Annotated in this window: 53 protein-coding genes (1 of these 53 running past the window's edge); 11 read left to right on the forward strand and 42 right to left on the reverse strand. The window is 73.2% G+C overall.

Features of this window, described 5'->3' with window-relative positions; genetic code table 11:
• Window positions 1-278: 278 nt before the first annotated feature.
• Complete coding sequence (locus IF37_RS0120685; RefSeq protein ID WP_030744600.1) at window positions 279-1,139, forward strand: 3-hydroxybutyryl-CoA dehydrogenase; 861 nt, start codon at window positions 279-281, stop codon at window positions 1,137-1,139.
• 197 nt (window positions 1,140-1,336) lie between these two features.
• Window positions 1,337-1,597, forward strand: coding sequence for a hypothetical protein (locus IF37_RS0120690; protein WP_030744602.1), 261 nt, complete (start codon window positions 1,337-1,339; stop codon window positions 1,595-1,597).
• Here IF37_RS0120690 and IF37_RS0120695 read toward each other — a convergent pair.
• The 10 genes from IF37_RS0120695 to infC form a co-directional block, all read right to left on the reverse strand.
• The gene (locus IF37_RS0120695) at window positions 1,594-2,130 is read right to left on the reverse strand and encodes an NUDIX hydrolase (RefSeq protein ID WP_173456935.1); all 537 of its coding nucleotides are present in this window, start codon (window positions 2,128-2,130) and stop codon (window positions 1,594-1,596) included. The genes IF37_RS0120690 and IF37_RS0120695 overlap by 4 nt on opposite strands.
• 66 nt (window positions 2,131-2,196) lie before the next feature.
• Window positions 2,197-3,537, reverse strand: a complete 1,341-nt coding sequence (locus IF37_RS0120700; protein ID WP_030744607.1) for a hypothetical protein — start codon at window positions 3,535-3,537, stop codon at window positions 2,197-2,199.
• 207 nt (window positions 3,538-3,744) lie between these two features.
• A complete protein-coding gene (locus IF37_RS0120705; RefSeq protein ID WP_030744609.1) occupies window positions 3,745-4,818 on the reverse strand; it encodes a PP2C family protein-serine/threonine phosphatase in 1,074 nt (357 codons plus the stop codon).
• A 248-nt stretch (window positions 4,819-5,066) separates the two neighbouring features.
• Window positions 5,067-7,580: a phenylalanine--tRNA ligase subunit beta gene (gene pheT / locus IF37_RS0120710; RefSeq protein ID WP_030744612.1), complete on the reverse strand. Its 2,514-nt coding sequence runs from the start codon at window positions 7,578-7,580 to the stop codon at window positions 5,067-5,069.
• Window positions 7,580-8,701, reverse strand: coding sequence for a phenylalanine--tRNA ligase subunit alpha (gene pheS / locus IF37_RS0120715; RefSeq protein ID WP_052845289.1), 1,122 nt, complete (start codon window positions 8,699-8,701; stop codon window positions 7,580-7,582). The genes pheT and pheS overlap by 1 nt, the downstream gene beginning before the upstream one ends.
• A 155-nt stretch (window positions 8,702-8,856) precedes the next feature.
• Window positions 8,857-9,990, reverse strand: coding sequence for an ATP-binding protein (locus IF37_RS0120720; protein WP_030744616.1), 1,134 nt, complete (start codon window positions 9,988-9,990; stop codon window positions 8,857-8,859).
• Window positions 9,991-10,040: 50 nt separating this feature from the next.
• Entirely contained in the window at window positions 10,041-10,901 is an 861-nt protein-coding gene (locus IF37_RS0120725) for an RNA methyltransferase (protein WP_030744618.1), read from the reverse strand.
• A 136-nt stretch (window positions 10,902-11,037) separates the two neighbouring features.
• Entirely contained in the window at window positions 11,038-11,421 is a 384-nt protein-coding gene (gene rplT / locus IF37_RS0120730; RefSeq protein ID WP_030744620.1) for a 50S ribosomal protein L20, read from the reverse strand.
• A gap of 107 nt (window positions 11,422-11,528) precedes the next feature.
• A complete protein-coding gene (gene rpmI, locus IF37_RS0120735; RefSeq protein ID WP_004933563.1) occupies window positions 11,529-11,723 on the reverse strand; it encodes a 50S ribosomal protein L35 in 195 nt (64 codons plus the stop codon).
• Between the two features lie 111 nt (window positions 11,724-11,834).
• Window positions 11,835-12,497, reverse strand: a complete 663-nt coding sequence (gene infC, locus IF37_RS0120740; RefSeq protein ID WP_041667362.1) for a translation initiation factor IF-3 — start codon at window positions 12,495-12,497, stop codon at window positions 11,835-11,837.
• 363 nt (window positions 12,498-12,860) lie between these two features.
• Between infC and IF37_RS0120745 the strand changes: the two genes are divergently transcribed.
• A complete protein-coding gene (locus IF37_RS0120745) occupies window positions 12,861-13,217 on the forward strand; it encodes a DUF1844 domain-containing protein (protein ID WP_030744624.1) in 357 nt (118 codons plus the stop codon).
• Between the two features lies 1 nt (window position 13,218).
• Here IF37_RS0120745 and IF37_RS0120750 read toward each other — a convergent pair whose 3' ends face one another.
• From IF37_RS0120750 to IF37_RS0120760, 3 genes are all read right to left on the reverse strand, one after another.
• Window positions 13,219-13,950: an SseB family protein gene (locus tag IF37_RS0120750; protein WP_030744627.1), complete on the reverse strand. Its 732-nt coding sequence runs from the start codon at window positions 13,948-13,950 to the stop codon at window positions 13,219-13,221.
• Between the two features lie 426 nt (window positions 13,951-14,376).
• A complete protein-coding gene (gene mycP, locus IF37_RS0120755) occupies window positions 14,377-15,564 on the reverse strand; it encodes a type VII secretion-associated serine protease mycosin (protein WP_030744629.1) in 1,188 nt (395 codons plus the stop codon).
• Window positions 15,561-16,439, reverse strand: a complete 879-nt coding sequence (locus tag IF37_RS0120760) for a hypothetical protein (RefSeq protein WP_253915814.1) — start codon at window positions 16,437-16,439, stop codon at window positions 15,561-15,563. Before IF37_RS0120760 ends, mycP begins: the two co-directional genes overlap by 4 nt.
• A gap of 2,361 nt (window positions 16,440-18,800) precedes the next feature.
• Here IF37_RS0120760 and IF37_RS0120770 point away from each other — a divergent pair.
• On the forward strand, window positions 18,801-20,003 hold the full coding sequence (locus tag IF37_RS0120770) for an amino acid deaminase/aldolase (protein WP_030744636.1): 1,203 nt from the start codon (window positions 18,801-18,803) through the stop codon (window positions 20,001-20,003).
• Between the two features lie 70 nt (window positions 20,004-20,073).
• Here IF37_RS0120770 and IF37_RS0120775 read toward each other — a convergent pair whose 3' ends face one another.
• Genes IF37_RS0120775 through IF37_RS0120785 form a run of 3 tightly spaced genes read right to left on the reverse strand, consistent with a single transcriptional unit; the run spans window position 20,074 to window position 23,602 of the window.
• On the reverse strand, window positions 20,074-20,856 hold the full coding sequence (locus IF37_RS0120775; protein WP_030744638.1) for a 3-oxoacyl-ACP reductase: 783 nt from the start codon (window positions 20,854-20,856) through the stop codon (window positions 20,074-20,076).
• Complete coding sequence (locus tag IF37_RS0120780) at window positions 20,853-22,226, reverse strand: aldehyde dehydrogenase (protein WP_030744640.1); 1,374 nt, start codon at window positions 22,224-22,226, stop codon at window positions 20,853-20,855. The genes IF37_RS0120775 and IF37_RS0120780 overlap by 4 nt, the downstream gene beginning before the upstream one ends.
• An 11-nt stretch (window positions 22,227-22,237) precedes the next feature.
• The gene (locus tag IF37_RS0120785; protein ID WP_030744642.1) at window positions 22,238-23,602 is read right to left on the reverse strand and encodes a glutamine synthetase family protein; all 1,365 of its coding nucleotides are present in this window, start codon (window positions 23,600-23,602) and stop codon (window positions 22,238-22,240) included.
• 94 nt (window positions 23,603-23,696) lie between these two features.
• On the opposite strand from IF37_RS0120785, the gene IF37_RS0120790 reads away from it, so the two are divergent.
• Together IF37_RS0120790 and IF37_RS0120795 are read left to right on the forward strand one after the other, a co-directional pair.
• On the forward strand, window positions 23,697-24,449 hold the full coding sequence (locus IF37_RS0120790; protein ID WP_030744644.1) for a FadR/GntR family transcriptional regulator: 753 nt from the start codon (window positions 23,697-23,699) through the stop codon (window positions 24,447-24,449).
• Window positions 24,450-24,501: 52 nt separating this feature from the next.
• Window positions 24,502-25,188 carry a gamma-glutamyl-gamma-aminobutyrate hydrolase family protein gene (locus IF37_RS0120795; protein WP_030744647.1) on the forward strand — a complete coding sequence of 229 codons (687 nt, stop codon included), beginning with the start codon at window positions 24,502-24,504 and terminating at the stop codon, window positions 25,186-25,188.
• Window positions 25,189-25,250: 62 nt separating this feature from the next.
• Here IF37_RS0120795 and IF37_RS0120800 read toward each other — a convergent pair whose 3' ends face one another.
• Window positions 25,251-26,177, reverse strand: a complete 927-nt coding sequence (locus IF37_RS0120800) for a LysR family transcriptional regulator (protein WP_030744649.1) — start codon at window positions 26,175-26,177, stop codon at window positions 25,251-25,253.
• A 70-nt stretch (window positions 26,178-26,247) separates the two neighbouring features.
• On the opposite strand from IF37_RS0120800, the gene IF37_RS0120805 reads away from it, so the two are divergent.
• Window positions 26,248-27,405 (forward strand): TDT family transporter, encoded by a 1,158-nt coding sequence (locus IF37_RS0120805; RefSeq protein ID WP_030744651.1) that lies wholly within the window; start codon window positions 26,248-26,250, stop codon window positions 27,403-27,405.
• Here the strand turns inward: IF37_RS0120805 and IF37_RS0120810 are convergent.
• The 4 genes from IF37_RS0120810 to IF37_RS0120825 form a co-directional block, all read right to left on the reverse strand.
• Window positions 27,317-28,051 (reverse strand): helical backbone metal receptor, encoded by a 735-nt coding sequence (locus IF37_RS0120810; RefSeq protein ID WP_106981815.1) that lies wholly within the window; start codon window positions 28,049-28,051, stop codon window positions 27,317-27,319. The two genes, IF37_RS0120805 and IF37_RS0120810, sit on opposite strands and share 89 nt — an antisense overlap.
• Window positions 28,052-28,077: 26 nt before the next feature.
• Window positions 28,078-28,650, reverse strand: a complete 573-nt coding sequence (locus IF37_RS0120815; RefSeq protein ID WP_030744658.1) for a helix-turn-helix domain-containing protein — start codon at window positions 28,648-28,650, stop codon at window positions 28,078-28,080.
• 383 nt (window positions 28,651-29,033) lie between these two features.
• Window positions 29,034-30,848 (reverse strand): ABC transporter permease/substrate binding protein, encoded by a 1,815-nt coding sequence (locus IF37_RS0120820; RefSeq protein ID WP_030744660.1) that lies wholly within the window; start codon window positions 30,846-30,848, stop codon window positions 29,034-29,036.
• Window positions 30,841-31,917: a glycine betaine/L-proline ABC transporter ATP-binding protein gene (locus IF37_RS0120825; protein WP_030744662.1), complete on the reverse strand. Its 1,077-nt coding sequence runs from the start codon at window positions 31,915-31,917 to the stop codon at window positions 30,841-30,843. The genes IF37_RS0120820 and IF37_RS0120825 overlap by 8 nt, the downstream gene beginning before the upstream one ends.
• A gap of 217 nt (window positions 31,918-32,134) precedes the next feature.
• Here IF37_RS0120825 and IF37_RS0120830 point away from each other — a divergent pair, with 217 nt between their 5' ends.
• On the forward strand, window positions 32,135-33,055 hold the full coding sequence (locus tag IF37_RS0120830; RefSeq protein WP_037856833.1) for a 5'-3' exonuclease: 921 nt from the start codon (window positions 32,135-32,137) through the stop codon (window positions 33,053-33,055).
• A gap of 120 nt (window positions 33,056-33,175) precedes the next feature.
• The gene (locus tag IF37_RS0120835; RefSeq protein ID WP_030744667.1) at window positions 33,176-34,024 is read left to right on the forward strand and encodes a siderophore-interacting protein; all 849 of its coding nucleotides are present in this window, start codon (window positions 33,176-33,178) and stop codon (window positions 34,022-34,024) included.
• A 58-nt stretch (window positions 34,025-34,082) separates the two neighbouring features.
• Here the strand turns inward: IF37_RS0120835 and IF37_RS0120840 are convergent, their stop codons facing one another.
• Entirely contained in the window at window positions 34,083-34,685 is a 603-nt protein-coding gene (locus IF37_RS0120840; protein ID WP_030744669.1) for a GNAT family N-acetyltransferase, read from the reverse strand.
• A gap of 87 nt (window positions 34,686-34,772) precedes the next feature.
• Here IF37_RS0120840 and IF37_RS0120850 point away from each other — a divergent pair, with 87 nt between their 5' ends.
• A complete protein-coding gene (locus IF37_RS0120850; RefSeq protein WP_030744670.1) occupies window positions 34,773-35,741 on the forward strand; it encodes an RluA family pseudouridine synthase in 969 nt (322 codons plus the stop codon).
• Window positions 35,742-35,797: 56 nt separating this feature from the next.
• On the opposite strand, the gene IF37_RS0120855 is transcribed toward IF37_RS0120850, so the two are convergent.
• From IF37_RS0120855 to IF37_RS0120930, 16 genes are all read right to left on the reverse strand, one after another.
• On the reverse strand, window positions 35,798-37,279 hold the full coding sequence (locus IF37_RS0120855; protein WP_030744671.1) for a cytochrome P450: 1,482 nt from the start codon (window positions 37,277-37,279) through the stop codon (window positions 35,798-35,800).
• A gap of 43 nt (window positions 37,280-37,322) precedes the next feature.
• Entirely contained in the window at window positions 37,323-37,943 is a 621-nt protein-coding gene (locus IF37_RS0120860) for an ATP/GTP-binding protein (protein WP_030744672.1), read from the reverse strand.
• Window positions 37,924-38,334, reverse strand: coding sequence for a DUF742 domain-containing protein (locus IF37_RS0120865; protein ID WP_030744673.1), 411 nt, complete (start codon window positions 38,332-38,334; stop codon window positions 37,924-37,926). Before IF37_RS0120865 ends, IF37_RS0120860 begins: the two co-directional genes overlap by 20 nt.
• Window positions 38,331-38,735, reverse strand: a complete 405-nt coding sequence (locus IF37_RS0120870; RefSeq protein WP_030744675.1) for a roadblock/LC7 domain-containing protein — start codon at window positions 38,733-38,735, stop codon at window positions 38,331-38,333. The genes IF37_RS0120865 and IF37_RS0120870 overlap by 4 nt, the downstream gene beginning before the upstream one ends.
• Window positions 38,732-40,414 (reverse strand): sensor histidine kinase KdpD, encoded by a 1,683-nt coding sequence (locus tag IF37_RS0120875; RefSeq protein WP_173456937.1) that lies wholly within the window; start codon window positions 40,412-40,414, stop codon window positions 38,732-38,734. The genes IF37_RS0120870 and IF37_RS0120875 overlap by 4 nt, the downstream gene beginning before the upstream one ends.
• A gap of 368 nt (window positions 40,415-40,782) precedes the next feature.
• Window positions 40,783-43,635: an RNA helicase gene (locus IF37_RS0120880; RefSeq protein WP_030744677.1), complete on the reverse strand. Its 2,853-nt coding sequence runs from the start codon at window positions 43,633-43,635 to the stop codon at window positions 40,783-40,785.
• A gap of 97 nt (window positions 43,636-43,732) precedes the next feature.
• On the reverse strand, window positions 43,733-44,683 hold the full coding sequence (tatC, locus tag IF37_RS0120885; RefSeq protein ID WP_030744678.1) for a twin-arginine translocase subunit TatC: 951 nt from the start codon (window positions 44,681-44,683) through the stop codon (window positions 43,733-43,735).
• 47 nt (window positions 44,684-44,730) lie between these two features.
• The gene (tatA, locus tag IF37_RS0120890; protein WP_030744679.1) at window positions 44,731-45,009 is read right to left on the reverse strand and encodes a Sec-independent protein translocase subunit TatA; all 279 of its coding nucleotides are present in this window, start codon (window positions 45,007-45,009) and stop codon (window positions 44,731-44,733) included.
• Between the two features lie 259 nt (window positions 45,010-45,268).
• Window positions 45,269-45,463, reverse strand: a complete 195-nt coding sequence (locus tag IF37_RS0120895; protein ID WP_030744683.1) for a hypothetical protein — start codon at window positions 45,461-45,463, stop codon at window positions 45,269-45,271.
• 79 nt (window positions 45,464-45,542) lie between these two features.
• Window positions 45,543-45,836 carry a hypothetical protein gene (locus IF37_RS0120900; RefSeq protein ID WP_030744686.1) on the reverse strand — a complete coding sequence of 98 codons (294 nt, stop codon included), beginning with the start codon at window positions 45,834-45,836 and terminating at the stop codon, window positions 45,543-45,545.
• A gap of 64 nt (window positions 45,837-45,900) precedes the next feature.
• Window positions 45,901-46,932 (reverse strand): YafY family protein, encoded by a 1,032-nt coding sequence (locus IF37_RS0120905; RefSeq protein WP_030744689.1) that lies wholly within the window; start codon window positions 46,930-46,932, stop codon window positions 45,901-45,903.
• A gap of 14 nt (window positions 46,933-46,946) precedes the next feature.
• Window positions 46,947-47,975 (reverse strand): YafY family protein, encoded by a 1,029-nt coding sequence (locus IF37_RS0120910; protein WP_030744691.1) that lies wholly within the window; start codon window positions 47,973-47,975, stop codon window positions 46,947-46,949.
• A 160-nt stretch (window positions 47,976-48,135) separates the two neighbouring features.
• Window positions 48,136-48,507 (reverse strand): FKBP-type peptidyl-prolyl cis-trans isomerase, encoded by a 372-nt coding sequence (locus IF37_RS0120915; RefSeq protein ID WP_030744693.1) that lies wholly within the window; start codon window positions 48,505-48,507, stop codon window positions 48,136-48,138.
• A gap of 84 nt (window positions 48,508-48,591) precedes the next feature.
• On the reverse strand, window positions 48,592-49,599 hold the full coding sequence (locus tag IF37_RS0120920; RefSeq protein ID WP_030744695.1) for an FKBP-type peptidyl-prolyl cis-trans isomerase: 1,008 nt from the start codon (window positions 49,597-49,599) through the stop codon (window positions 48,592-48,594).
• Between the two features lie 143 nt (window positions 49,600-49,742).
• The gene (pafA, locus tag IF37_RS0120925; protein ID WP_030744697.1) at window positions 49,743-51,104 is read right to left on the reverse strand and encodes a Pup--protein ligase; all 1,362 of its coding nucleotides are present in this window, start codon (window positions 51,102-51,104) and stop codon (window positions 49,743-49,745) included.
• A 9-nt stretch (window positions 51,105-51,113) separates the two neighbouring features.
• A complete protein-coding gene (locus tag IF37_RS0120930) occupies window positions 51,114-52,373 on the reverse strand; it encodes an MFS transporter (protein WP_030744699.1) in 1,260 nt (419 codons plus the stop codon).
• An 88-nt stretch (window positions 52,374-52,461) separates the two neighbouring features.
• On the opposite strand from IF37_RS0120930, the gene IF37_RS0120935 reads away from it, so the two are divergent.
• On the forward strand, window positions 52,462-53,478 hold the full coding sequence (locus IF37_RS0120935) for a LacI family DNA-binding transcriptional regulator (protein WP_030744701.1): 1,017 nt from the start codon (window positions 52,462-52,464) through the stop codon (window positions 53,476-53,478).
• A gap of 57 nt (window positions 53,479-53,535) precedes the next feature.
• On the opposite strand, the gene prcA is transcribed toward IF37_RS0120935, so the two are convergent.
• The 4 genes from prcA to dop form a co-directional block, all read right to left on the reverse strand.
• Window positions 53,536-54,273 carry a proteasome subunit alpha gene (gene prcA / locus IF37_RS0120940; protein ID WP_030744704.1) on the reverse strand — a complete coding sequence of 246 codons (738 nt, stop codon included), beginning with the start codon at window positions 54,271-54,273 and terminating at the stop codon, window positions 53,536-53,538.
• Window positions 54,274-54,333: 60 nt separating this feature from the next.
• Window positions 54,334-55,179 (reverse strand): proteasome subunit beta, encoded by an 846-nt coding sequence (gene prcB, locus IF37_RS0120945; protein ID WP_030744706.1) that lies wholly within the window; start codon window positions 55,177-55,179, stop codon window positions 54,334-54,336.
• Between the two features lie 270 nt (window positions 55,180-55,449).
• On the reverse strand, window positions 55,450-55,668 hold the full coding sequence (locus tag IF37_RS0120950; RefSeq protein ID WP_030744708.1) for a ubiquitin-like protein Pup: 219 nt from the start codon (window positions 55,666-55,668) through the stop codon (window positions 55,450-55,452).
• A 172-nt stretch (window positions 55,669-55,840) separates the two neighbouring features.
• Window positions 55,841-56,984: the 3' portion of a depupylase/deamidase Dop gene (gene dop, locus IF37_RS0120955; RefSeq protein ID WP_360821711.1), read on the reverse strand. It continues 368 nt past the right edge of the window; the window shows 1,144 of its 1,512 coding nt (coding positions 369-1,512); its start codon lies beyond the right edge, outside the window; it ends in the stop codon at window positions 55,841-55,843.

Raw genomic sequence — 56,984 nt, forward strand, 5'->3', positions numbered from 1 at the left:
GCCCCCGGCAGGGGCCGGGGCCGGCCCGGCGCCCCGGGCCGCCGCCGCGCCCGGGGCCAGCGCGGACAGTGCGGTCAGCGCGAGGGCCCGCCGCGTGAGGCGCCCCATCCGCATACCCCCAACCCTTCGGATCCGCCCGGTCACGGATCGTGCCGTGGTCCAGGATGCTCCCACCCGACCGATCGATCATCGATACTTGGCGGTAACGTGCACGATCGGAGCAGGCGCCGAACCCGGAGGTCCTGCCAGCGAGCCGGAAGACCAGCGAAGGGGACGATGTGACCGACATCGAACGCGTCGGAGTCGTGGGCTGCGGCCAGATGGGCGCGGGCATCGCCGAGGTGTGCGCCCGCGCGGGACTGGACGTCAAGGTCGCCGAGACCACCGGCGAGGCCCTGGAGATCGGCCGTACCCGGCTGTTCAACTCCCTGGCCAAGGCCGCCGAGCGCGGCAAGATCACCGAGGCGGAGCGGGACGCCACCGAGGCGCGGCTGAGCTTCACCACCGACCTCGGCGAGTTCGCCGACCGGGACCTGGTGATCGAGGCCGTCGTCGAGAACGAGCAGGTGAAGACCGAGATCTTCCAGGTCCTGGACCAGGTGGTGACCCGGCCCGACGCGATCCTGGCCTCCAACACCTCCTCGATCCCGCTGGTGAAGCTGGCGGTCGCCACCTCCCGCCCGGACCACGTCGTCGGCATCCACTTCTTCAACCCGGCCCCGGTGCAGCAGCTGGTCGAGCTGATCCCGGCGCTCACCACCTCCGAGGGCACGCTGAGCCGCGCCCAGGTCTTCGTCGAGAAGGCGCTCGGCAAGCACGCCATCCGGGCCCAGGACCGCTCCGGGTTCGTGGTGAACGCGCTGCTGGTGCCGTATCTGCTGTCCGCGATCCGGATGTTCGAGTCGGGCATCGCGAGCCGCGAGGACATCGACAACGGCATGGAGCTGGGCTGTGCCCACCCGATGGGCCCGCTGAAGCTGTCCGACCTGATCGGCCTGGACACCATCGTCTCCATCGCCAACTCGATGTACGCCGAGTACAAGGAGCCGCTGTACGCCGCTCCCCCGCTGCTCCAGCGCATGGTGGAGGCGGGCCGCCTGGGCCGGAAGACCGGTTCGGGCTTCTACCCCTACGGCTGATTACCAAGAGCGACGCCCGGACGGGCCCGGCACCGGACTCCGGTGCCGGGCCCGTCCGTTTCACACACCGTGTGCGCGCCGGGCACGCATATGCCCGTCGCACACGCTCCCCACGCGCCCACCAGGCGAGTTGACTCGTCATGCGCATGCAAGGGATGCGGAACCACCCGATCCCACTCCCCGGAAGGAGCGGACACGTGACCGTAGAACCGAAGCATCCCGTGGTCCATGGAGAACTCGCAGAGTTACGGCGCCGCCTCGACGTCGCCTACGCACGGGTCGAGGGAGGGCTGGCGCTGATCCGCCACCGCACCGAGGAGACCGCCAAGGAACTGGACGAGCTGAACGCCCGGATGACCTCGCTGGAACACACGCGCTGGCCGCTGCCCTCGCTCGCCGCGCTGACCGCGCTCGGCGCGCTCGTGGTGACGGTCTGGCGGGCGCTGGCCGGCCGTTAGCCCTCGGCGAGCCTGAGGTGGTGCAGCAGGAGTAACGCGGCCGCCATGTTGGCGGCCGGGACCTCCCCACGGGCGATCAGGTCGGGGACGAGTTTGAGGGGGACCCACTCGCGCCGGTCCGACTCGAAGTCGTCCACGGGGTGCCCGACGTACTCGCCCCGGTCGGACCAGTAGATGTGGTGCCGGGCGTCGGTGAGGCCGTTGGACGGCTCCACGCTGATCAGGTGGTGCAGGGGCCCCGGCCGCCAGCCGGTCTCCTCCTCCAGTTCCCGGGCCGCCGCGTGCGCGATGTCCTCGCCGTCCTCGACGACGCCCGCGGCCAGCTCCCAGCCCCAGCTGTCGGTGATGAAGCGGTGCCGCCACAGCAGCAGTACCTCGTTCGCCTCGTTGACGACCGTGGCGACGGCCACCGGGCGCAGCCGGATCAGGAAGTGGTCCAGGTGCCGGCCGTCGGGAAGCTCGACATCTGCCAGATTGACGCTGAACCAGCGGTTTTCATACACAGTTTGTTCGCTTTGTTTCGTCCACTGCACGGTTCTGCCACCTTCCGCCGAGTAAGTGGCAATATCGCAGCAGGGACGGCGCACCCCACAGAGGGCCTACAGCGGTACGCGCAGTGCCCCGTCGATCAGTTCGGCGGCCTCGGTGGTACCGGCCGAGCCGCAGCGCACCAGATGCTCGCGCACCGCGCGGAGTCTGTCCCGCAGCCGCTGGGACTCCATCCCGCGGGCCTGTTCCGCCATCCGCACGGCGGCCGCCGCCGCCTTCTCGGCGTCGCCCCGGCGCAGTTCGATGGTGCTGAGCATGGCCAGCCGGTGCACTCTCCCCCGGTCGTGGGCCGGGCTGTCGACGGCCTCCGCCGCATGCTCCCGGGCGGCGGCGAGTTCCCCCAGACTGAGGAGCGCCTCGGCCACCTGCACGTTGACGAGCCCCGGCTGCACGTACCCCGTCTCGTCCGGCTCATGGCCCCGGCGGATCCGCTCGGCCGCCGTCTCCGCGCGCCGGATGCGGGACAGCGCGCTGCCGCCGTCGCCGAGGTGGGCGTACGCCTTGGCCTGCATCGCGTACAGGTCGGAGGCGAGCGCCGGGGTGATGTGCCGGCCGGCGGCGCGCAGCGCGGCCTCGGCGAAGGCGACGGCCTGCCGGTACTCCCGCATGAACAGCGCCTGGTTGACCAGCAGCGCGATCACGTACGCCCCCAGTCCCCGGTCCCCGCTGGCCTTCGCGAGCCGCAGCGCCTGGTGGAAGTAGCGCTGGGCGAGTCCGTGGGCGTCGGAGTCGTAGGCGCAGATACCCGCGACAGCCACCAGTCCGCCGGTCGCCCGGTGCAACTGGCGCCCGGTGGCGTCGGCGTAGCTGCCGCGCAGCAGCGGCGCGGCGTCGGCGTTGAGGAAGCCGACGATCCGCGAACGCGTCGCTATCCCGCCGGCCTTGCGGTACATCTGTTCGTAGTGCGTCCGGGCGGCGCGCAGCATCTCGATGTCGGCGACGGTGACCCGGTGCCGGCCGCCCCGGGAGACGTCGACGTCCTCGGGCGGGTTCTCCCACTCCCACACCGGCATCACGGCCGGGGTGCCGGTGACCGCGGGGGCGCCCAGCACATGGGGCCGCTGCTGTTCGTCCGACCGCCACAGCGCGGTGGCCCGCTCCACGAAACCGGACAGCGAACCGGGGTTCGGCGTGCTCGGCTCCCCGGGCACACCGAGGCCGATGTCGTCCAGCGTGACCGGGCGGCGCAGCCGGGCGGCCAGCACCTCGCAGATCAGGTCGGGCACCTGCCCGCGGGGCCGCTGCCCCTTCAACCAGCGCGCCACGGCGGTGTGTTCGTACCGCAGGGCGAGTCCGCGGGCGCGACCCGCCTGGTTGACGTGGGCGGCGAGACCGGCGTGCGAGACACCCGCCTCGTCGAGGATGGCGTCGAGCAGGGTGTTGGGCTGCATGGGATTGCCCCCCGGGTGGCCTGGTGCGGCCAGCGTAGTGGGTGTGCCTTCACACGGGGTGTGAACGGAGTGCGCGCATCCGGACGGTGCGCGCGCTGTCGCGGAGCGTGTCCGACCGGTTGACTGGGGTGTCTCGCGAGAGACCGGCCGAGCCGCCGGCTCCCCCTCGAACGACGGCGGCTCGGCCGGGGCGGGCACGGACGCCGTTCACCGGCGTGTCGTGGCCCGGCGCACCCGCGCGGCGGCGCCGCCGATCTCACCGCCCCGCGCCGCGGCCGGCGGTCGCGCCTGCTTCCGGCCGTTGCGCAGGACCAACACCGCCACGTCGTCCGTCGTCCGGCCGGCGGTGTGGTGCAGCAGGGCGGTGAAGACCGTGCGCAGCACCGTCTGGGGGGACACCTGGTGATCGCTTACGGCCGCCCGGAGCACGTCGGGCAGGGGGAAGAAGCGGCCCCGCCCGTCCCGCGCGTCCTCCGCCCCGTCCGTGAACAGGACCAGGGACTCCCCCGGCGGCAGCCGGCCGGCCAGGACGTCCAGCTCCGCCGGCAGCGGGAACGGTCCCAGCGGCGGGAGCGGCTCGGCGCGCGTCAGCGGGGCGACCCCCGTCCCGCTGAGCAGATACGGCCAGGGGTGGCCGCAGTTGAGGGCACGGACCCCGCCGTCCCGGTCGATCTCCAGCAGCAGGACGGTGACGAAGTCCTCGGCGACCGGGTTGTCGGGGGCCGGTGTGCCCTGCGCCGGGTGCTCGGCGCGGGCACGCTCGCCCAGGTGCCGGGCGAGGGCGCGGTCCAGTCTGCGCAGCACCCGGCCCAGTTCGGCCTCGTCGTGGGCGGCCTCGCGGAAGCTGCCGAGGAGGGCCGCGACGGTGCCGAGGGCGGCCAGACCGTGCCCCCGCACATCACCCATCACCACGCGGACCCCGTGCTCGGTGGCGACGGCCTCGTACAGATCGCCGCCCACGCACGCGCCGCGGTCGGCGGAGAGCTGGGCGGCGGCGACGTCGATCCCGTCGAGACGCGGCGGCAGCGGACGCAGCACGACGTTCTGCGCGGCGCGCGCCGCCCGCCGGGCGAGGCGCAACTCCCGCAGCAGGCCGCGGCGGACATGGAATATGAGGCCGGTGCCGACGGCGAAGAACACGGCGCTGGTGACGATGCGCGCCCCGAGCCCGTTCTGCTGGGCGAGCGGGCAGCCGAACTTGTAGCCGACCGCCACGGCTCCCCAGACCGTGGGCAGTACGGCTGCGCGCCCGGTGGGCGCGCGTGCCTTGATGCGGATCATGCCTGTGGTCCCCCATGTGGGCCTGACAGAGCAGACGGACCGACCCCGAAAGGCCGGTCCGATTCTGTCGACGGCATGACCCGGGCGGGCCGGATCACCCTCGCTTCCCACCCGAATGAGTGATCTCCCCTCAGCCGGCGCGCATTTATGCGGCCGGAGGGCGCGCGGCCGGGCTTCCGGGGCGCGGGAAACGGCGCGGCCGGCCACGGTGCACCCGTGGCCGGCCGCGTGCGGCGCTCGGCGGCGCCTCAGCCCCGGAGCACCGCCCCGGTCCGCTCACCGGCGAGCGCGACCGCCGCGTCCCGCGCCGCGGACGCCTCGTCCACGGTCAGCGTGCGGTCGGCCGCCCGGAACCGCAGCGCGTAGGCGAGGGACTTGCGGCCCTCACCCAGCTGCTCGGCGTTCTCGTACACGTCGAACAGCCGGATGGACTCCAGCAGTTCGCCCGCGCCCTCGCGCAGCGCGGCCTCCACCTCGCTCTGCGGCACGAACTGGTCGACCACCAGGGCGACGTCCTGCGTGGCGACGGGGAACGTGGAGATCCGCGGCGCCCGCCGGACACCGTCGCCCACCGCTTCCAGGGCGTCCAGGTCCAGCTCCGCAGCGCAGGTGCGCTCGGGCAGGCCCAGCGCCTTGCAGACGCGCGGGTGCAGCTCTCCCGCATGGCCCACGACCCGCTCGGTGCCGTCGGCGACGACCACCAGCTCGGCGCAGCGGCCGGGGTGCCACGGGCCGTACTGGCCCTTGCGTACGACGAGTTCCGCACCGGCCTCGCGGGCGACGGCACGCGCCGCCTCGACGGCGTCGGCCCAGTCCGCGGGACGGCCCTTGCCCCACCAGCCGGCCTGCTCGCGCGCGCCGGCGAGGACGACGGCCACGTGCCGCGGCTGCTCGGGCAGCGCGGCGTTCAGCGCGGCGATCTCCTCGTCGGTGGGACGCCGGTCGGCGGGCAGGTGCGCGGCGACCCGCTGCTCCTCGCGCGGGTGGAAGACCAGCCCGGTCTCGAACAGCGCCAGGTCGTGCGAGCCCCGGCCGGCGTTGCGCCGCAGCGCGCCGAGCAGCCCCGGCAGCAGCGTGGTGCGCAGCGCGGGCTCCTCGTCGCTGAGCGGGTTGACCAGCTTGACGACCCGGCGGGCCGGATCGTCCGCCTCCAGGCCGAGCTGGTCGAAGACCTGCTCGCCGAGGAAGGGGTAGTTGGGCGCCTCGACGTAGCCCGCTCCGGCCAGCACGCGGCCGACCCGGCGGTGCAGCCGCTGGCGGTGGGTCAGACCGCGGCCCGCGGAGGGCCTGGGCAGCGTGGAGGGCAGGTTCTCGTAGCCCTCCAGCCGGATGACCTCCTCGGCGAGGTCGTTGGGGTCGGCCAGGTCGGGCCGCCAGGACGGGACGGTGACGATCAGCTCGTCCTGCCCGTAGACGTCGCAGCCGACCTCCTGGAGGCGGCGCACGACCGTCTCCCGGCCGTAGTCGACGCCCGCGACCTTGTCCGGGTGGTCGGCCGGGATGGTGACGGTGTGCGGCGCCGAGGGCGCGATGACCTCGGTGACACCGGCCTCCGCGGTCCCGCCCGCGAGCAGCACCAGCAGGTCCACGGTGCGCTGGGCGGCGGCCGCGGCGGCCTGCGGGTCGACGCCGCGCTCGAAGCGGCGGGACGCCTCCGTCAGCAGCTTGTGCCGGCGGCCCGTGCGGGCGATGGAGACGGGGGCGAAGTGGGCCGCCTCGATCACCACGTCGGTGGTGGCGCCGGCGGTGTCCTCGTGGTCGGCGATCTCCGTGTTGGCGCCGCCCATCACACCGGCGAGGCCGATCGGGCCGCGGTCGTCGGTGATGACCAGGTCGTCGGCGTGCAGCTTGCGCTCGACGCCGTCGAGGGTGACGAGCTTCTCGCCCTCCCGCGCGCGGCGCACGCCGATGGGGCCCTGGACCAGCGACCGGTCGTAGGCGTGCAGCGGCTGGCCCAGCTCCATCATCACGTAGTTGGTGACGTCGACGGCGAGCGAGATCGGGCGCATGCCGACCTTCTGGAGCCGGCGCCGGAGCCAGATCGGGGAGCGGGCCTCGGGGCTCAGGCCGGTGACCGTGCGGGCGGTGAAGCGGTCGCAGCCGAACGGGTCGGAGACCTGGACCGGGTAGCCGAAGGCGTTCGGGGCCGGCACGTCGATCAGGGCGGGGTCGCGCAGCGGCAGGCCGTAGGCGATGGCGGTCTCGCGCGCGACACCGCGCAGGGACAGGCAGTCGCCGCGGTTGGCGGTGACGGCGATGTCCAGGACCTCGTCGACCAGCTCCAGCAGCTCGATGGCGTCCTTGCCGACCTCGGTCTCCGGCGGCAGCACGATGATGCCGTGGGTGCCGTCGTCGCCCATGCCCAGCTCGTCGCCGGAGCAGATCATGCCGTGCGAGACCTTGCCGTAGGTCTTGCGGGCGGCGATGGAGAAGCCGCCGGGCAGGGTGGCGCCCGGGAGGACCACGACGACCTTGTCGCCGACCGCGAAGTTGCGGGCGCCGCAGACGATCTCCTGGGGCTCACCGGTGCCGTTGGCCTGGCCGACGTCGACCGTGCAGAAGCGGATCGGCTTCTTGAAGCCCTCCAGCTCCTCGATGGTCAGCACCTGGCCGACGACCAGCGGGCCCTTGAGGTCGGCGCCGAGCTGCTCGACCGTCTCGACCTCCAGGCCGGCCGAAATGAGCTTGGCCTGGACGTCGCGGCCGGTCTCCGTCGCCGGCAGGTCGACGTACTCCCGCAGCCAAGAAAGCGGGACCCGCATCAGATCTCCATCCCGAACGGCCGGGTGAACCGGACGTCACCCTCGACCATGTCTCGCATGTCTTCGACGTTGTGGCGGAACATCAGCATCCGCTCGATGCCGAACCCGAAGGCGAAGCCGCTGTACTTCTCCGGGTCGATGCCGCACGCGGTGAGCACCCGCGGGTTGACCATGCCGCAGCCGCCGAGCTCGATCCAGCCCTCGGACGAGCAGGTGCGGCAGGGCCGGTCGGGGTTGCCGACGGACTCGCCCTTGCAGACGTAGCAGAGCATGTCCATCTCGGCGCTCGGCTCGGTGAAGGGGAAGAAGTTCGGCCGCAGCCGGGTCTTCATGCCCGCTCCGAACAGGGACTGGACCATGTGGTCCAGGGTGCCCTTGAGGTCGGCCATGGTCAGGCCCTCGTCGATGGCGAGCAGCTCGACCTGGCGGAAGACCGGGGTGTGCGTGGCGTCCAGCTCGTCGGTGCGGTAGACCACGCCGGGGCAGATCACGTAGACCGGCAGCTCGCGGTCGAGCATCGAGCGGATCTGCACGGGCGAGGTGTGGGTGCGCAGCACCATGCCGGACTCGGTGCCGCCGTCGGGGCCCTGCACGAAGAACGTGTCGGCCTCGCCGCGGGCCGGGTGGTCCGGGCCGATGTTGAGGGCGTCGAAGTTGAACCACTCCGCCTCGACCTGCGGGCCCTCTGCGACCTCGTAGCCCATGGCCACGAAGACGTCCTCGATGCGCTCCGAGAGCGTGGTGAGGGGGTGCCGGGCGCCGGCCACGACGCGGTCGTAGGGCAGGGTGACGTCCACCGCCTCCTCGACCAGCACCCGGGCGTCGCGCTCGGCCTCCAGCTCGGCCTGGCGGGCGGCGAGGCCCTTGTTCACGGCGCCGCGGGCCATGCCGACGCGCTTGCCCGCCTCCGCCTTGGCATGCGGGGGCAGGGCGCCGATCTCGCGGTTGGCGAGGGCCAGCGGGGAGGCGGGGCCGGTGTGGGCGACCTTGGCCTCGTGGAGCGCGTCGAGGGAGTCCGCGGCGGCGAAGGCGGCGAGCGCCTCGTCCCGCATGCGCTCGATCTCTTCCGGTTTCAACGTCTCGACCTCGACAGGGTCGTACGACTTATTGGGTGCCGACATCTCTTCCCGTGCTTCCGTTTGTCCCCCAGCTGACGCTGGGAGGTGCCCCCTGGCGGATGGTCCCCGTCACCGACTCGCTAGGGCCGCGTGAAGGACACAAAGGTGCCAAAGGCCGAGTCTAACGGGGTCGTGCCGGGCGGATGGCCCGTGGGCGGCTAGGCGAGATACGCCGGCATGCTCACGGGCAGCGTAAATCGGAACTCGGCGCCGCCGCCGGCGGCGCGGCCGACCAGGACGGTGCCGCCGTGGGCCTCCACGATGCCCTTGACGATGTACAGCCCCAGCCCGGTGCCGCCGCGCTTGCTGCCCCGCCAGAAGCGGGTGAAGACGCGGTTCATGGACTCCTCCGGGATGCCGGGCCCCTCGTCGCTCACCGTGACCGACGTGCCGGTTTCCTCACCCTCGCGGGGGGACGCCGAGGGCGTGACGTCAATGGTGACGGTTCCCTCGCCGTGCCGCACGGCATTTTCGATGAGGTTGCCGAGGACCTGGTCGATCTTGTCGGGGTCGGCCCACAGCGCGGGCAGCGGCTGCTCGATGCGGAGCAGGAAGCGTTCGGCGGGCTGTCCGGCGGCGACGTAGGCCTGGATGTGCCGGGAGACGGCGGCGCCGATGTCGACGGGCTGGCGGCGCACCTCCAGCCGCCCGGAGTCGATCCGGGAGATGTCCAGCAGCTCGGCGATGAGGCGGGTGACCCGGTCGGCGTCGGCGTCGACGGTCTCCAGCATGAGCCGCTTCTGGTCGTCGGTGAAGCGTTCCCACTTGGCCAGCAGGGTGGCGGTGAAGCCCTTCACCGAGGTCAGCGGGGAGCGCAGCTCGTGGGCGACGGTGGCGATCAGCTCGGCGTGGCTGCGCTCGGTGCGGCGGCGGGCCTCGGTGTCCCGGAGGGAGACGACCACGCGGCGGACCGGTCCCAGCGGCTCGTCCCGCACGTAGCGGGCGGCGACGAGCACCTCCCGGCCGCCCGGCAGCAGCAGGTTGCGCTCCGGCTGCCGCACCCGGATGGCGAGCCCGCCGTAGGGATCGGTCAGCTGCCACCAGCGGCGCCCCTCCAGGTCCTCTAAGGGAAGCGCCTTCTCCAGGGACTGGCCGAGCACTTCGGCGGACCGTACCGCGGCGATGCGGGCGGCGGCCGCATTGAAACAGGTCACACGGCCGCTTTCATCGGCTACGACGAGTCCGTCGGGCAGCTGGTCCGGGTCGAGGCCCGTGTCTTCGTCCCGCCCGGGCACGGACGCGCGCGACGCGTCCCGTCCTTCCGGCGCGGTGCTCGTGCCGGACACACTCATCCCCGTAGCCCACCTCTCAGACGGCGCAGGGCCCCGCGCTGGTCACCCTACTAGCTCTCGGTGACGGAGCGGCACCCTCCGGGGGCGCGCTGTGCCCGGGCCGACGCGTAGAGGCAGACGGCGGCGGCCGTGGCGAGGTTCAGACTCTCGGCCTTCCCGTGGATGGGGACGCGCACGACGGCGTCGGCGAGGGCTCGGGTCTCCTCGGGCAGCCCCCACGCCTCGTTGCCGAACACCCAGGCGGTGGGCTCCCCCATGGCACCCCGGTCCAGCTCCTGGTCGAGGTCGCGGTCGCCGGCCCCGTCGGCGGCGAGGACGCGCACCCCGGCCTCCCGCAGCCCGGCCACGGCCCGTTCGACGGGCACGCCGACGGCGACGGGCAGGTGGAAGTGCGAGCCGACCGAGGCCCGGACCGCCTTGGGGTTGTACAGGTCGACGGAGGCGTCGGTGAGGATCACGGCCTCCGCGCCTGCGGCGTCGGCGCAGCGCAGCACCGTGCCGGCGTTGCCGGGGTCGCGGACGTGGGCGAGGACGGCGACCAGTCGCGGCCGGGCGGCGAGGATGTCCTCGAAGGGGGTGTCCAGGAACCGGCAGACCCCGACCAGCCCCTGCGGGGTGACGGTGGTGGAGATGTCGGCGATGACCTCCTCGGAGGCGAGGTGCACCCGGGCGCCGGCGGCACGGGCCGCCCCGACGATGTCGGCGTACCGCTCCGCCGCCTCGACCGTGGCGAACAGCTCGACGAGCGTGGCCCGTCCCCCGGAGCGGTGCCCGGCGGCCTCGCGCACGGCCTGCGGTCCCTCCGCGAGGAACAGCCGGTCCTTGCCCCGGAAGTTCCGCTTGGCGAGCCGGCGGGCGGCGGACACGCGGTCGGACCGGGGGGAGATCAGCTCGGGGCTGACGGGGGGCATCCTCTGCTTCACCTTCGGGAGAGTTCCTGTGTTTCCGACGCCGGCGGACGACGGCCGGGGCGCCCCAACGACAGGACCCGCAAGCCGGCAAGCCTGCGGGTCCTACGGTGAGCGTCGACTCAAAACCGGCGTGGCGTCACGCGGCCTTGGGGGCGTTGACGTCCGCCGGCAGCGCCTTCTGCGCGACCTCGACGAGCGCCGCGAAGGCGTTGGCGTCGTTCACGGCCAGCTCGGCCAGGATCTTGCGGTCGACCTCGACGTTGGCGGCCTTCAGACCCTGGATGAAGCGGTTGTAGGTGATGCCGTTGGCGCGGGCAGCGGCGTTGATGCGCTGGATCCACAGCTGACGGAAGTCGCCCTTGCGCTTCTTGCGGTCGTTGTAGTTGTAGACCAGCGAGTGGGTGACCTGCTCCTTGGCCTTGCGGTACAGGCGCGAACGCTGACCGCGGTAGCCGGAGGCCTGCTCGAGGATCGCCCGGCGCTTCTTGTGGGCGTTGACTGCCCGCTTGACGCGTGCCACTTGTTAACTCCTTGTAGCGGGGTCGTGGTGGTGCTCACACGACCCGGAAACGACTGGGTCCCGGTGTTCGGCGTACGGCGCTCAGTGGACGGCGAGCGCCGGGTACGTCACTTGCCGAGAAGCTTCTTGATCTTCGCGGCGTCGCCCGGGGCCATCTCGGCGTTGCCGGTGAGGCGACGCGTGACGCGGGACGACTTGTGCTCGAGCAGGTGGCGCTTGCCGGCGCGCTCGCGGAGCACCTTGCCGGAGCCGGTGACCTTGAAGCGCTTGCTGGCACCGCTGTGCGACTTGTTCTTCGGCATAGCGCCGTTCTCTCCTCGTCGGTGGCGCTCCGATGCCCGGTCGTGAAACCGGGCACGGTGGAGCGTCGCTCTTGTTTCGGTTACATCCTCGGGGACACGGGTCCCCCGGGATCACGCCTCGGCAGGCTCCTCGGACGGCGCCTCGGCCTCGGCAGGGTTCTGCGACTTGCCGGGGTTCGCCTTCGCGTCGGCCTTGCGGGCCTCCTGCGCCTGACGGGCCTCGGCCATCGCCTCGGTCTTCTTCTTGTGCGGACCGAGAACCATGATCATGTTTCGGCCGTCCTGCTTCGGGTTCGACTCCACGAAACCGAGGTCCTGGACGTCCTCCGCGAGACGCTGCAACAGTCGGTAGCCCAGCTCGGGGCGGGACTGCTCACGGCCACGGAACATGATCGTGATCTTGACCTTGTCGCCCTGCTTGAGGAACCGTACGACGTGACCCTTCTTGGTGTCATAGTCGTGCGGGTCGATCTTCGGCCGGAGCTTCATCTCCTTGATGACCGTGTGCGCCTGGTTCTTGCGCGCCTCACGGGCCTTCATGGCCGACTCGTACTTGAACTTCCCGTAGTCCATGAGCTTGCACACGGGCGGACGGGCGTTCGCCGCGACCTCGACCAGGTCCAGGTCGTACTCCTGCGCAAGCTCCAGTGCCTTCGCGAGCGGCACGATGCCGACCTGCTCGCCACTGGGACCGACAAGTCGCACCTCGGGAACGCGAATCCGGTCGTTGATGCGGGGCTCGGCGCTGATGGATCCTCCTCGGTAGCACCACACGGCGGTCTGGCGGACAGCCGCGCAACGTCTGTGTTCGTTAGACCTAACCGCGCCGAAGCAACAAAAATGCCCCGGACGATCACATGCGGGGCTCCAAACACTTCCGGAGCACCGCCGCGATGCCGCGGGGCGCGCTTTCGGGCGACTCCATCGCCCGTACGGAACGATGGCGGTCGCCTGACCGGGTGACCCGCCGTCCCGGAGGACGGTCAGGTGGGAGATCGGAGCCTCCACTTGTGGGCCGGTCGCCCTGGTACCCATTGATACCCATGACATGACCGGCCGGTCGACGTCCAGATTACCAGGATCCCTTGACAAGGGCTAATTGAAGGGCGCCGGACCGGACCACCTATGGTGTGGGACATGAGTGACACCCCTCCTGAGTCCCCCGACTTCGACGCGATGACCCGGGACATCGCCGAGGTCCCCGCCGTCGAGGTGATCGTGACGGTCGCCGTCAACCTGATGAGCGCCGCCGCCGTGAAGCTCGGGCTGAGCGAGGAGGGCGAGAAGTACAAGGACCTGGACGAGGCGCGGAAGCTGATCACCGCGCTCGCCGGTCTGCTGGACGCGGGCGCGACCGAGGTCAGCTCCTTCCACGCGGCTCCGCTGCGCGACGGTCTGAAGTCGCTCCAGCTGGCGTTCCGCGAGGCGTCGATCGTCCCGGACGAGCCGGGCCAGGGACCGGGCGAGAAGTACACCGGGCCCATCTACCGCTGACCTACTCCTTCGTGTACAGGGGCTCGCCCGGAGGCGTGGTCCCGGCCGGCAGCAGTGCCAGGTCGAGGCCGCGCACCAGGCGGGCCCGCAGTGTCTCGTCGGCGGCGAGCCGCTCGGCGACCGCGCGGGCGGCCTCGGCGGGCGGCGCGGCCGGGTCCAGGACCAGGGCGAGGGTGCCGTCGGCCTGCCCGGGACCGAGGTGGGCGCGCAGCACGGCGGGCTCCGCCGCCACCGCCGTGCGGACCGCCTCGACCACGGCCGGGTCGGTGAGCGGGTCGGTGCCGGTGCGGCCCTCGGCGAGGGCGAGCAGCGCCGGGCCGGTCAACTCGAACGGCACCGGTCCGGCGAGGTCGAGCACCACCGTGTCGGCCTTCTCGTGCGCGGCGGCCTGGAGCGCCTGGTGCAGGGGCACGGCGACCGGGCGGGCCTGCGGGTCCCAGCGGGCGAGGGAGTCGGTGGAGGTGAAGGCGGGCAGCGCGGTGCGGTGGCCGGCCTTCAGGGTGGGTACGGCCATGTCGCTGGTCTTCTCGCGGCGCAGGCCGTTCTCGTCCTCCTCCACCTCGCCGAGCACGGCGACGACGGGGACCAGCAGCCGGGCGCCCTTGAGCGCCTCCAGGACGGGCCCGAGGGCGCCGCGGTCCTCGGCCCAGGCGGCGAGCGCGGCGCTCAGCCGGGGGTCGGCGGAGCCGTCGTCGTCGGAGAAGCCGGGGTCGGGAATGTTCTTGTTCGCCACGGTCACCGACCCTATCGGGGCCGGACGGCCGACCGTGTGCGGGGCCGGGGCCGCCGGTGTCACGGTCCGCCTTGGAGACCCGGCCGTTCCCTGATCCGGTTCACGGGCCCGTCCCACAGCGTGCACAGCGCCCGCCCCCGGCATCGCGGGCGTGGACGCGTCCCACGCCCGTCCCGGCGCCGTCCGCCCCGGTACGCCGCCCTCGCTCCGGTACGCCGCCCTCGCCCTGGTCGCCCTGCTCGCGGTGATCGCCGTGCTCGCCGTGGTCCGGGGGTGGGGAGCAGGCGGGCGCCGCCGCACCGGGCAGGGACAGGTGTGTCCCGCTACGGCGCACGGGGAAGCAGATGGTCCCGCCACGCCAGGCGAGGCGAGGGGCGTGGCGGGCCTGCCGCGCCAGGCTGAGCGAAGGCGTCGCCGGGCGGTGGCTCAGGCCAGGGGGCGGCGGCTCCGCCAGAGGGCTACCGCGGCCACCAGGAGGACCGCGCCCGCGCCGCCCGCGAGCGGGGCCGCCCAGCCGGAGGCGCCGCTCGCGGCCCTGGCGGTGTCCGGGCCGGCGCCGAAGTACTTCTCGCCGTACGTCGCGGCGTGCAGGCTGGTGGGCTCCAGACGGTCGGCCGCCCTCAGGGCCGCAGCGGGGTCGATCATGCCGAAGCCCCGGGAGTCGTCCCGGCCGCCCACCGGGGCGTCCCGCGCGGTGTCCTCCAGCACCTTCTTGACCTGGGCCGGGGCCAGGCCGGGGTGGGCCGACCTGATCAGGGCCGCCGCGCCCGAGACGAAGGCGGAGGCGGCGCTCGTGCCCCACCCCGCGTAGTACTTGTGGTCCGGGTCGGCGATGACGACGTCGACGCCGGGCGCGCTGACGGCGGCGTACCAGCGACGGGTCGAGAACGCGGCGCGGGTGCCGTACTTGTCGACGGCGGTGGCGGCGATGACGCCCGGGTAGGCGGCCGGGTAGGAGACGTGGTCGCCCTTGTCGCCGCCGTTGCCCGCGGAGGCGACGACCACCACGCCCTTCTTCAGGGCGTACTGCACGGCCTCGTCCTCGCCGGGTTCCGGATGGGCGGACTTCGAGTCGTCGCCGAGGGAGAGGTTGATGACGTCGGCGCCGTGGTCGGCGGCCCAGCGGATGCCGTCGGCGAGGGCGTCGCCACGGGTGGTGCGGGCCTTGGCGCGGGCGGGGTCGCCGTCCTCCAGGATCACGCGGACCGGCAGGATCCTCGCCTCGGGCGCCACCCCCATGACACCTTCGCCGGCGCCGGGGCCGTGGCCGTGCCCGGCGATGATGCCGGCCATGGCGGTGCCGTGCCGGGCCCAGGTGCGGTCGCCGGGACCGGCACCGAAGCCGATCATGTCCTTGGCGGGCAGCACGTTGCCGACGAGGTCCGGATGGTCGGCCTCCACACCGGTGTCCAGGACGGCGACGGTGACGCCCTGCCCCTTGGTGGTCTGCCAGACCTCGTCCAGGTGGAGGGCGGACAGGCCCCACTGCTGACCGCGGAGGCCGTCGGCACGGGCCTCGGTGGACGGCAGCAGGGCGAGGGAGCCGGCGAGCAGCAGGCTCACCGCGGCTCCGGACGCCACCGCACGGCGGCGGCGGCCCGTCGATCGGGTCATGAGGACGTCTCCGTGGCCGTGCCGATGGTCGTGCGCAGGCGCCGTTCGACGCGGTCGGCCAGGCCCTGGGCCTCGTTGCCGAGGCCCGCCTGGGCCGGGGCGGTGGTGGCCCCGGAGCGGACCGCGTCCGCGGCGGGCTGGGGCGCGTCGACGACGCGGCCGTCGGCCCAGCCGGAGACGGCGTAGGCGACGACGGGGGCGTCGGTGAGGACGGTGAGGGTCCAGGAGGCCCGTTGCCGGTCACCGAACGCGGCGGCGGCCGAGCCGGCGGCGGCGTACGGCCGGGGCATCAGATCGGTGCGCCGGTCCAGGTGCTCGGCGCGGAAGCGGGCGGCGAGCGCGGCCATGGCGGCCGGGTCGGCCTTGGTGAACAGCAGGCCGACGGTGGTGACGTAGCTCTGGGTGGCGTCGGTGTAGGTGGCGCGCAGCAGCCGCCGGCAGCCGACCGGGGCGAGGGCGCGGTCCAGCAGCGGGTCGAAGGCGTGGGCGCAGCCGCTGTCCGGGGCCACGGCGATCCGGGTCCAGGTGCGGTCGGCTCCGCCGGGGCCGGCGCCGGTGCCCTCGACCGTGGGCGGGAACAGCTCGTCCACGGGCACGTTGTGCCAGAGCGCCCCGGCGGTGCCGTACGCGTTCCGGGCTCCGTCGTCCTCGGCGTCCCCGAGGAGCCACTTCCCGGTCACGGCACCGGTGATGAGACCGAGGCCGAGGACGAGGCAGAGGGCGGCGGCGGCAGTGCGCGGGCCCGTCCGGACGCGCGTGCGCTCGCCGAACGTCTCCGGCTCCGCGAACGACACGACGGGCCGGCCGGCCGGGTCCGCGCTCCAGGAGTGCGTCGGGGCCGGTTCGCCGGGGCCCGCCGGACCCCAGGCGGGCACCTCGGGCCCGGCACCGGCCCCACGGAACCGACGGCCGCCGGACACACCAGGGTTCCGACCGGGCGGGGGGCCGTCGAGCGACTGGGCCGCAACCGAGTCTCCGGGCTGCGTGGCGGGAGCGGAGACGCCGAGGGGCTGGCCGGGGACCGGGTCACCGGGACGCTGGGCGGAGGCGCCGTGCGGCTCGACGGAGACCGGGACACCAGGCGGCTGGGCCGGGGCGGAGACCCCACGGGCCTGGCCGGGAATCGGGTCACCGGGCGGCCGGGCAGGGGCGGGGGCGCTGAGCGGCTGAGCGGGCGCCGGGGCGCCGGGCGGCTGGGCCGGGGCGGAGACCCCACGGGCCTGGCCGGCGCCGGAAACGCCCTGGCGCCGACCGGGGACGGAGGCGCCGAGCGGCTGAGCGGCTCGGCGGAGACCGGGGCACCAGGCGGCTGAGCATGGACGGGGCCACCGGGACGCTGGGCGGAGGCGCCGTGCGGCTCAGCGGGCACCGGGGCACCAACCGGCTGGGCCGGGACGGGACCACCGGGAAGCTGCACGGAGGCGCCGAGCGGCTCGGCGGAGACCGGGGCACCGGGCCGGTGGGCGGGGGCGGGGGCGCCCAGCGGCTGGGCCGGGCTCTGGGCACCGGACGGTCCGGCGGGGACGGGGTCTCCGACGGCCTGGCCGGGAACCAAGTCGCCGAGGGGCCGGGCGGGAGCGGAGCCGCCCGGGGGGCCGTCGGCTCCGGACGCGCTGACCGAGCTGCCGCGGGCCGAGGCACCGCGTCGCCCGTCGGCGGCGGAGGCACCCGGCGACCCGTCGACACCGGACGCACCCGGCGACCGGCCGGGAACAGGCTCACCGGACCGACCGGGCGCCGAGGTGCCACGGGGCCGGTCGGCGGCGGAGGCACCCGGCGACCCGTCGACACCGGACGCACCCGGAGACCGGCCGGGAACAGGCTCACCGGACCGGCCGGGGACCGAGGCACCGCGTCGCCCGTCGGCGGCGGAGGCACCCGGAGACCCGTCGGCGGCGGAGGCACCCGGCGCACCCGGAGACCGGCCGGGAACAGGCTCACCGGACCGACCGGGCGCCGAGGTGCCACGGGGCCGGTCGGCGGCGGGGGCCGGAGGGACCGGACGGAGCCGGGCCGTCGTCTCCGAGGAGGTCTCGGCCGGGGCGCCGGGCCGACGGGACGCCGCGCCCGGGCGGAGCCGGGCGGTCGTCTCGGCCGGCTCCTCGGTCCGGACGTCCTCGCGGGGCTGTTCCCCACCGGACCACGGCCGGGCCGTCGGCGCGGGCGGAGCCTCCGCCGGACCACTTCGCCGGGGCGGCCCGCCACCGGGCCGCAACCGGGCCGTGGTGTCGGACGCCGTGACGTCGGACCCCGTGGTGGCGGACGGAGCCTCCGCGGGAGCACCCCGCCGAGCCGGGTCGTCACCGGACGGCAGCCGGGCCCCCGTCCCCGGGGCCGTCCGGGAGCCGGTCCCCGGGGCCGTCCGGGAGGCCGGCTCGCTCCGGGGTGCCGTCCGGTCGGCACCGGCGCCGGTCCGCCCGGCGGGAGCCGTGGAGCCGGCGGCCGTGCGCCGGGCCGGCCCCGTACTCGGCGGCGCGTCGGGGAAACGGGCCGAGGCGGGGGGCGGGGGCGGGCTCACGGGCTCGGTGACCTCGGGCACGACCGAGGGGCGCGGGCCATGGGCGCCCGCGACCGGACCGGCCGGCGGTCGCGCGCCGCGCGGGGTGAAGACGGACGGCTCGTCGTCGAGGGGGTCGGCCGGGCCGGGGAACGCAGCGGGCTCAGACGGTCGCCGGGCCGGCACCGCCGGTCCCGCGCCCGCCGACACGGACCCCGCGCCGCCGCCGGCGGGCCGGGGGACGCCGGAGTACCCGGCACCACCGGACGACCGGGCGGCGTCGGCCGCCCCGCCGCCGGAGCCGGACGGCCGGACGGCCCCGACCGGCCCACCGGGACCGGACGCCCCGGAGACATCGGCAGGCACACCCGGACCAGTCGGTCCGTCGGGGCGGGCCGAAGGGACGGGCGGGGTGGGGGGCTGAGACGAAGGGCGGGGCGGGACGGGGGCGTGCCGCGCTTCCGTGCTCATGCACCCCCCGTTTCCTCGTGCCCGGGCCGCTCCACGTACGCGGGCCGTCCTGCTGCTCGGCCGCGCCCGGTGCGGAAGCCTTCCGGGCACGCATACCCGTACGTCCGGACCGGCATCCCGGTTCAGGTGCAGCGCGGGTGGGGTCCGCCGTACGTGCGCGTCACTCTACGGGTTGTCGGGGGCACGGACGGAACCGGTCCACGCGCCCGGGGCATCTGCCCGGAACGTCCCCCTACCCTGCGGTAATCCTGTCTGGCAGGCTTCCGCCATGACTGCGCCTGCCGCCGACCGGGCCCGTTACGACCGGGCCACCGCCCATCTCGACGCCCCCCTCGCGATCGTGGACCTGGCCGCCTTCGACGCCAACGCGGCCGACCTGGTGCGCCGCGCCGGCGGCAAGCCGGTCCGGGTCGCCAGCAAGTCGGTGCGCTGCCGCGCCCTGTTGGAACGGGTGCTGGCCAAGGACGGTTTCCAGGGCGTCATGTCGTTCACCCTGGCCGAGTCGCTGTGGCTCGCGCGGTCGGGGTTCGAGGACGTGCTGCTGGCCTACCCCTCGGCCGACCGGGCCGGGTTCGCGGAGCTGGCCGCCGATCCCAAGCTCGCCGGAGCGGTCACGGTGATGATCGACGACCCTGCGCACCTGGATCTGATCGACGCCGCCCGGGACGGTGGGCGCGAACGGGTGCGCGTCTGCCTGGAGTTGGACACCTCGCTGCGGCTGCTGGGCGGCCGGGTGCGGGTCGGCGCCCGGCGCTCGCCGCTGCACTCCCCCGCCCAACTCGCCGACCTGGCGCGGACGGTGGCCAGGCGGCCGGGCTTCCGGCTGGTGGGGATCATGGCCTACGAGGGGCATGTCGCCGGTGTCGGGGACGCGGTCGCCGGCCGGCCCCTGCGGTCCCGTGCGGTCCGGCTGATGCAGACCGCCGCCCGCCGGGAGCTGGCCGGGCGGCGGGCCGCGGTGGTCCGGGCGGTGCGGGCCGTCGTCCCGGACCTGGAGTTCGTGAACGGCGGCGGCACCGGCAGCGTGCAGCACACGGCCGCCGAGGACGCCGTGACCGAGATAGCGGCCGGTTCGGGGTTGTACGTGCCGCGCCTGTTCGACAACTACACCTCCTTCACCGGCCGTCCGGCCGCCCTCTTCGCCCAGCCGGTGGTGCGGCGGCCCGGCGTGGGCGTGGTCACCGTGCTCGGCGGCGGCTACCCGGCCTCCGGCGTGGCCGGCCCCGACCGGCTGCCGGTGCCGTATCTGCCGCCGGGGCTGCGGTACGACCCGCAGGAGGGGCCCGGGGAGGTGCAGACCCCGCTGCTGGGCTCGCCCGCCGACGACCTGCTCATCGGCGACAAGGTGTGGTTCCGGCACGCCAAGGCGGGCGAGCTGTGCGAGCGGTTCGAGGCGCTGCACCTGGTCGAGGGGGGCACGGTGACGGCCACCGTGCCCACCTACCGGGGCGAGGGGCACACCTTCCTCTGAGCCCGCTCCCTGAGCCCGCCCCCTCCCCCGTGGTCGAGCGGTCCCGGCCGGTCCGAGCTTTCCGGCCGGCCTACAGCGGCGTGACGTACGCGCCCGCGATGCCGCCGTCCACCAGGAAGTCGGTGGCGTTGACGAACGAGGAGTCGTCGCTGGCCAGGAAGGCGACGGCGGCGGCGATCTCCTCGGCCGCGGCGAACCGGCCGAGGGGGATGTGCACCAGGCGGCGGGCGGCCCGCTCGGGGTCCTTGGCGAACAGCTCCCGCAGGAGCGGGGTGTCGACCGGGCCGGGGCACAGGGCGTTGACCCGGATGCCCTCCCGCGCGAACTGCACGCCCAGTTCGCGGGACATGGCGAGGACACCGCCCTTGGAGGCCGTGTACGAGATCTGCGAGGTGGCCGCACCCATCCTCGCCACGAAGGACGCCGTGTTGATGATGGAGCCCTTGCCCTGGCGGCGCATGTAGGGCAGGGCGGCCTTGCAGCACAGGTAGACGGAGGTGAGGTTGACCTCCTGGACGCGCCGCCACGCCTCCAGGCCGGTCTCCAGGATGGAGTCGTCGTCGGGCGGGGAGATGCCGGCGTTGTTGAAGGCGACGTCGACGCTGCCGTAGGTGTCGTACGCGGTCTTGAACAGCGCCTCGACCTGCTCGGGGTCGGTGACGTCGGTCCTGGCGAAGATCCCGCCGGCCTCGTCGGCGGCGGCCTTGCCGCGGGTCTCGTCGACGTCCGCGCAGACGACGTGGGCGCCCTCGGAGGCGAGCCGGCGGACGGTGGCGAGGCCGATGCCGCTGGCGGCGCCGGTCACCACGGCGGTACGGCCGACCAGGCGGCGGCAGACACTGTTGTCGGTCACTGTGCGGGGCCCTCCGTGCTGATGAAGACGTTCTTGGTCTCGGTGAAGGCGGTCAGGGCGTCGGGGCCGAGTTCCCGGCCGAGCCCGGACTGCTTGAAGCCGCCGAACGGGGTCCAGTAGCGGACGCTGGAGTGCGAGTTGACGGACAGGTTGCCCGCGCGGACGCCCTGCGCGACGCGGAGGGCGCGGCCCACGTCCCGGGTCCAGAGGGAGCCGGAGAGGCCGTAGGGGGTGCCGTTGGCGAGGCGGATCGCGTCCTGCTCGTCGGTGAAGGGCAGCAGGACGGCGACCGGGCCGAAGATCTCCTCGGTGGCCGCCGCGCCGTCGTGCCGCTCCCCGGTGAGGACGGTCGGCGGGAACCAGAAGCCGGGTCCGTCGGGCGCGCTGCCGCGCAGGGCGGGGGCGCCCTCGGGGACGTAGGCCCGTACGCGGTCCCGTTGCCGCGCCGAGATCAGCGGGCCCATCTGGGTCTTCTCGTCGGCGGGGTCGCCCACGACCACGGCGGCCAGCGCGTCGGCGAGGAGGTCCCGGGCCTCCTCGAACACCGTCTCCTGGACCAGGACGCGGGTGCGGGCGCAGCAGTCCTGGCCGGAGTTGTCGAGGAAGGAGAAGGGGTCGAGGGCGGCCTTGAGGTCGGCGTCGGCGAAGACGACGTTGGGGCTCTTGCCGCCGAGTTCCAGGGTGACCGGTTTGACCAGGCGGGCGCAGCGTTCCATGACCTCGCGGCCGGTGCGGGTGGAGCCGGTGAACACGATCTTGGCGACGTCCGGGTGGTCCACCAGGGCGCGTCCGGCGGTGGCGCCGTGGCCGGGCACGACCTGGAAGAGGTGCTCGGGCAGGCCCGCCTCCAGGGCGAGTTCGGCGAGGCGGAGCGAGGTGAGCGGGGTGGTCTCGGCGGGTTTGAGGACGACCGCGTTGCCCGCGGCGAGCGCCGGGAAGGAGCTCCAGGCGGCGATGGGCATCGGGAAGTTCCAGGGGGAGATCACGCCGATCACGCCCAGGGGTTCCTGGAAGGTGACGTCCCAGCCGCCGGGCGCGGGGATCTGCCGGCCGAGGAGGCGTTCGGCGCCGCCGGCCGCGTAGAGGAGCAGGTCGCGGGCGTTGCCCGCCTCCCAGCGGGCGTTGCCGATGGTGTGGCCGGCCTCGCGGACCTCCAGCCGGGCGAGTTCCCCGGTGTGGGCGTCGACCACGTCGGCGAAGCGGCGGAGCAGGCGGGCCCGGTCGGCGGGCGCGGCGGCGGCCCAGGTCCGCTGGGCCCGTACGGCCCGTGCGACGGCGGCGGCGACGTCCTCCGCACTCGCGGCGGGGACGGTGGCGACGAGTTGCTCGGTGGCGGGGTTGAGTACGCGGAGTTCGTGCGGGTCGGTCAAGGGGTGGCCTTTCACAGGCGTTCGAAGGAGCGGCGCAGCTCCCAGTCGGTGACCGCGGCGTCGAAGGCGGCCAGTTCGACGCGTGCCATGTTGCGGTAGTGCGCGACGACCTCGTCGCCGAAGGCGGCCCGGGCGATCGGGCTGTCCTCCCAGAGTCCGGCGGCCTCCCGGAGGGTGGTCGGGACGTGGGCGAAACCGGCGGTGTAGGCGTTGCCGGGGCAGGGGTCGGGGAGTTCGAGTCCCCGTTCGACGCCGTACAGGCCGGCCGCGATCAGGCCCGCCACCGCCAGGTAGGGGTTGACGTCCCCGCCGGGGAGGCGGTTCTCGAAGCGCAGGGAGCGGCCGTGTCCGACGACGCGCAGGGCGCAGGTGCGGTTGTCGTGGCCCCAGGCGACGGCGGTGGGCGCGAAGGAGCCGGGCTGGAACCGCTTGTAGGAGTTGATGTTGGGGGCGTAGAGGAGGGAGAAGTCACGGAGGGCGGCGAGCTGTCCGGCGAGGAAGTGCCGCATGACCTCGGACATGCCGCCTTCCCGGTGGTCCGCCATGGCGTTGGTGCCGTCGGCGCCGGCGAGCGAGAGGTGGATGTGGCAGGAGTTGCCCTCGCGTTCGTTGTACTTGGCCATGAAGGTGATCGAGACGCCCTCCTGAGCGGCGATCTCCTTGGCTCCGGTCTTGTACAGGGCGTGCTGGTCGCAGGTGACGAGGGCCTCGTCGTAGCGGAAGGCGATCTCGTGCTGGCCGGGGTTGCACTCGCCCTTGGCGGACTCGACGGTGAGGCCGGCGCCGGCCATCTCGTTGCGCAGCCGGCGCAGCAGGGGCTCGATGCGGCCGGTGCCGAGGATGGAGTAGTCGACGTTGTACTGGTTGGCGGGGGTCAGACCGCGGTAGTTCGCGTCCCAGGCCCGTTCGTAGCTGTCCTTGAAGACGATGAACTCCAGCTCGGTGCCGACCTGGGCGGTGTAGCCGAGTGCGGCGAGCCGGTCGAGCTGGCGGCGCAGGATCTGGCGGGGCGCGGCGGCGACCGGGGAGCCGTCGCCCCAGGCGAGGTCGGCGATGAGCAGGGCGGTGCCGGGGTGCCAGGGGACGCGGCGCAGGGTGGACGGGTCCGGGCGCAGGGCGAAGTCGCCGTAGCCGCGGTCCCAGGAGGACATCGCGTAGCCGTCGACGGTGTTCATCTCGGTGTCGACGGCGAGAAGGTAGTTGCAGCCCTCGGTGCCGTGGTGCAGCACCTCGTCGAGGAAGAAGCGGGCGGCGAACCGCTTGCCCTGGAGCCGCCCTTGCATGTCGGGGAAGGCCAGGACGACAGTGTCGATCTCACCGCTCGCGACGAGGGCGTGCAGTTCCTCGGCGCTGAGCGGGGGTGTGCGGTCTGCCACGGGTGAGCCTCCTCGGGCGCATCGCGCTGCTTCGGCCGGGCCGGGAGCCATAAGGTATTGCGGAGAACCATTGCTTGGGAAGGGATCACGGAGGATGTCGCGGGACGCGGGTGCGGAGGGGCTCCGCGAGCGGTCGGGAGCCGACCGGCTCACTGCGGTGCTGCGGCCGGTGCGGGCGGGCAACGGCTTCGAGGAGGCGCTGGAGCAGATCCTCCAGGTCGTCCGGCTGGGCCTGGTGCCGGCCGGCGGGCGGCTGCCGGCCGAGCGGGAGCTGGCGGAGCGGCTGGGGATCAGCCGGGTGACGCTGCGCGAGGTGCTGAGGGTGCTCCAGGACCAGGGGCTGGTGGAGGCGCGGCGCGGACGGTACGGCGGAACGTTTGTGCTGTCCCGTCCGGACGCGGGCGGCGAGGACGAGCTGCGGCGCCGGATCGCCGAGGTCGACATCGAGGACGTGCTGCGTTTCCGCGAGGTGCTGGAGGTGGGCGCGGCCGGGCTGTGCGCGGCGCACGGGCTGGCCGAGGAGCGGGCGGCGCGGTTGCGCCGGGCGCTGGAGCGCACGTACGAGGTCCCGCCGGCGGAGTACCGGCGGGCCGACACGCTGCTGCACCTGACGCTGGCCGAGCTGTGCGGCTCGCCGTCGCTGACCGCGCGGTACGCGGCGGTCCGGGCGACGGTCAACGACCTGCTGGACTGCATCCCGCTGCTGGTGCGCAACCTGGAGCACTCGCAGCGGCAGCACACCGCGCTGGTGGAGGCGGTGCTGGACGGGGACGCGGACGGGGCACGGGAGATGATGCGCGAGCACTGCGCGGGCACGGCGGCCCTGTTGCGGGGTTTCCTGGCCTGAGCCGGATGCGCAAAGGTGTGGGGCACGACCTTTTGACGCTCGGGAGGGCAGCATGACCGCACGGCCGCTGATCGGTGTGAGCACCTATCTGGAGTCCGGGGCGCGCTGGGGCGTGTGGGAGCTGGAGGCGGCGCTGCTGCCGGCCGCGTATCCCCGGCTGGTGCAGCGGGCCGGGGGGCTCACGGCGATGCTGCCGCCGGACGCGCCGGAGCGTGCGGCGGCCACGGTGGCCCGGATCGACGGGCTGGTCATCGCGGGCGGCCCGGACGTCGACCCGGCCCGGTACGGCGCCGAGTGCTCCCCGCTCACCGGCCCGCTCGCCCCGGAGCGGGACGCCTGGGAACTGGCGCTGGTCGAGGCGGCTCTGGCGGCGGGTGTGCCGCTGCTCGGCATCTGCCGGGGCATGCAGCTGCTGAACGTCGCCCTGGGCGGCACCCTGGTCCAGCACCTGGACGGACACGCGGAGGTGGTCGGCGTGTTCGGCAGGCATCCGGTGAAGCCGGTGCCGGGCACGCTGTACGGCGGCCTCGTCCCGGAGGAGGTGACCGTGGCGACGTACCACCACCAGGCCGTGGAGCGGCTCGGCGAGGGGCTGGTGCCGTCGGCCTACGCGGCGGACGGCACCGTGGAGGCCGTGGAGCTGCCGGCGGACCGGGGCTGGGTGCTGGGGGTGCAGTGGCACCCGGAGCGGGACGAGGACCCGCGCGTCATGCGCGCCCTGGTCGAAGCCGCCTCCTGAGCCTGATCCGCCCCACACCGGCCCGCCGCACGGGTCCGCGCCCCTCCCGGGCGTCCTCCCCGTCAGCCGCGGGTCAGTGACAGCAGTTCCCTGGCCGGACCCGTCGGGCGGTGGCCCGTCGGCCAGACCGCTCGCAGCGCCCGGCGCAGGGAGACGCCCTCCACCGGGATGCCGACCAGGCGCCGCAGGGCCAGCTCCTCGCCCACCACCAGTTCGCTGAGGACCGAGGGGCCCGCGCCGGAGACCGCGGACGCCTTCACCGCCGTCGTGGAGGACAGCTCGATCAGCGGCCGGGCCAGGCCGCCGAGCGCCGCGTCCAGCACCTGGCGGGTGCCGGAGCCGCGTTCCCGCAGGATCAGCGGGGTCGACGCCAGCTCCGCCGCCGTCAGGGGCCGTCGGCGGCGGGCCCAGGGGTGACCGGGTGCGGTGACCACGATCAGCCGGTCGTGGGCGATGACCGCGGAGTCCAGACCGGTGGGCACGGTCAGGCCCTCGACGAAGCCGAGGTCCGCCTCGCCGGCCAGCAGCAGTTCCGCGACCTTCGCCGAGTTGCCGGCGAGCAGCGAGACGGCCGTGTCGGGCCGCTCGGCGTGCAGCGCCAGGAGCCAGCCGGGCAGCAGGTACTCGGCGATGGTCATGCTCGCCGCGACCCGGAGCCGGGAGTCCCGCCGGTCCCGCAGCGCCCGCGCGCCCGCGTCGAAGGCCGCCGCCGCCTCCACCACCCGGCGCGCCCAGTCCGTGACCAGGGCGCCCGCGTCGGTGAGCCGGGAGCCGCGCGGTGAGCGGTCGACGAGGGCCACGCCCAGCTGCCGCTCCATGGAGCGCAGCCGGCTGCTGGCGGCCGGCTGGGTGATGCCCACCTCGCGCGCCGCCGCGCCCAGGCTGCCCAGCCGCGCCACCGCGAGCAGCAGTTCCAGCGCGCCCAGGTCCGGCACCCGGTGCGCCAGTGATCCGGTGCGTCCGTGCTGGGGTCCCTCGGCCACGCTCATAAGACCAGCTTATGTCCTCATAGACGGGAACCGGCTGGTCAGGGACGACCGGCGGCAGGACCGTTGAGCCATGATCACCGCCGCCCCGCTCCCGCCCCCGTCCCGCGCCGGCCTGCTCCGTCAGCTCCGGCCGAACTGGTACGCCGCCGTCATGGGCACCGCGGTCCTCGCCTCGGCCGGCGTCGCGCTGCCCGCGCCGGGGAACGGGCCGCGCGGGGTCCTGGCGGCCGTCTGGGCGCTGTCCCTGCTGATGCTGCTGGTGCTGCTGACCGCCCGGGCCGCGCACTGGGCCCGCCACCGCGACCAGGCCCGCGCCCAGCTCCGGGACCCGGCGGTGGCCCCCTTCTACGGCTGTCTGGCGATGGCCCTGCTGGCGGTGGGCGGCGGCGCGCTGACGGCCGGCCGGGAGCTGATCGGCACCCGGGCGGCCGTCGCCCTGGACACCGTGCTGTTCACCGCCGGTACGGCGGCCGGGCTCGGGGCCGCCGTCGCGGTGCCGTACCTGTTGGCCGTACGGCACCGCGCCGAGCCCGCCGAGGCCACCCCGGTGTGGCTGCTGCCGCTGGTCGCGCCCATGGTGTCGGCCGCGCTCGGCCCGCTGCTGGTGCCGCACCTGCCGCCGGGGCAGCCCCGGGAGACCCTGCTGCTGGCGTGCTTCGCGCTGTTCGGGCTGAGCCTGCTGGCCGTGCTGCTGACGTTGCCGCTGGTCTTCGGCCGGCTGCTCACCGCCGGCCCGCTGCCGCTCGCCCTCACCCCGACCCTGTTCCTGGTCCTCGGCCCGCTGGGGCAGTCCGCCACGGCCGTCGGCGCGGTCGCGCACGCCGCCCCCGGGGTCGTGCCGGCCCCGTACGACCACGGTCTGCTCGTCCTGGCCGTGCTGTACGGGGTGCCGGTCATGGGCTTCGCCCTGCTGTGGCTGGCGTTCGCGACGGCGCACGTGGTGCGGGCCCGGCGGCGGGGCATGGGCTTCTCCCTGACGTGGTGGTCGTTCACCTTCCCGGTCGGCACCTGTGTCACGGGCGCGGCGACGCTCGCCCGGCACACCGGCCTCGCGGCGTACGACGCGCTGGCCGCCGTCCTGTACGGCGTCCTCGTCCTCGCCTGGCTCGCGGCGGCGGCCGGGACGGTACGCGGTCTGGTCAGCGGCGAGCTGCTCGCAGGGCCGCGGCCAGTACCCGCGGCGCTTCGGCCAGCGACGGGCCGTACCACGTCAGGTGCCGTCCGCTGACCAGCGCGCAGGGCAGCCCGGGGAACGCCTCGGGGCCGTCGTCGGCGGTGAACCGGTAGGGCTCGTCGGGCAGCACCACCAGGTCGGGGCGGGCCGCGCGCAGTTCGTCGAGCGGGACGCGGGGGTAGCGCTCGGGGTGGGCGGCGTACAGGTGGTCCACCCCGAGGCGGGCCAGGACGTCGCCCGCGAAGGTGTCCCGGCCGAGGACCATCCAGGGGCGGCGCCAGACCGGTACCACCGCCCGGACCCGCCGGGCCGGCCGGGGCAGGGCCGTCCACACCGACTCGGCCCGTTCCAGCCAGCGCGGCCGTCCCGGCGCGCCGCACGCGGTGAGCACCCGGTCCAGTTCGGTGAGGGCCTGCGGGACGCCGCGCACCTCGGTGACCAGCACCCGGAGCCCGGCCGCGCGGAGGGCGTCGAGGTCGGCGGGGCGGTTCTCCTCCTCGTTGGCGATCACCAGGTCGGGGGCGAGGGAGACGATCCGGTCCGGGTCCGGGTTCTTCGTCCCGCCGATCCGGGTGACGTCCAGCCCCGCCGGCCGGACGCACCAGTCGGTGGCGCCGACGAGGACGCCGGGCAGGGTCACCGCGACGGCCTCGGTGAGGGAGGGGACCAGGGAGACGACCCGCGGCACGCCGTCCGTCACACCCGTCGTCACCTCCCGCCCCGCGCTCAGCGCGACCGGTCCTGGACCGCCTCGATGTGCTCGGCGACGGCCACCACGATGACCCGGGTGTCCGGGACCGTCGCCCGCCAGCGGTGCCGGACCCCGCCGGTCAGGTACAGGGTGTCACCGCGGCCGAGGCGGTAGGCGCGGCCCTCCGCCTCGATCTCCACCGCGCCGTCGGCGACGTACATCAGCTCGTCGTTGCGGTGCTGGAACTCGCGGCGGGCGTCGTGGTCGCCGGTGAACTCGGAGGCGTGCAGCTGGTGGTGGCCGCGGACCAGCGGACGGGTGCGCGGGTCGAAGTCGTCCTCGGGGAGCGGCTCGGCGCGGACGACGTCCACGCTGGCCGCCGGGTCGGCGGCGGCGAGGAGTTCGACGGCCGTCGTGCGCAGCGCGTCGGCCAGCTTCTCCAGGGAGGTGCGGCTCGGGCGGGCCCGGTCGTTCTCGACCTGGCTGAGGAAGGGCACCGACAGGCCGGTGCGCTCGGCCACGACCGCGAGGGTCAGCTCCAGCGCGCGGCGGCGCCGCCGGACGGCCGCGCCCACCCGCACGGGCTGCTGCTCTTTGTGGTCGCCCATCGCTCCGGCTCCCTCCCTCGCTCGTCGTACCGCTGTCCGGGTGCCCACGTGCGGGCGGCCCTCTTCTGATGACTTCTCTGCACCCTACGCATGTTCGGCAAACCGTTTCACGCGGGTGTCACATCCCCGTCACCCCCGTGATCGCCGACCTCCACTGTTCGCGCCAGGGTGCGGGGCCCGGGGCCGGCCGCGGGACCGGGCGCCCGGGCGGACGAAGACGCCGACCAGCCGGGCCGGGTGCCCGGCCGCGCACCCGGATTCACCACGGGCGGTGATTGGCCTGATCTGTGCGCAGGCGGTACGCCACGGGGGGCGGGCGGCACCGGACGCGCGTCGGCGTCCGGCGGCACCCGCCCCCCGGGAGGCGGTCCGGGCCGGTCAGGTCACCCGGCCGCCTGGCTCATGGCGCCGTCCCCGGCGACGGGGGCCCACTTGTCGAGCAGCCCCGGGTGTTCCCGCAGCCAGCCGCGGACGGCGTCCTGCTCCCCGCCCTTGCCGGCCTTCTGGATCCGCGCCTCCAGGCTCGTCAGCTGCTCCTCGGTCATGGAGAAGTCCCGCAGCCACCGGCCGACCCGCGGGTTGTCGGCGGCGAAGCCCTTGCGCGCCAGGGTGTGCACGCCGTCGCCCTCGCCCCAGGCGCCCTCGGGGTCCTTCAGCTTCTTCAGACCGTAGTCGCTGTAGGCCCAGTGCGGGGACCACAGGGTGACGACGACCGGCTGCCTGCGGCCGTAGGCGCGCTTCAGCTCGGCGAGCATGGCGGGTGTGGAGCCGTCGACGACGTCGTACGTGCCCGCCAGGCCGTACTCCTTCAGCACCTTCTTCTTCAGCAGGCTCATCATGCCCGCGCTGGGCTCGATGCCGATGATCTTCCCGGAGAACTCGGAGGCGTGGTCCTTGAGGTCCGCCAGGGAGTTCACGTCCTTGACATAGGAGGGGACGGTCAGCTCCAGGGAGGTGGGGCCGTACCACTTGCCGAGGTCTTCCAGCCGCTCGCCGTACTTCGCCCAGTACTCGGCGTGGGTGGTGGGCAGCCAGGAGTCGGTCTGGAAGTCGAGCTGGCCGGTGGCGAGGCCGGTGTATAGGGGACCGGCCGCGTACTGGGTGGTGGTCACCTCGAAGCCGCGCTCCTGGAGGATCTCCTTCCAGAGGAACGTGGAGGCGATGCCCTCGTCCCAGGGGATGTACCCGATCCTGATCTCCTTGCCCTTGCCGACGTCGGTGCCGGAGGCCTCGGAGGTGCCGGCGGACGGGCCGAAGAGGCCGATCCCGCCCGCGACGAGGGCGAGGACGACGACACCGGCGAGGGCGACGGCCGGGCGCGGACGGTACGACCACGCGCGCGTGCGCTCCTTCGCGGCGGCCCTGCGGCCCAGCGGGGAGAGCTGGGCGCCGAGCGCGCCGGTGACGCGGTCCAGGTAGACGGCGAGGACGACGATGCCGACGCCCGCCTCGAAGCCGTAGCCGATGTCGACCTGGCCGATGGCCTGGTTCACGGCGCCGCCGAGGCCGCCGGTGCCGACCATGCCGGCGATGACCACCATGGACAGGCCCAGCATGATCACCTGGTTGACGCCGGCCATGATGGTCGGCAGGGCGAGCGGCAGCTGGACCCGCCACAGGATGGCGCGCGGGGTGGTGCCGAACGCCTCGGCGGCCTCGACCAGCTCGGCGTCGACCTGGCGGATGCCCAGCTCGGTCATGCGGACGCCGGGGGCGAGCGCGAAGATCAGGGTGGCGACGACACCGGGGGCGGTGCCGAGGCCGAAGAACAGCATGGCCGGGATCAGCAGGACCATCGACGGCATGGTCTGGAGCAGGTCCAGGACGGGGCGCACGATCGCGCTGACCGCCTGCGAGCGGGCCGCCCGGATGCCCAGCGGGACGGAGATCACCAGGGCGATCACGGTCGCCACGAGCACCAGGGCGAGCGTGGACATGGCCTGGTCCCACAGGTCCAGTGAGTCCACGAGGGCGAACCCGGCGAAGGCGAGCACGCCGGCGGGCAGTCCGCGCAGCCACCAGGCGACGACGGCGAGGATGCCCGCCATCAGCAGCGGCTGGGGGGCGGCGAGCACCGCGTCGATGCCGTCGTACATGCCCTCCATGACCGCCTTGACGGCGTCGAACAGCCAGGAGAGGTGGCCGACCAGCCAGTCGACGCCGGAGTCGACCCAGTCGCCGAGGTGGATCCTAGGCACGGCCGATCACCTTCCCGTCCGGGTGGTCGCAGGCCACGGGAGCGGCCGGCTCGTCGCCGAGGAAGCCGACCAGCCGCTGCCTGGGCACGACACCGACGACCCGGTTCGCCTCGTCCACGACGCTGACGCGGTGCGTCAGCCGGGCGCTGATCGCGCACAGTTCGGTGAACGGCGTCCCGGGCGTCGCGGTCTCGCAGCCGCACAGCGGGGCGTCACCGTTGACCGAGGTGTCCATCAGGGCGCCCGCCGTCAGCACGCGGGAGCGGTCGACGTCCTGGACGAAGGAGGCCACGTAGTCGCCCTCGGGGCGCAGCAGGATGTCCTCGGCGGTGCCGGTCTGGACGATGCGCCCGTCGCGCATGACGGCGATGCGGTCGCCGAGCCGCATCGCCTCGTTGAGGTCGTGGGTGATGAAGACGATGGTCTTCCGCAGCGTCTTCTGGAGCTCCAGCAGCTGGTCCTGCATGTCCCGGCGGATCAGCGGGTCCAGGGCGCTGAAGGACTCGTCCATCAGCAGCAGGTCGGCGTCGGTGGCGAGGGCGCGGGCGAGGCCGACGCGCTGCTGCATGCCGCCGGACAGCTCGTCGGGCCAGGACTCCTCCCAGCCGGCCAGGCCGCACAGGGCGAGCGCCTCGTCGGCGCGGCGCTCGCGCTCGGCGCGGGGCACGCCCTGCACTTCCAGGCCGTAGGCGGCGTTGTCGCGGACGCTGCGGTGCGGGAAGAGCGCGAAGTGCTGGAAGACCATGCTGATCTTCTTCGAGCGCAGCTCGCGCAGCGCCCGGTCGTCGAGGGCGGTCAGGTCCCGCCCGTCGAAGCGCACGCTGCCCGCGGTGGGCTCCAGCAGCCCGTTGAGCATGCGCAGCAGGGTGGACTTGCCGGAGCCCGACAGCCCCATGACGACGAAGATCTCGCCCGCCTCGACGCGGAAGGAGGCGTCGATCACGGCGGCCGTCGTGCCGTCGGCGCGCAGCTCCGTGCGGTCGGCGCCCTTCCGCAGCCGCTCCACCGCCTCGTCCGGTCTTCTTCCGAACACCTTGTACAGATGCTCTGCCTCAAGCCTGGGTGACACGCGCACCTCTCGTCTTCGGGGACAGGACAGAGGCCGCGCCTCCCCAGGTCGGACCTGGGCAAACGCGCGAGTGGCCGGACTCACGGCGATGCGCAGCACGCAACGCGTTCCGGACACGCACACCATGCGTTCCGGACACGCGCACGGCGGGTGCCGGGCGGCACGCGACGGCCTTGGGGGGCGGTCCGCTGTCGGTGCCGTACGGCATGATGCGAGCGTGACCGGACGACTGATGCTCCTCGACACCGCCTCGCTGTACTTCCGCGCCTACTTCGGCGTCCCGGACTCCGTGAAGGCGCCGGACGGCACGCCCGTCAACGCGGTGCGCGGGCTGCTGGACTTCATCGACCGGCTGGTCAAGGACCACCGGCCGGAGCACCTGGTGGCCTGTATGGACGCCGACTGGCGCCCGCGGTGGCGGGTGGACCTCATCCCGACCTACAAGGCGCACCGGGTGGCCGAGGAGCGCCCGGACGCGGCGGACCGGGAGGAGGTGCCGGACACCCTCGCCCCGCAGGTGCCGGTGATCGAGGACGTGCTGGACGCGATCGGCATCGCGCGCGTCGGGGTGGCGGGGTTCGAGGCGGACGACGTGATCGGCACGTTCACGGCGCGGGCCGGCGGCCCGGTGGACATCGTCACCGGCGACCGCGATCTGTACCAGCTGGTGGACGACGAGCGGGGCGTCCGGGTGCTGTATCCGCTGAAGGGCGTCGGCACGCTCCAGCTCACCGACGAGGCGGTGCTGCGCGAGAAGTATGGCGTCGACGGGCGGGGGTACGCGGATCTGGCGCTGCTGCGCGGCGACCCGAGCGACGGCCTGCCGGGCGTGCCCGGCATCGGCGAGAAGACGGCCGCCAAGCTGCTCGCCGAGTTCGGCGATCTGGCCGGGATCGTGGCGGCGGCCGACGACCCGCGGGCGCGGCTCACGCCGTCGCAGCGCAAGCGGCTCACCGAGGCCCGGCCGTACCTGGCGGTGGCGCCGAAGGTGGTGCGGGTGGCCGGTGACGTGCCGCTGCCGGACGTCGGCACCGCCCTGCCGCGCGCCCCGCGCGATCCGGCGGCGCTGGAGGAGCTGGCGCGGCGGTGGGGTCTGGGCGGCTCGCTGGAGCGGCTGCTCGGCACGCTGGCGCGCTGACCCGGCCGGCGCCGAGCGGAATATTCCGGCAAAGGGCTTCCATCGGCGTCCCGGCAAGGGGGTGTTGACAGAGCGGGAGTGCTAACTTAGGTAAACCTAACCAACCCGCAGGAGGCCGTCATGGCAGAGCGCCCGGGACGAAAGCCGCGCAAGCCCCATACCGCTCAGGTGGTACGCACCGAACGGCTGACTCCGCACATGCAGCGTGTGGTGCTCGGCGGCCCGGGCCTCGCCGGATTCGCCGCGGACACCTGCACCGACCACTACGTGAAGCTGCTCTTCGGCGCCCTGGGCACCACCTACCCCGAGCCCTTCGACCTGGAGCGGATCCGCGCCGAGTTCCCGCGCGAGCAGTGGCCGGTCACCCGTACCTACACCGTGCGCGACTGGGACCCGGAGCGGCACGAGCTGACCCTGGACTTCGTGATCCACGGCGACGACGGCCTGGCCGGCCCGTGGGCCGCCCGGGCGCGGCCCGGCGAGACCGTGCGCTTCCTGGGCCCCGGCGGCGCCTACGCGCCCGACCCGGCGGCCGACTGGCATCTGCTCGCCGGTGACGAGAGCGCGCTGCCCGCGATCGCCCGGGCCCTGGAGACGCTGCCCGCCGGTGCCCGCGCGCACGCCTTCGTCGAGGTCTCCGGCCCCGAGGAGGAGCAGAAGATCGACGCCGGGGTGCGGGTGGTCTGGCTGCACCGCGGGGACCGCCCGGTCGGCGCGGCCCTGCTGGAGGCCGTGCGCGGGCTGGAGTTCCCGCCGGGCCGGCCGCATGTGTTCGTGCACGGCGAGGCGGGCTTCGTGAAGGAGCTGCGCCGGCTGCTGCGGGTCGAGCGGCAGATCCCGCGCGAGGACCTGTCGATCTCCGGCTACTGGCGCCAGGGCCACAACGAGGACGGCTGGCAGGCGTCCAAGCGGGAGTGGAACGCCCGGATCGAGGCCGAGCAGGAGGGCGGCGCGGCGGCCGCGGCCTGAACGGCCCGGGTGGCGGCACCCCCGGCGGTGCCGCCGTCCGCGCGACCCGCCCGGACCGTCACCGCGCGCCGGGTTCGGCCCGGTCGCCCCGGATGCGCGCGTGCAGGTGCATGTCGTGCCAGCCGTCCCGGTGCAGGTGCGCGCTGCGCTTGGTGCCCTCCAGGGCGAAGCCCGCCTTGCCCGCGACCCGGCAGGACGCCGGGTTGACGGTGGAGTGGAACAGTTCCAGGCGGTGGAAGCCGATCTCCTCGAAGGCCCAGCGGGACAGCGCGGAGGCGGCCCGGGCCGCGACGCCCCGGCCCCGGGACCGCGCCACCGTCCAGTACGCGACCTCGGCGACGCCCTCGCCGAGCAGCATCCGGCGCAGCGCCACCCGGCCGCGCAGCTCGTCTGTCCGCTCGTCCGCGACGGCCCACTGGGCCTCCTCCTCCCCCGCCCACGCCGCCCGCCAGAGCGTGATCCAGCCGGCTGCCTCCTCCTCGGAGTCACAGCTCCTGATGTGCCACTGGTGCATCGCGGGGTCCTGGAAGGCGGCGTGCACGGCCGGCGCGTCCTCGGCCCGCCAGGGACGCAGGACCAGGCCGTCACCGGCGGGGAGGACGGGCTGCGGGACACGGGCGAGGACGCCGGAGGTCAGCACCGGACTGGTGAGGTAGGGCATGGTCCGCATCCTGCCGGGTGCGGACCGCGCGGCGCACCGTTTCCCGGCCGCCGGCCGGGTGACCGCGCCCCCGTACCCTTGACCCCGATGAGTCGCCGTACACCGCCCCCGCCCGCCCCGCTCCCGCAACGCCACGGGGTGGATCCCGTACGGGTGCGGCTGCCCGTGGACGGGGCGTGGGCCACCGTGCGCGAGCACCTGGTGGAGCGGCTGACGGGGGCCGGGCCCGGGACGGTCGAGTCGATGTTCGCCGCGGGGCTGGTGGTCGGCGCGGACGGGCGGGCCGTACCGCCGGACGCGCCCTACCGGCCGGGGATGTTCGTCTGGTTCCACCGCGAGCTGCCCGCGGAGGTGCCGGTGCCGTTCCCGGTGCGGGTGGTGTACCGGGACGAGCACATCGTGGTGGCCGACAAGCCGCACTTCCTGGCCACCACCCCGCGCGGCACGCACATCGCCCAGACCGCGCTGGCCCGGCTCCGGCACGAGCTGGGCGTCCCGACGCTGACGGCGGCCCACCGGCTGGACCGGCTCACCGCCGGACTGGTGCTGTTCACGGTACGGCCGGAGGAACGCGGCGCGTACCAGACGCTGTTCCGGGACCGGCGGGTGCGCAAGGAGTACGAGGCCGTCGCGCCGTACGATCCCGCGCTCGCCCTGCCCCGGACCGTGCGCAGCAGGATCGTGAAGGAGCGCGGGGTGCCGGCCGCCCGGGAGGTCGCGGGCGAGCCGAACGCCGAGACCCGGGTGGAGGCGGCCGGGCACCGGGCCGGACTGGGCCGGTACCGGCTCGTCCCGGCGACCGGCCAGACCCACCAGCTGCGCGTGCACCTGACCGCGCTGGGCGTGCCCATCCTCGGCGATCCGCTGTACCCGGAGGTGACCGCCCCGGTCCCGCCCGGCGACTTCCGGCGCCCCCTGCAACTGCTCGCCCGCCGCCTGGCCTTCACGGACCCGGTCACCGGCGTGGAGCACACGTTCACCAGCACCCGCCGGCTGCTCGCCTGGACGTCGTACGCCGACTGGGCCGACGGGCCCGGAGCGGAACCGGCCGGCTGAGCCCGCCGCCGAGGACGGCCGGCCCCACCGGTGCCCGCAGCGAGCCGTCCGAGGGGTCAGTCGCCGCGCCACCAGCGCAGTACCCGCTGCCACACGCCCTGGGGGCGGGGTGGTTCCGGGGCCGGCGGGACCGGCCGCGGGGCGGGGACCGGCTGGGGCGGCTGGGGCCGGGTGGCCGGGGCCGGGTCGCTGCTCAGGGTGCCGACCTGCCAGTTGGAGCGCTGCGGCGGGACGGGCAGGGCGCGCGGCGGCAGATCGACGTCCTGCTGCGGCTTCGGTTCGAAACGCACCGGCAGGGCCACCAGGTGCCGGGAGGCGATGGACGACCGCCAGCGCAGGTCCTCCTCGGCGCAGTCGAGCCGGATGTCGGACAGCCGGGTGAGCAGCGCGTCGACGCCGACGTCGGCGATGGCGCGGCCGATGTCCTGGCCGGGGCACTCGTGCGGGCCGCCGCCGAAGGCGAGATGGGAGCGGTTGCCCTGCATGCTCGCCGACGGATCGGGCCGTACCCGCGGGTCGACGTTGCCCGGGGCGGGCGCGAACAGCAGCCCGTCGCCCTTGGCGATGCGCCGGCCGCCCAGCTCGGTGTCCTGCTTGGCGAAGTAGCCGAAGACCGTGCTGAACGGCGGTTCGTCCCACAGGGACTGCTCGATCGCCTCCGGCACCGTCATCTGGCCGCCGTTGAGCTGGGCCCGGAAGCCCGGCTCGGTGAGGACCATGCGCAGCGCGTTGGCGAGGAGGTTGGCGGTGGCCTCGTAGGCCGCGAAGAGGACGAGCCGCAGGTGTTCGCGGACCTCGTCGTCGCTGAGCCCGGCCGGGTGGGCGACGAGGTGGCTGGTGAAGTCGTCCTCGGGCCGGGCCCGCCGCCGGGCGGTGAGCCGGCTGAGCGCGTCCATGACGTACCGATGGCTCTGGATGGCGGTCTCGGTGCCCTTGAGCGCGTCCCGCGCGGCCTGCACCATCCGGTCGTCGTACTCCTCGGGCATGCCGAGGACCTCGCACATCACGGCCATCGGCAGGTGCTCGGCGAACTGGCGGACCAGGTCGGCCCGGCCCCGCTCGCAGAAGCCGTTGACCAGGGCCTGGGTGTGCCGTCCGATGTGCCGGCGGACGCTGCGGTGGTCGATGGTGGCCATGGCCGCGGTGACCGCGTCCCGCAGCCGCTCGTGCTCGTCGCCCTCGGCGTGGGAGCAGATGGGCTGCCAGGCGATGTGCGGCATCAGCGGGTGGTCGGGCTTGACCATGCCCTCCTTGAGCGGGGTCCAGATCCGGCTGTCCCGGGTGTACTGCGAGGGGCTGCGCACCAGTTGCAGGTTCTCGGCGTGCCCGAGCACCACCCACATCGGTACGTCGTCGTGGAGCAGCACGGGCGCCACGGGGCCGTGCTCCTCGCGCAGGCGGTCGTAGAGGTCGTCGAGGTCCTCGGCCTCGGGGCCGTAGAGCCGGTGCGGTCCTGCGGGGCCGAGGCTGTGGGCCGGACAGCCCGGCGGCGGGGAGGCGGGGCCGGTGCCGGTCAGGGAGGGGGTTTCAGACGTCACGGTGTCGCTCCGGAACGGATGGGAGGGGGCGGTCGGCGGCGGATCAGGTGAGGGCGCCGGACAGGGCGACCGAGTGCAGGAAGCGCACGAGGGTCAGCAGCACGTCCTTGCTGGAGGCCCGGCGGCGCACGTCGCACTCGACGATCGGGACGTCCGGGGGCAGGTCCAGGGCGGTGCGCAGTTCCTCGACCGGGTAATGGGGGGCGTCCGGGAAGGAGTTGACGGCGACGACGAAGGGCACGCCGCGTTCCTCCAGCCGGCCCATGACGTCGAAGCTGACCTCCAGGCGCCGGGTGTCGACCAGGACGACCGCGCCGAGGGCGCCTTCGAACAGGCCGTTCCACAGGAACCAGAAGCGCTCCTGGCCGGGTGTGCCGAAGAGGTAGAGCACCAGTTCGCCGGTGATGCTGATGCGGCCGAAGTCCATGGCCACGGTGGTGGCCGTCTTGGACTCGGAACCGTAGTCGTCGTCCACGCCGATCCCGGCCTGCGTCATGGTCTCCTCGGTGGTCAGCGGCCTGATCTCGCTGACGGAGCCGACCATGGTGGTCTTGCCGACGCCGAAGCCGCCCACGATCACGATCTTCGCCGCCGCCTGGGCGGTGTGCGGCAGATGGTCCTCGGAGCGGGGGCCGGGGAGCGCGTCAGAGCCGTTGAAGTCCATGCATCACCGCTTCGAGGAGGGAACGGTCGGGTACCGCCTGGCGGACGATCGGGGCGCGCGTCCGCACCAGCTCCGCCGTGATCAGCTCGGTGATCAGTACGGTCATCGCGCTGAACGGCAGTCGGAGATAGGCCGAGAGCTCCGCCATGGACAGCGGGGCCGTGCACAGCCGGAGCACGGCCGCCGCCTCCGGTGAGGCGGACACCGGGGGCGCGGAGCGCGCCACGACCAGGGTCACCAGGTCGAGGTCCGCGCGCCCGCCGTCCACCGGTCCGGCGATCGTGTAGAGCCGTTCGGGGTTCCCCGGTCTGCCCTCGCCGCCCGCCGGTTTCGCCGGAGGCGGGGGCGGCTGCTGGCGGGGCGGGCGCCGTCTGCGTCGGGGGGGTGTCATACGGCCTGCCCGTTCCGCCGGGGCGGAGTGGTGAGGTGGGAGCCGATCCGGACGACGAGGTCGCGCATCATGCCGCTCATCCGGCCGGGTTCGCAGGTCACGTCGGCGAGGACGGCGAGGTAGGCGTTGGCGCCGGCGTTCATGAGGTAGAAGTAGCCGCCCTCGATCTCGAAGACCACGAGCTTCATGTCGCCGGCGCCCGGCAGTTCCTGGATGATGGCGCCGGCCAGGCTCTGCACGCCCGCGCAGGCGGCGGCCACCCGGTCGGCGGCGTCGGGGTCGCCGCCGTAGCGGGCGATGCGCAGTCCGTCCGCGGAGAGGACCACGATCATCTCGATGCCCGGGACGCCGTCGTTCAGCTGCTTGAGCAGCCAGTCCAGGTTGCCTCGCTGCTGGATCACTTGAGGTCCCCCTCGTCGTCGGCCTCGATGGCGCCCTCGGTGGCGGCCTGCGCGTATTCGGCCGGATCTTTGAGCAGATGCAGGTACTTGGTGGGGTTTCGGGTGAAGTCGGTGAGTTCCGGGCCGGTGGCGTCCGGGGGCATGCCCTCCCGCAGGCCCTTCCAGAAGGCTTCGATCCCCGAGCCGATCGGCCGGTCCATGAGCTTCCTGCGCTCGGGGTCGATCTCGGGCTCGGGCTCCGGTTCCGACCTGGTCTGGGACCAGATGGTGGGCCTGCCCTCGCGCTCAGCGCGCTCGATGGCGGCCTGTTCGGCGATCCGTTGCGCGAGCGGGGTCTTCACCCGGCTGCGGCGCTGCGGCAGACCGCCCGCGGTCCACTCGGTGACCTCCGGGACGTCGTCCTCCAGGGAGATCCCGGCGGGGATCTTGGGGCTGGTGGGACGGCGCTTCTTGGGCGGGCGCTTCGGCCCCTCGACGGCGCCGAGTTCCGGTTTGGGGATACCGGTGGCGCCGATGCCGTGCGCGGCGCCGACGCCGGGCTCGGTGGTCGTCATGACGCGCGGCACGACGAGGATCGCGCGGACACCGCCGTAGGCGGAGGAACGCAGCGAGACCTCCATGTCGAACTGCTTGCAGAGCCGGCCCACGACGGCCAGGCCGAGCCGCGGGTTCTCCCCGAGGTTGTCCGCGTCGTCGAGGTTGCGGGCGTCCTCGATCGCCTTCTCGATGCGGTTGCGGGACTCCTCGCTGAGGCTGACGCCCGCGTCCTCGATCTCGATGACGATGCCGGACTGCACCTCGGTGGCGGTGACGTGCACCTTGGTCGTCGGCGGCGAGTAGCGGGTGGCGTTGTCGAGGAGTTCGGCGGCGGCGTGCAGGACCGGTTCGACCGCGGTGCCCTTGATGTTGATGTTGACGATGGAGCTCAGCTCGATGCGGCGGTACTCCAGGATGCGGGACATCGCCCCGCGCAGCGTGCTGTAGAGGGAGACCGGCAGGGGCCACTGGCGGCCGGGGCGGCCGCCGCCGAGGACGGAGATGGTGTCGGCGAGGCGGCCGATCAGCGAGGTGCCGTGGTCGATGCGGAGCAGGTCGTCGAAGACCTCGGGGTTGCGCCCGTGGTCCTCCTCCATCTCGCGGAGTTCCTTGGCCTGCTGGTGGACGATGGCCTGGACGCGGCGGGCGACGCTCACGAAGGAGCGCTCGGTGGCGTCGCGCATCGAGATCTCGCGGTCCGCGCCGCTCAGCGCGGTGCGCACCAGTTCGCGGTAGCCGTCGGGCAGCCCGCCGAGTTCGGGGTCCTCGTCGAAGATGTAGCGGACGGTGTCCCGGAGCGCCTCGCCGCGGCGCAGCCGGAGGAATCCGATGGGCAGGACGTCGTGGACGAAGCGGTCCATCAGATGGTGGTGCGTGGCGATCCGCTGTTCCAGGTCTGCGACCTGCCGCGCGTGTTCGGCCTGCGCCGCGCGGAGCCGGCGGCCGCGGCGGGCCGCCTCCCCGGCCGTGCCGACGACCAGGAGCAGGGCCAGTGCCCCGCACACGCCGACGGCCGAGCGGGCCGAGGACGGCACCAGGGCGACGGCGGCCCCGGCCGCGCCGGCCATCACTATGGCCGGCGGCAACAGCACGCGGGCATAGGACCGTTCACGACGGCCGGGAGGCTTCTGAACACTCACCATGGATGCCTTCTGGGACGAATCGGCTGGGTGTCGGGGGAGCTTGCGGGGGGAAGATTCATGGAACTGTCGGGATGTACTTCATATCCGGGAACATACGCACGAATTGCCTCAACCCGGTGCGCTTCGGGCGAGCTTAGTCCGACCGGATCATCGCCGTGTCATCTTCGGCAAGCGCCTGAAATCAGCCCCGCGACAGGAGTACGCTCAACACCTTTCGCACACTGCGCACCCGTTCGAACACACTCCGTAATGGCGTACGGGTGTGCGAAAGCCCTTCACCGTGCGGAGTGAAAAAAGGACCGGGGCCGCACCCGAACGGGCGCGACCCCGGTTGCCCCGACGACCGCCTCACGCGGTCCGACGACGGTTCAGCCGACGGACGAGTAGGCCACCACACCCCGCAGCAACTGGTCGACGGCCTTGCGCGCGGCCTTGGGGACGGTCGAGCCCTCCACGGGAGCCGCGGCGGAGATCTGCCCCAGCACGTCGATGACCTGCTTGCACCACCGCACGAAGTCGCCGGCCGGCATCTCCGCCTCGCGCAGCACCTCGTCCAGGCCCGTGCCGGAGGCCCACATGTAGGCGGCCCAGGCGAAGCCGAGGTCGGGCTCGCGCTGGCCGACGCCCTCGGTCTGGCTGATCCGGAAATCCTCCTCCAGGCCGTCCAGCCGGCCCCAGATCCGGACCATCTCACCGAGCGCGGCCTTGGCCTTGCCCGAGGGCAGCTTCGGCGCCATGGCGTCGTCACCGACCCGGGCCTCGAACACCAACGCGGAGACGCAGGCGGCCAGTTCGGCCGGGGACAGCCCCTCCCAGACCCGCTCGCGCAGACACTCGCTGGCCAGCAGGTCCAGTTCGCCGTAGAGCCGCGCCAGCCGCTTGCCGTGCTCGGTGACCTCGTCGCCCCGCAGGTAGTCCAGCTCGGTCAGCAGCGCCACGATCCGGTCGAAGGTGCGCGCGATGGTGTTGGTGCGGCCCTCGATGCGCCGCTCCAGCTGCGAGGTGTCGCGCAGCAGCCGGTGGTAGCGCTCGGCCCACCGGGCGTGGTCCTCGCGGTCGTCGCAGCCGTGGCAGGGATGGGCGCGGATCGCCGTACGCAGCCGCGCGATCTCGCGGTCGTCGGCGGCCTGCGAGCGCTTCTTGCGGGCCCGCTCCGGCGGGATGTGCCCGGCCTTGGTGCGCAGCGCGGAGGCGAGGTCCCGGCGGGACTGCGGCGAGCGCGGGTTGAAGGACTTCGGGATCCGCATCCGGTCCAGCGGCTCCACCGGCACCGGGAAGTCCATCGACGCCAGCCGCTTGACCTGCCGTTCGGCGGTGAGCACCAGCGGGCGCGGGCCGTCGTGGTGGTCGAAGCCGCGGTGGCCGTTGGAACGGCCGGCCGGCAGGCCCGGGTCCAGCACCAGGGCGAGGCCCGCGTACTTCCCCGTCGGCACGTGGATGACATCGCCCGGCTTGAGCTTCTCCAGGGCCACGGCCGCCTCGGCCCGCCGCTGGTTCGCGCCCTGCCGGACCAGTTCGGTCTCCCGGTCCTTCAGCTCCCGGCGCAGCCGCGCGTACTCCTCGAAGTCGCCGAGGTGGCAGGTCATGGAGGCCTTGTAGCCGGACAGGCCCTCCTCGTTGCGCTGCACCTGCCGGGAGATCCCGACGACCGACTTGTCGGCCTGGAACTGCGCGAAGGACGTCTCCAGCAGCTCGCGCGAGCGGTGCCGGCCGAACTGCTCGACCAGGTTGACCGCCATGTTGTACGACGGCTTGAAGCTGGAGCGCAGCGGATACGTGCGGGTGCCCGCGAGACCGGCGAGGTGCTCCGGGCTCATGGCGCGCTGCCACAGGACGACCGCGTGCCCCTCGACGTCGATGCCCCGGCGGCCCGCGCGGCCGGTCAGCTGGGTGTACTCGCCGGGCGTGATGTCGGCGTGCTGTTCGCCGTTCCACTTGACGAGCTTCTCCAGCACCACCGAGCGGGCGGGCATGTTGATGCCGAGCGCGAGGGTCTCGGTGGCGAACACGGCCTTGACCAGGCCGCGTACGAACAGTTCCTCCACGACCTCCTTGAACGTCGGCAGCATGCCCGCGTGGTGGGCGGCGATGCCCCGCTCCAGGCCCTCCAGCCACTCGTAGTAGCCGAGGACGTGCAGGTCCTCCGGCGGGATGGCGGCGGTGCGCTCCTCGACCAGGGCGCGGACCTGTTCGCGCGCCTCCTCGTCGTTGAGCCGCAGGCCCGCGTACAGGCACTGCTGCACGGCGGCCTCGCAGGCGGCCCGGCTGAAGATGAAGGTGATGGCGGGCAGCAGGCCCTCGGAGTCCAGGCGTTCGATGACCTCCGGGCGGCCCGGCGTCCACACGCGCGAACGCTGTCTGCGCTCCCGCTCCCGGTCGGCCTCGCGCATCGCCCGGCCGCGCCTGCGGTCCTGGTACGACGGCCGGGTGGCCTCCATCCGGGCCAGCCGGACCAGATCGGGGTTGACGGCCTTCTTGTGGCCCTCGCCCTCCTCGAACAGGTCGTACATCCGGCGCCCGGCGAGCACGTGCTGGAACAGCGGGACCGGCCGGTGCTCGGAGACGATCACCTCGGTGTCGCCCCGGACGGTGTCCAGCCAGTCGCCGAACTCCTCCGCGTTGGACACGGTGGCGGAGAGCGAGACCAGGGTCACCGACTCGGGCAGGTGGATGATCACCTCTTCCCAGACGGCGCCGCGGAAGCGGTCGGAGAGGTAGTGCACCTCGTCCATGACCACGTAGCCGAGGCCGAGCAGGGTCTGGGAGCCCGCGTACAGCATGTTCCGCAGCACCTCGGTGGTCATCACGACCACCGGGGCGTCGGAGTTCACGCTGTTGTCGCCGGTGAGCAGGCCGACTTTGTCCGCGCCGTACCGGCGGCACAGGTCGGCGTACTTCTGGTTCGACAGCGCCTTGATGGGCGTGGTGTAGAAGCACTTCTTGCCCTGCTGGAGGGCGAGGTGGACGGCGAACTCGCCCACGATCGTCTTGCCCGAGCCGGTGGGGGCGGCCACCAGCACGCCCTTCCCCGCTTCGAGCGCCTGGCAGGCCTCGATCTGGAAGGGGTCGAGGCCGAAGTCGTACATCTCGCGGAAGGAGGCGAGCGCGGTGGCCTGCTCGGCTGCCCGCCTCCGGGCTGCCGCATACCGCTCGGCCGGTGAGAGGTCCTCTGTCATCGTACTTTCGAGCGTACCGGGCGCCACTGACAACAGGACGATCATTATCCGGATCACCGGCCGCCCGACGGCATACGGATGCCCCCGTCCCGGAGGGGGACGGGGGCATCGCGCGGTGCGCCGGTGGGTGACCCGGTGGAGGTCAGGTCGCGTCGTCGTAGCCGTTGACCCGGTCGGTGCTCGCCTGCTCGGGCAGCGCGCGGGCGGCCGGGACGGACTCGACCTCGCCGATGTCCTCCGGGGTGAGGTCCAGCTCGGAGGCCTCGTCGTCGCCCGGCCCCGCCGCCTCGCGCAGCCGCCTGCGCTTGTCGTTGAGGAGCGAGAAGACGACCGCCGCGAAGTACAGCACCCAGATCGGCCCGGCGAGGGCCAGCATGGACAGCGGATCGGTGCTGGGGGTGGCGACGGCCGCGAAGATCGTGATGCCGAGGATCATGGCACGCCACCAGCCCAGCATGCGCCTGCCGCTCAGCACCCCGGTGAGGTTCAGCATGATCAGCAGCAGCGGCAGCTCGAAGGAGAGGCCGAAGACGACCACCATGCGCGTGACCAGCTGGAGCAGGTCGTCCAGCGGCAGCAGGTTCTTGATCTGCGTGTTCGGGGTGAACTGGATCAGTACCTCGGCCGTGGTCGGCAGCAGCTTGTACGCGAAGAAGGCACCGCAGAAGAACAGCGGGGCGCCGGTGAAGACGAAGACGTAGGCGTACTTCTTCTCGTGCCGGTGCAGACCCGGTGCGACGAACGCCCAGAGCTGGTACAGCCAGATCGGCGACGCGAGCACGACACCGGCCATCAGCGAGACCTGGAGGGCCAGCGTGAACGGCGCGAGGAGGCCGTTGATGGTGATCTCGGCGCACTGGGTCTTGCCGCTGGACTTCGCCAGCTCTTCGAAGGACTTCCCACAGCCGACCGAGTCGAGGATCGGACCCGTCAGGAAGTTGATGATCTCGTTGTAGAAGAAGGCTGCGACGATCGTCACGACGACGATGGCCAGCATCGCCTTCGCGAGCCGGTTGCGGAGCTCACGAAGGTGTTCCGCGAGGGGCATCCGCCCCTCGGGATCCCTCTCCTTGTTGCGGGCAGGCTTGAGCAACCCACGTCCTCATCTCGTGCGGCGGGCCGGGGCTTTCCGGCCCTGCGTCAGCGCTGGGTGGAATCCGTCGGCTCGTTGACCGGCCGGGAGCTGCTCACGTCGCCGGGGGCCGCCTGGATGGTGCGCTGCGAAGCCTGCTCGTTGGGGGTGGAGGCCTGGGTGGAGGAGCCGCCCTCTTCCTTCATCGCCTTGGCCTCGCTCTTGAGGATGCGGGCGGACTTGCCGAGCGAGCGGGCCATGTCCGGGAGCTTCTTCGCGCCGAACAGCAGGATGACGACGACGAGGATCAGAATGAGCTCGGGAGCTCCGATTTTTCCACCGAACATGAATCTTTACCTTCTCACCGAGGCGGCTGGGTGGGGTGCTGTCCGACCAGTCGGACATGTGTCCGATGGTCATGCTGTCAGCGATCGTAACGCTCAGGGGTAAACGTGAGGCAATCCCCGTGCGTACTCCCGGTCCACGGTGCGGGCCTCGTTCTCCGCACCACGACCAGCAGGGTACCTGTCCGGCGGGGCAGCATGACAGGGCGAAGTGACGCAAACCGCTTGTATCACGGCCCCCACCGTCACCACCGGGCGCGGCTCACAGCGTGTCGACGGCACGGGCCGCGCTCACGGCCGCCCGCTCCAGGTCCTCGGATGCCCGGCTGATGCGCCGGGCGGAGTCCGCCACCTGCTCTCCGAGGCATCGGGCCGCCAGGAACACCCGGACGGCGAGCACCCCCAGGACGGCGAGACCCAGGAAACCCACGGCTACCGCGAACATCGGCCAGAACATGACGACGAGGGTAGACCGTCCGCCGGCGGGGCCCGCATCCGGCCGCCGCCGTGCCGGGCCGCCCACCGGGTCCGGCCCGCTACACCGTGGAGTGCAGCCGCAGCGTCCTGACCCCGCCGCCGGTGAGCAGCTCCACGATCCGCTCGCCGGCCGGCTTGCGGACCGACGCGCCGCAGTCGGGGCAGGTGAAGGAGTAGAACGTCGTCCGGCTGGTGGCCCCGATGGCCAGGCGGAGCGCGCTCGCGGCGAGTTCGAAGCGGCCCCGGCAGTCCGGGCAGCCGGCCCTGAACGTCACGGGGACCACCCCGCGCATCCCCGCGAAGGCGGTCGCCACCGTCATCTCACCCGCACCGGACTCCGGAGACTCGCTCACAGCCCTCGCTCCTCTTCCTCTGGTCGCAGCTGGTCGTCCGCCCGCGAGGCGCCACGGCCTCGGCTCACACAGACCTCTCGTCCCGGTCGTCGGCGGCATCGCGCACCGCGTCCGCCGGTCCGTCGTACGCCGCCAGGGCCTCGTGGGCCGCCCGGCGGGCGCTCTCGGCCAGCTCGGGCGGCGAGACGATCCGGCCGTCACGGCCGAGCCGCAGCGCCAGCCGGCGCAGCGAGGCCGGATCGGGGGTGCGCAGGGTGATGCGCAATCCGCCGTCGGGAAGCTCATCGGCGCTGTCGTGCGGGTAGTACTCGGCGACCCAGCGCCCGCCGGGGCCGACCTCGACCACCACCTCCGGGTCCTCGGCGGCCGGCTGCACCAGCCCCTCGGAGAGGTCGCGCGGCTCGATCTCCGGCGGCGCCGAGGGCGCGTCGAGGATCTTGATCTCGGCGACCCGGTCCAGCCGGAAGGTGCGCCGGGCCTCGGAGCGGCGGCACCACGCCTCCACATAGGTGTGGCCGACGCTGACCAGCCGGATGGGGTCGATCTCGCGCTCGGTGACCTCGTCGCGGGCCGGCGAGTAGTACCGGATCCACAGCCGGCGGCGCTCGGAGATCGCCCGGTCGACGTCGGCGAAGACACCGCCCTCGGACTCGAAGGTCACCGACAGCCGGGAGCTGGCCCCGGCGGCCTCCCCGGCCGCCGTCTCCACCTTGGCGGTGGCCCGCAGCAGGGCCTGGCGGTCGCCCTCCCGCAGGCCGGGCAGCGTGGCGACCGCGCGCGCGGCGACCAGCAGGGCGGTGGCCTCGTCGGCGGCGAGCCGGAGCGGTTCGGCCGCCTCCTCGCCGAGCGCCGCGGGGTTGTGCCACCAGATGCGCTCGCCGTCGGTGTCGATGTCCAGCAGATCGCCGCCGCGGAAGCTGGTGCCGCACATGGGCAGCAGATCGAGGTCGGCGACCAGCTCGTCCTCGCTGATGCCGAAGGCGCGCGCGACATCGGCGATCCGGGCGCCGGGGCGCTCGCGGAGGTACGTCACCAGCGAGAGCATCCGCCGGGTCTGGTCGATGGCGTTGACGGTCCTGGCCGGTTTGCCTGCCACAGTCCTGCTCCCCCTCAGCCCTCGGCCACGGCGCGCAGCCGGTCCAGCACGTCGGCCCGCAGCTCGGCCGGCTCCAGCACCACCACGTCCGGCCCGAACTCCACCAGCCAGGCGTCCAGACCGTGCCCGTACGGAATCTCCAACTCGTCCCAGCCGTTCCCGAGTTCCCGGACCTTGGCGGCCTTCGCCCGAAGGGGGTAACCGGCGCCGGAGCGCAGCCGGATCAGCGCCGAGCGGTCCGCCGTCTCGCCGGCCCAGCTCGCGACGGTCTCCCGGACGGTCACGACGTCCGGCACGGGCGCGGTGAAGCCCGTGCCGCGGGAACGGACCTTGCCGGTGATCCGCGAGAGCCGGAAGACGCGCTCGGCGCCCCGGTCACGGTCGAACCCGGCCAGATACCAGTGGCCGCGCCAGCACTCCAGCGCCCACGGCTCGACATGCCGGGGCTCGGGGCGGGCGGCGGAGGCCTTGCGGTAGTCGAAGAGGACCGGGCGGCGGTCGCGGCAGGCCAGCATCAGCGGTTCGAAGGCGGCCTCGTGCACCGGGATGCGCGGCTCCAGCGCGCCGTGCGCCTCGTACGGGTCGACCTCCTCCGGCAGGCCCGCGGCGCGCAGCTTCTGGAGGGCCCCGCTGGCGGCGCCGGCCAGCCGGGCCTGCTGCCAGACCTTGGCGGCGAGACCGAGGGCGGCTGCCTCCTCGGCGTCCAGGGTGATGGGAGGCAGGCGGTTGCTGTCACGGCGGGCCAGGTAGCCGACCTCGCCGTCGAGGTTCTCGACGGTCTCGATGACCAGACCCAGCTCGCGCAGGTCGTCCTTGTCCCGCTCGAACATGCGGTTGAAGGAGTCGTCGGAGGAGCCCGCCGCCCCCTTGTCGGGCCTGGAGGCCGCCCCTCCCCCCGGCCTGGAGGCCGCCCCTCCCCCCGGCCTGGAGGCCTCGACGTAAGCCTCGATGGAGTCGCGCAGCTCGCGCTTGCTGAGTGGCCGGCGTGCGCCGAGCAGACACAGCGCGAGGTTCATCAGCCGCTCGGCCTTGGCAATGGCCATCGACGCCCTTCGCCTTCCCTATGGTGCTTCCGATCGATGACCGTACCGCTCCACGGGGCCGGGACAAAGCCGAGGGCCCATGCCCGGGCGGGCATGGGCCCCAGGTGATCGGATCCGGTCGGAACCGGCCGGTGGGAACCGGCCGGTCGACCGGCGCGGATCAGACGGCGATGAGGTCCACCACGAAGATGAGGGTCTCACCGGGCTTGATCGCCGGGGTCGGGCTCTGGTTGCCGTAGGCGAGGTGGGCCGGGATGGTCAGCTGGCGACGGCCACCGACCTTCATGCCCTGCACGCCCAGGTCCCAGCCCTTGATGACACGGCCGCCGCCCAGCGGGAAGCGGAACGGGGCGTTACGGTTCCAGCTGGCGTCGAACTCCTCGCCGGTGCTGAAGGCCACGCCGACGTAGTGGACGGTGACCGTCTGGCCCGCCTGCGCGACCTCGCCGTCACCCTCCCAGATGTCCTTGATCTCGAGGTCCGCCGGGGGCTCGCCGCCCGGGAAGTCGATCTCGGGCTTCTCGATGCTCACGTCAAAAGCTCCTGCTTGTGTACGACACGAAACGTGGACAGTCTTTCATCCCCGGGGCCCTCCGGCCCGCCATGGGCCCGAGCGTCACATCGCCGCGAGGATGTCCACCGTGAAGACGAGGGTGGAGCCCTTCTTGACGGCCCCGCCGCTCGGCGGGTTGTCGCCGTAGCCCAGCTCCGGCGGGATGACGAGCAGGACCCTGCTGCCCACCTTCTTGCCGGTCAGGCCCTGCGCGAGGCCCTTGACCGCCTGCTGCATCTGCTCCAGCGAGAACTGGCTGAGCCGGCCGGAGCCATAGGTCCGCTGGAAGGTCTTGCCACCGTCCCAGACCAGGCCCTGGAACTGGCACAGGACCGTCTGGTCGGCCTTCAGCTCGGGGCCGTCGCCCTCCAGCACGTACTCCGACACGAGCTTCTTCGGCGGGTCGGTCCGGGGCGGGACGGTGACCTTCGGCACCTGGCCGTCGGTGTTGGTGCCCACCTTCGGCAGGGCGGCGTCGGTCTGCGGGACCACGGTGCCCTTGGCGGAGCTCTTGGAGTTGAAGGACTCGATCAGGTCGATGACGAAGACCAGGGTGTCGGTGCCCTTGATGCCGGCCTGCGGGTTGCCGCCCTTGCCGTACCCCAGGGCCGGCGGGACGGCGATCTCGATCCGGCTGCCGGTCTTCTTGCCCTGGAGGGCGTACCGCCAGCCGTCGATGATGCTGCCCTGGGCGAGCTGCATGACCAGCGGGCGCTTGCGGTCGTAGGAGTTGTCGAAGACCTTGGCCGTGTCCCAGATCTGGCCGAGGTAGTCGGCCCGGATGAAGTCGTTCTCCGCGACCGCCCGGCCGCTGCCCGCGATCGCCGTCCTGACGGCCAGGTTCTCCGACGGGTCGCCCGGCCCCTTGGCGACGGTCGGCTTCTCGCCGAACCTCGTGCCCGCGGTGATCGCCGGCAGCGGTCCGTCCACGATCTTGGGCGGCGGCGCCGAGGACGCCGAGGCCGACGGCGACGCGCTGGTCTTGCCGGACTCGGACGAGCCGTCACCGCAGCCGGCGAGCGTGACCAGTCCTGCGGGTACGGCGGCGAGGAGGAGTGAACGTCGGCGCACGGAAGAGCCTCGTAATCGGTCGATCTTGCGGATGGCGTGCGCGCAACTCTACGACTCGAGAAGGGCGCCGTACGGAAAACGTACGGCGCCCGTGTGGCGTTCCGGCATTTCGCGGCCCGGACGCTTGCCCCACCCGCTTTCGCCTACATTCCGGCGATCAGCTTCTCCACCCGGTCGTCCACCGAACGGAACGGGTCCTTGCACAGGACGGTGCGCTGGGCCTGGTCGTTGAGCTTGAGGTGCACCCAGTCGACGGTGAAGTCCCGGCGCTGTTCCTGGGCCCGCCGGATGAAGTCGCCGCGCAGCCTGGCCCGAGTGGTCTGCGGGGGCACCGACTTGCCCTCGAAGATCTTCAAGTCGTTGCAGACCCGGGTGGCTTGGCCCTTCTTCTCCAGCAGGTAGTACAGGCCACGACGGCGGTGGATGTCGTGGTAGGCGAGGTCTATCTGGGCGACCCGCGGGTGCGACATCGTCATGTTGTGCTTGGCCCGGTACCGCTCGATGAGCTTGTACTTCATGACCCAGTCGATCTCGGTCCCGATGCGGTCCAGTTCCTCGGTCTCGATCGCCTCGAGCGTGCGGCCCCACAGCTCCAGGACCCGCGCGACCGTGCCGGTGCGGATGCCGCGGCGGTCGCAGAAGTCCACGGCCTTGTCGAAGTACTCGCGCTGCACCTCCAGCGCGGATGCCTCCCGGCCGCTGGCCAGGCGCACCTTGCGCCGGCCGGTGATGTCGTGGCTGACCTCGCGGATCGCCCGGATCGGGTTCTCCAGGGTGAGGTCGCGCATCACGGTGCCGGCCTCGATCATGCGCAGCACCAGGTCGGTGGCGCCGACCTTGAGCAGCATCGTGGTCTCGGACATGTTGGAGTCGCCGACGATGACGTGCAGCCGGCGGTAGCGCTCGGCGTCCGCGTGGGGTTCGTCGCGGGTGTTGATGATGGGCCGGGAGCGCGTCGTCGCCGAGGAGACGCCCTCCCAGATGTGCTCCGCGCGCTGGCTGACGCAGTAGACGGCGCCGCGCGGGGTCTGGAGCACCTTGCCGGCGCCGCACAGCAGCTGCCGGGTGACCAGGAAGGGGATGAGGATGTCCGCGAGCCGGGAGAACTCCCCGTGCCGGGCCACCAGGTAGTTCTCGTGGCAGCCGTAGGAGTTGCCCGCCGAGTCGGTGTTGTTCTTGAAGAGGTAGACGTCGCCCGCGATTCCTTCCTCGTGCAGGCGTCGTTCCGCGTCCACCAGGAGTCCCTCGAGAATGCGCTCGCCGGCCTTGTCGTGGGTGACCAGTTCGATCACGTTGTCACATTCGGGTGTCGCGTATTCCGGATGTGAGCCCACGTCGAGATAGAGGCGGGCGCCGTTCCGCAGAAAGACATTGCTGCTGCGGCCCCATGACACGACACGGCGGAAGAGGTACCGCGCCACCTCGTCAGGAGACAGGCGCCGCTGTCCCCTGAACGTGCACGTGACGCCGTACTCGTTCTCCAGCCCGAAAATGCGGCGGTCCATGAGGGAACATTACGCCCGATCACGCGAGCTGAAACGGGGTTCGGCGGCACGATTTGGATCATTTTCCGATGAAGCCGCAACGACCGCGCCTCGCGCGGGAGCTGCGAGGACCCCTCCGGTGGCCAGCAGGACCAGCAGCGAAACGGCCCCGGCCAGGCCCGGAAGGGCGAAACCCCACCGGTCGCCGCCGGCCTGGACCACGGGTCCCGCCAGGCCGGTTCCGACCGAGGCGCCCACGGTGAACGTCGTCACGAGCCAGGAGAACGCCTCGGTGACCGTTCCGCGGGGCGCGTGCCGGTCCACGATGATGAACGCGCAGGCGATGCAGGGCGCCAAGAAGACTCCGGAGACCACACTGAGCAGCACCATGGCGACCGGGCCCGGGGTCAGCGTGAGCGGCAGGTAACAGACCGCCAGAAGGGCCACCAGGACCCGGAGTCGCCGTTCGGGGGCGCCGGCCCACCGGCGGGCGCCGTAGACGGTGCCGCCGGCCAGGGCCCCGAGACCCAGCCCCGCCATCAGCCAGCCGTAGACCGCGTCGCCGCCGTGGCCGTCGGCGTACGACACCGCGGCGACCGTGATGGAGCCCAGCGCGATGCCGACGAACAGGAAGGCGGCGAGCAGCACGAGCAGGCCGGGCGAGCGCAGCGCGCCCAGCCAGTGGGCCTCGCGCGGGGCCGAGCGCCACGCGCGCGAGGGCGGCGAGACGACTACGGAGAGGGCGCCGAGGACGCCCAGGAGGTTGAGCACGAGCAGGGCGGCGCGCTCGTCCCACACGGCGACGCACAGGGTCACCAGCAGCGGGCCGACGGTGAACATGACCTCCTGCGCGATGGCGTCCATGGCGTACGCGGTGTGCACCTGGTCCTCGCGGCGCAGCACGGAGGGCCACAGGGCGCGCAGGCCGCCCTCCAGGGGCGGGGTGAACAGGCCGGCCGCCGCGACGGACGCGTAGGCGAGCGGCAGCGGGTCGGTGCCGCCGAGCGCGAAGACGGTCATGGCGAGGGCGGCGAGGACGGCCGCGGGCAGCTGGACGCGCGGCTGCCCGTACAGGTCCACGAGCCGGCCCAGCACCGGCTGGCCGACCGCGTTGGCGACGCCGTACACGGCCGCGAGGGCGCCGGCCAGGCTGTAGGTGCCGCCCTCGGCGCGGACGAAGAGGACCAGGGCGATGGCGGCGGTGCCGTTCGGCAGCCGGCCCACCAGGGTGCCGGCGAGCAGCCGGAGCGCGTGTCTCGCCCTCAGGATCTCCAGGTATCCCGCGGCCATGCCCTGCCTCCAAGTGTTACGTATAACTTCCTTCGTCATACGTACCATGTGCGCTGTTCACCCGTCCACACGAAGGAGCAGGCCCACGGTGGCACGCAGCAGCACGCGCCCGACCAGCCGGGACGTCGCCCACGCGGCCGGGGTGTCCCAGGCGGCCGTCTCCCTCGTGCTGGGCGACAAGTGGCGCGGCCGGGTGTCGCAGGCCACCGCCGAGCGGGTCCGGGAGGCCGCGCGCGACCTCGGCTACCGGCCCAACCTCGCCGCCCGCAACCTGCGACTGGGCCGCACCCGCACCGTCCTGCTCGTGGTGCCCGCCCTGACCACGGAGTTCTTCGCCGGCGTCTACACCGGCGCCGCGCGGGTGGCGGCCGAGCACGGCTTCGGCGTGGTCCTCTACCCCTCCCCCGAGGGCATCGGCCCGGCCCGGGACCCCTTCGCGTCGGCGCGGGCCGCCCTGGACGGCGTCATCGCCTCCTCGATGGCCGCCGACGCCCTGACGGCGATCCGCGGCGAGGCGCTGCCCCTGGTCATGCTGGACAGCGACCCCGCGGGCAGCCTGGGCGCCGCGACCGTGAACCTGGACATCGCCGACGGTGTCCGCCAGGTCGCCGCGCACCTGCTGGGCCTGGGCCACCGGCGGGTGCTGCACCTGGCCGCCGACGTGCCCTCCTGGACCTTCGAGGTGCGCGCGAAGGAGCTGGCGGCGCGGCTGGCCGCCGTGCCCGGCACACGGCTCCGCACGGCCCGGGCGCCGATCTCCATCGAGGGGGCGCGGGCCGCCGCCCACGCCGCGTTCACCGCGCCCGGGCCCCGGCCCACGGCGGTGGTCTGCGACGACGACAAGCTCGCCGCCGGTGCCTACAAGGCGCTGCGCCGCCTCGGGCTGCGCGTCCCGGACGACGTCTCCGTCACCGGTCTCGACGACCTCGCCCTGGCCACCGCGCTCGACCCCGAACTGACGACGGTGCGGCTGGACGCCGAGCTGTTCGGGGAGCGCGGCATGAGCGCGCTGCTGGCGGTCCTGGAGGGCCGGGAGCCGGCCGGCGGGGACATCCCGGTGGAACTGGTCGTGCGGGGCTCCACGGCCCCGCCCCGGGAGCCCTGACGCGGGAAGGCCCCGGCCTGGGGCCGGGGCCTTCCCGTCGGTGCGGACCGGGTCGGGTCACTCCTCCTCGGAGCTCTCCGCTTCCGTGCTGGCGCCGTCCGCCTCCAGCAGGCGGGCGAGCTGACGGCCGACGATCCGCTTGAACTTGCGCTTCTGCGGACGGGTGCGGTCCAGCACGGCGACTTCGAGGCGCTCGGCGGGGATCTCCCGCTCGCTGCCGTTGGTGTCCCGCGACAGGGCCTGCACCGCCAGCTTCAGGGCCTCGGCGAGGCTCATGCCGTCGCGGTGGCGCTGGTCCAGGAAACCGCTGATCTGCTCGGCGTTGCCGCCCACCGCGACCGAGCCGTGCTCGTCCACGATGGAGCCGTCGTGCGGCAGCCGGTAGATCTGGTCGCCCTCGGGGGTCTCCCCCACCTCGGCCACCACCAGCTCCACCTCGTACGGCTTCTCGGCCGCGGAGGAGAAGATGGTGCCCAGCGTCTGGGCGTAGACGTTGGCCAGGCCCCGGGCGGTGACGTCGTCCCGGTCGTAGGTGTAGCCGCGCAGGTCGGCGTAGCGGACGCCGCCGATGCGCAGGTTCTCGTACTCGTTGTACTTGCCGGCCGCCGCGAAGCCGATCCGGTCGTAGATCTCGCTGAACTTGTGCAGCGCGCGGGACGGGTTCTCGCCGACGAACACGATGCCGTCGGCGTACTGGAGCACGACCAGGCTGCGGCCACGGGCGATGCCCTTGCGGGCGTACTCCGCCCGGTCGGCCATGGCCTGCTGGGGTGAGACATAGAACGGCGTCGACACCGGTTATCCGTCCCTTTCTGTCATGGTCACTGGATCACCTTGGATAAGAAGCGGGTCCGCTCAGAGCAGGGCGGCCTTGGGGCCGTCGGGCTCCTCCAGGCGCTTCTGGAGCACCCCGCGGGCGGTCTCGGACGACTCCTCCTCGGTGAGCCGGCGGAAGCCGTCCTCGGTGATCACGGTGATGATCGGGTAGATCCGGCGGGCGACATCGGGACCACCGGTCGCCGAGTCGTCGTCAGCCGCGTCGTAGAGGGCCTGCACCACGAGGGTGATGGCCTGGTCCTCGCTCAGGTCGTCACGGAAGAGCTTCTTCATCGCACCGCGCGCGAAGATCGAGCCGGAGCCCGTCGCCGCGTAATGGTGCTCCTCGGACCGGCCGCCCGTGACGTCGTAGGAGAAGATGCGCCCCTTCTCGCGGTCCAGGTCGAACCCCGCGAAGAGAGGCACCACGGCCAGGCCCTGCATGGCCATGCCGAGGTTGGAGCGGATCATGGTCGACAGCCGGTTCGCCTTGCCCTCCAGGGACAGCTGGGCGCCCTCGACCTTCTCGAAGTGCTCCAGCTCCAGCTGGAAGAGCTTGACCATCTCGACGGCCAGGCCGGCCGTGCCGGCCATGCCGACGGCCGAGTACTCGTCGGCCGGGAAGACCTTCTCGATGTCCCGCTGGGCGATGACGTTGCCCATCGTGGCCCGCCGGTCACCGGCGAGCACCACACCGCCGGGGAACGTCACGGCCACGATCGTCGTGCCGTGCGGCGCCTCGATGACGCCCTTGGCGGGCGGCAGCTGCCGGTTGCCGGGCAGCAGCTCCGGCTGGTGCCCGGAGAGGAAGTCCATGAACGAAGAGGATCCTGGCGTCAGGAAGGCAGCTGGTAGACGCCCGGTGCCACGGGTATTGGCTTCCACGGGTTTCCTTCCACGTAGCGGCAGTCCGGCGGGCGAGCCGGGGACAGGACTCCCCCGCTCGCCGGAGGCCGGAGTGCGGTTGTAGCACGGTATGCCACGGACCTTACCCGGCTGGTGGCGGTGATCCACATGCCCTGCGGCGGCCGTCTAGCGAGGACGAAGACCGCTCGCGGCCCGGACTCCTCCGGCCACGAGCAGCGCTCCGTCGTCCGCTCTCCGGCCACTACGGCTCCCACACCCTCGAACCACTGATCCGAAGGCGCGAGCGGCTTACTGCCCGCCCTTTTGCACGAAGGAGCGTACGAAGTCCTCCGCGTTCTCCTCGAGGACGTCGTCGATCTCGTCCAGCACGGAGTCCACGTCGTCGGACAGCTTCTCGTGCCGCTCCTTGAGGTCGCCCTGCGCCTGCGCGTCCTGCGCCTGCTCCTCGACCTCCTCGGTGGACCGCGTGGCCTTCTGCTGACCGCCGCCGGTGTCCTTGGTCGCCATAACCCTCACCCCGCTCAGTTCGCCTGCCGATCGGTGATGATCAGACCCTACAAGCCGGGTCCGACATCGGCCCCGCAGTTGGTGCAACGTACGGGGGCCATTCCGATGATTCCCTGGCGGCGGGGTTTCCACCCCGCCCGCCCGGTCGCAACCGGGTACCCCCTGACTCCGCTCATCCGCCGGACAGGACCCTGACCAGGTCTTCCGCCGTGCGGCAGCGGTCCAGCAGCTCCTTGACGTGATTTCGCGTTCCGCGAAGCGGTTCCAGGGTTGGCACGCGCTGGAGGGAGTCGCGGCCCGGGAGGTCGAAGATGACCGAGTCCCAGCTGGCCGCGGCGACATCGTCGGCGTACTGCTCCAGGCAGCGTCCGCGGAAGTACGCGCGCGTGTCCTCCGGCGGCTTTCTGCGGGCCTTGTCGACCTCGGCCTCGTCCAGGAGCCGCTTGATGCGCCCGCGGGCCGCCAGGCGGTTGTAAAGCCCCTTCTCGGCGCGCACGTCGGCGTACTGGAGGTCGACCAGGTGCAGCCGGGCGGCGTCCCAGTCCAGGCCGTCGCGGCGCCGGTAGCCCTCCATCAGCTCCCGCTTGGCCACCCAGTCCAGCTCGCCGGCCAGGCTCATCGGGTCGTTCTCCAGCCGGGTGAGGGTGTCCTCCCAGCGGCTGAGGACGTCCTTGGTCTGGTCGTCGGCGTCGGCGCCGAAGCGCTCCTCCACGTACTTGCGCGACAGCTCGTAGTACTCCATCTGTAGCTGCACCGCGGTGAGGGTGCGACCGCTGCGCAGGGTGACCAGTCGCTTGAGCGACGGGTCGTGCGAGACCTGGTGCAGGGTGCGCACGGGCTGGTCCACGGCGAGGTCCACGGCGATGAAGCCGTCCTCGATCATGGACAGGACCAGCGCGGTGGTGCCCAGCTTGAGGTAGGTGGAGATCTCCGAAAGGTTGGCGTCGCCGATGATCACGTGCAGCCTGCGGTACTTCTCCGCGTCCGCGTGCGGCTCGTCGCGCGTGTTGATGATCGGCCGCTTGAGCGTGGTCTCCAGGCCGACCTCGACCTCGAAGTAGTCCGCGCGCTGGCTGAGCTGGAAGCCGTGTTCGTGCCCGTCCTGACCGATGCCGACGCGGCCCGCTCCGGCGAAGACCTGGCGGGAGACGAAGAAGGGCGTGAGGTGGCGCACGATGTCCGAGAACGGGGTCTCGCGCTTCATCAGGTAGTTCTCGTGCGTGCCGTAGGAGGCGCCCTTGTTGTCGGTGTTGTTCTTGTAGAGGTGGATCGGCTGGGCTCCGGGCAGCTGCGCGGCCCGCTCGGCGGCCTCCGCC

It is taken from the genome of Streptomyces sp. NRRL S-31, from assembly GCF_000718775.1.
Lineage (GTDB): Bacteria > Actinomycetota > Actinomycetes > Streptomycetales > Streptomycetaceae > Streptomyces.

Coding starts and splice junctions, on each gene's coding strand:
- IF37_RS0120700 (WP_030744607.1), bottom strand. CDS start 3,537: ATGCAGCCCAACACCCTGCTCGACGCCATCCTCGACGAGGCGGGTGTC.
- IF37_RS0120705 (WP_030744609.1), bottom strand. CDS start 4,818: ATGATCCGCATCAAGGCACGCGCGCCCACCGGGCGCGCAGCCGTACTG.
- pheT (WP_030744612.1), bottom strand. CDS start 7,580: ATGCGGGTCCCGCTTTCTTGGCTGCGGGAGTACGTCGACCTGCCGGCG.
- pheS (WP_052845289.1), bottom strand. CDS start 8,701: ATGTCGGCACCCAATAAGTCGTACGACCCTGTCGAGGTCGAGACGTTG.
- IF37_RS0120720 (WP_030744616.1), bottom strand. CDS start 9,990: ATGAGTGTGTCCGGCACGAGCACCGCGCCGGAAGGACGGGACGCGTCG.
- IF37_RS0120725 (WP_030744618.1), bottom strand. CDS start 10,901: ATGCCCCCCGTCAGCCCCGAGCTGATCTCCCCCCGGTCCGACCGCGTG.
- rpmI (WP_004933563.1), bottom strand. CDS start 11,723: ATGCCGAAGAACAAGTCGCACAGCGGTGCCAGCAAGCGCTTCAAGGTC.
- IF37_RS0120745 (WP_030744624.1), top strand. CDS start 12,861: ATGAGTGACACCCCTCCTGAGTCCCCCGACTTCGACGCGATGACCCGG.
- mycP (WP_030744629.1), bottom strand. CDS start 15,564: ATGACCCGATCGACGGGCCGCCGCCGCCGTGCGGTGGCGTCCGGAGCC.
- IF37_RS0120770 (WP_030744636.1), top strand. CDS start 18,801: ATGACTGCGCCTGCCGCCGACCGGGCCCGTTACGACCGGGCCACCGCC.
- IF37_RS0120790 (WP_030744644.1), top strand. CDS start 23,697: ATGTCGCGGGACGCGGGTGCGGAGGGGCTCCGCGAGCGGTCGGGAGCC.
- IF37_RS0120795 (WP_030744647.1), top strand. CDS start 24,502: ATGACCGCACGGCCGCTGATCGGTGTGAGCACCTATCTGGAGTCCGGG.
- IF37_RS0120800 (WP_030744649.1), bottom strand. CDS start 26,177: ATGAGCGTGGCCGAGGGACCCCAGCACGGACGCACCGGATCACTGGCG.
- IF37_RS0120805 (WP_030744651.1), top strand. CDS start 26,248: ATGATCACCGCCGCCCCGCTCCCGCCCCCGTCCCGCGCCGGCCTGCTC.
- IF37_RS0120815 (WP_030744658.1), bottom strand. CDS start 28,650: ATGGGCGACCACAAAGAGCAGCAGCCCGTGCGGGTGGGCGCGGCCGTC.
- IF37_RS0120835 (WP_030744667.1), top strand. CDS start 33,176: ATGGCAGAGCGCCCGGGACGAAAGCCGCGCAAGCCCCATACCGCTCAG.
- IF37_RS0120840 (WP_030744669.1), bottom strand. CDS start 34,685: ATGCCCTACCTCACCAGTCCGGTGCTGACCTCCGGCGTCCTCGCCCGT.
- IF37_RS0120850 (WP_030744670.1), top strand. CDS start 34,773: ATGAGTCGCCGTACACCGCCCCCGCCCGCCCCGCTCCCGCAACGCCAC.
- IF37_RS0120860 (WP_030744672.1), bottom strand. CDS start 37,943: ATGGACTTCAACGGCTCTGACGCGCTCCCCGGCCCCCGCTCCGAGGAC.
- IF37_RS0120865 (WP_030744673.1), bottom strand. CDS start 38,334: ATGACACCCCCCCGACGCAGACGGCGCCCGCCCCGCCAGCAGCCGCCC.
- IF37_RS0120875 (WP_173456937.1), bottom strand. CDS start 40,414: ATGGTGAGTGTTCAGAAGCCTCCCGGCCGTCGTGAACGGTCCTATGCC.
- IF37_RS0120880 (WP_030744677.1), bottom strand. CDS start 43,635: ATGATCGTCCTGTTGTCAGTGGCGCCCGGTACGCTCGAAAGTACGATG.
- tatA (WP_030744679.1), bottom strand. CDS start 45,009: ATGTTCGGTGGAAAAATCGGAGCTCCCGAGCTCATTCTGATCCTCGTC.
- IF37_RS0120895 (WP_030744683.1), bottom strand. CDS start 45,463: ATGTTCTGGCCGATGTTCGCGGTAGCCGTGGGTTTCCTGGGTCTCGCC.
- IF37_RS0120910 (WP_030744691.1), bottom strand. CDS start 47,975: ATGGCCATTGCCAAGGCCGAGCGGCTGATGAACCTCGCGCTGTGTCTG.
- pafA (WP_030744697.1), bottom strand. CDS start 51,104: ATGGACCGCCGCATTTTCGGGCTGGAGAACGAGTACGGCGTCACGTGC.
- IF37_RS0120930 (WP_030744699.1), bottom strand. CDS start 52,373: ATGGCCGCGGGATACCTGGAGATCCTGAGGGCGAGACACGCGCTCCGG.
- IF37_RS0120950 (WP_030744708.1), bottom strand. CDS start 55,668: ATGGCGACCAAGGACACCGGCGGCGGTCAGCAGAAGGCCACGCGGTCC.